This is a genomic window from Kitasatospora cystarginea (assembly GCF_039533515.1).
In the GTDB taxonomy this organism is placed as follows: Bacteria; Actinomycetota; Actinomycetes; order Streptomycetales; family Streptomycetaceae; genus Kitasatospora; species Kitasatospora cystarginea.
Genome location: NZ_BAAATR010000052.1, coordinates 1 through 50564, shown reverse-complemented (window position 1 = coordinate 50564; position 50564 = coordinate 1). Strand labels below are relative to the sequence as shown.

Below are 50564 nucleotides of genomic sequence, written 5' to 3'. Positions count from 1 at the left end.
CCGAGCGGTGGGGGACCAGGTACACGGCTCGCGGCAAGGTCATCTGGTCCGAACAACCACTGACCGCGCCCGAGTTCCAGTTCGAGGCGATGCTGCTTTGACCATCGCCTGCCCGGCCGGTTCCGCGCGTACCCCGCCGCCGGCCGCACGCCGACCGAGGTCTGGCCGGACGACTCGGGACCCGGCCCCCGACGAGGCGGACGGTCACGCCAATCGGCCGGGAGCCGGTCGAGCGTTGCCGTCGCTCGACTCGCCCCACCATCAGGTGCGCCATAGCATGGCCGCTGTGAAGGTCGCGATTCTCGGCGACTACCAGAGTGCCGCTCTCGAGTGCGCTGACTGGTGCCGTTCCTGTACGGCCGTGCCGGGCTGAACGAGCTACCACAATGCCGGAGCAGCGACCGAGGTGATCTGGTCCCGTCGTCGTTCGGATCACGGTGAAATCGAGCGTATCGCCGTTCACTCCGAGACCGCTCGGGAGACAGTCATGAATCCGATGCCGACCCGGTGGAATGCCCGTCATCAGCGCTGGGACACGGCGGCCAGGGGCCGGGCCGTGCTGGCCGATCCCCGGCTGAACAAGGGCACCGCCTTCACCCGGGACGAACGGCAGGCGCTCGACCTCGTCGGCCTCCTCCCGCCGCAGGTGCTCACGATCGAGCAACAGTCCTCCCGCGCCTACGCGCAATTCCGGGCACAGCCCGACGACTTGGCCAAGCACGTCAACCTGACCGCCTTACACGACCGCAACGAGGTGCTGTTCTACCGGCTGGTCAGCGAGCACCTGGACGAGATGCTGCCGATCGTCTACACCCCGACCGTCGGCACCGCGATCGAGCGCTACAGCTCCCAGTACCGGAAACCCCGCGGGGTCTACCTGTCGGTCGACGCGCCCGAGGACGCCGAACGCTCGCTGCGGGCCACCGGACTGGGACCGGACGAGGTCGACCTGATCGTCGCCACCGACGGCGAAGCGATCCTGGGCATCGGCGACTGGGGGGTGGGCGGCATCAACATCTCGGTGGGCAAGCTCGCCGTGTACACCGCCGCGGGCGGCATTGATCCGGCCCGCACCCTCCCCGTCGTGCTCGACGTGGGCACCAACCGCAAGGAACTGCTGGACGACCCGCTCTACCTCGGCAACCGCCACCCCAGGGTCGACCGGGAGACCTACGACGCCTTCGTCCAGACCTACGTGGACACCGCGACCCGGCTCTTCCCCAGCGCCCTGCTGCACTGGGAGGACTTCGGGCCGGACAACGCGCGGCGCATCCTGGCGCGCTACCGCGACAAGATGCTCACCTTCAACGACGACGTCCAGGGCACGGGCGCGGTGAACCTGGCGGCGGTGCTCTCCGGCGTGCGGGCGAGCGGCACGTCGCTGCGGGAGCACCGGGTGGTGATCTTCGGCGCGGGCACGGCGGGTGTCGGCATCGCCGACCAACTGCGCGACGCGCTCATCACCGACGGCCTGACCCCGGGCGAGGCCACCCGTCGGATCTGGTGCCTCGCCCGGCACGGCCTGCTCACCGACGACACGACTGGCATGCGGGACTTCCAGGCCCCCTACGCGCGCACCGCGGACGAGGTGGCCGACTGGGCGCGCGACCCGAAAGTCGGCGGCATCGCACTGGCGGAGGTCGTGCACCGGGTCGAACCGACCATTCTCATCGGCACCTCCGGCCAAGGCAGCGCCTTCACCGGTCCCGTCGTCCGCGAGATGGCCGCATCCGCCCGACGTCCGATCATCCTGCCCATGTCCAACCCCACACCGCTCGCCGAGGCAACGCCCGCCGATCTGCTCGCCTGGACCGACGGCCGCGCCCTGGTAGCCACCGGCAGTCCCTTCGCACCAGTGAGTCACGATGGCACCACCCACCAGATCGGACAGGCCAACAACGCGCTGATCTTCCCCGGTCTCAGCCTGGGCGCCATCGTGGCCCGAGCCACCCGCATCACCGACGGCATGCTCACCGCCGCGGCCCACGCGGTCGCCGCACAGGTCGACCCGACCGACCCCGGTGCGCCGCTCCTACCACCCACCCGGCAGCTGAGGGAGACCTCAGCCGCCGTGGCCACGGCAGTCGCCCGCAGCGCCGCCCACGACGGGGTAGCTCGCGCCACCATCGGCGACGAAATCGAGAATCAGGTCCGCGCAGCCATGTGGCAGCCGAACTACCGACCCGTACAGGCGATCTGACCGCGGAAACCGGCCTCCGTGCGGGGCGGCCACGCTGGGCGGCGCGCCGCCGCCGCCCAGCGTGGCCCGCCGTCAGGTGTGCAGCAGGCTGTTCTGTCCGTCGTGGCCGTCTGCGCCCTCGTCGTCGAACCAGTAGTCGCCGTGCGCGAGGTAGCGGAACGAGATGTGCTCATGACGCGGCAGGGTCACCGTGACGGCTCGTGTGCCGTCCGGGCGGGGCCGAAGCGGGTGCCTGCCGGGCGTCCACCGGTTGAAGTCGCCGACCACGCTGGTCTCGCCAGCGGGGTGGTGAGCAGGCAGGACGAACGTGACGTCGATGGTCTTTCCGGACTTGGTGCGTTCCAGCATCGTCTTGGGCTCCTTGAGAAATGGGATCGGCAGATACGCCTGCGCCGATCATCACCCCGCCGTCCGCCGGCCAGCACTTGGCGATACGCCACCCGCGCGGGGCATTACCCCGCCCGGCGCACAGCTCTGGCGATGTCGTGGTGCCCTGCCCTGCCAGGAGCAGCCGGTCGTAGCGCACGGCGTGCTGCCGGTCCTCGCTATTCGTCCAGCTGACCTGCTGCCAGCGTGTTCTCGCCGGCCAGGTTCGGTGAATTCCAGGCGAGGCCCGCTTGGTCCGCTCGTCGGTTCTTCAGCAACTTGCCAAGCACTGCCATGGGTTTCTCCTCGTCGGGATGGTGCCGGGGCGGGCCACAGCCGCCGGGTGTCCGCGGGTGCGAGCAGGGGCTCGGCGAAGCGGCAGGTGGTCTCGGCCGCTCCGACCTCCGATCTTGGAGGTGGTCGTGGGGCGTCGTCCGGGAGTGTTCCTCCGGCCGGTGAGCACCGACGGTTGTAGCGGGCCGGGGGAGCTCGCGCTGCAGTTGTTCGTGGGGCCATCAGACCCCTGCAGCTCACCACTGATGTGCCGTGAAATCGATTGTTTGCGGCTGCAGTCGACGTGTGCGAGCGGTCAGCGCACGCAGCTGCTCGGCCATCTCCTCGGGCGCCAGGTGCTTGCGGTCGCCGTGCCCCGGCAGCACCCACTCGAAGCGCAGCAGGGGCGCGGTGCTGGCCAGGGAGGCGGCCAACGCCTCGATGGAGTACCAGGTGACGTGCTCCGCGACGGCCAGCGCGGCCTTGGTGCGCGACCAGTAGATGCTGTCGCCGCTGAAGCAGTACCGCTCGTCGGCGACGTAGAGGACGCTGCCCTCGGTGTGGCCCGGGAGCGGGTAGGCGATCACGCCGTCGGCGATCTCGGCGGGCCCGGTGCCGCGCAGCACGCGGTCGGCGTCGGGCGCGGCGGCCAGGTCGCCCTCGTGGATCCACAGTCGGGCACCGAACCGGTCCGCGTACTGGCCCCCGTGCGCAGCATGGTCCCGGTGGGTGAGGAGAACGTCGGTCACCCGCCCCAACGCCTCATAACGGGAGGCGAGTTCGCCCGACCAGCGAGGCGTGTCGACCATCATCAGGGTGCCGAACGGCCGTCGGAGGAGATAGGAGTTGGCGGCGGCGGTGTGCCGGGAGTTGTGGCCGCAGAGCAGCACGTTCTCGTCGAGTGCCAGCGGGAACGGGTCCACCTCGCCGTTGAGCGGGCCGGAGCGCCGGCGGATCGAGCGGGTGTGACAGGCGAATGCGGCGGCGTTCAGTCGGGCGAGGTCGGCGGCGTCACGCGGCTGGCGCACCATCTCGGAACGCCCGTCGACCTCCTTGATCAGTCCGGGCGCGAGCTGCCGCGCCGCATCGCAGTTGGTGCATCGGTCGTTCACGTACCAGTCGTCGCCCATGGCGGTGCCCCCGGGATTTTGGAGTGGGTCGGTGACGGGCCCGACGGGCCTCGTACTCCAGAAGTAGCCCGAGCCAGGGGGAAAGTGGAAGGGGGTTTGGATCTTGTAGTTCGGCGGGAGTGCTGCTCTGGCCGGGGCTCGCGTTGAGCGGTCTGCGAATGACGGTCCACCGGAAGCCGCCAGAGAGCGCGTCGACCGGGTTCAGGATCCGAGGCGTTGGCCGAGATCGTTCTCGCGAAACAGCGCTGTGGACCGGGGTGATGGCATCGGCTTTGTCGGGTGGGCTATGTTGTGCGGCATGACTACCGGGACGGCATTGCGCCACACACGGATTGGTGACCCGGTGCTCCTCTGAGTGCCGTACGGGCCGGTGTGGGCCCGCTGTTCGATCGAGGATCCGGCGCTGCTGCGCGGGCCCCGCCTCCGTCGTGTTGATCACAGGCTCGACACGTCAACCACGACAGGAGAATTCATGCCCACCAAGACGCTGCCGATCCCCACCGCGGACGGCCGGGCCGACGCTTTCGCCGCCTTCCCCGACCGTGGCGAGCGGCACCCGGGGGTGCTGCTGTACACGGACGCCTTCGGCGTGCGGACCGAGCTGGAGGAAAGGGCCCGCGAACTGGCCGAGCACGGGTACTACGTGCTCGTCCCCAACCTCTACTACCGGCACGGCCCAGCGCCGGTGATCGAACTTCCCGAGCACATCGGAGAAGCGATCCGACCCGCGGTCATCGCCCGGTTGATGCCCTTGATCGAGGCGCACACCACCGAACGGGTCCTGCGCGATGCCGACGCCTACCTCAGGTTCCTCACCACCCAGCCCGAGGTCAGCGCCGGACCGGTCGCCGTGATCGGCTACTGCATAGGCGCCGCCTTGGCGATGCGCACCGCGGCGGCCCACCCCGACCAGGTGGCCGCCGTCGCCGGATTCCACCCAGGCTTCTTGGTCACCGACGCGCCCGACAGCCCACACCGCCTCGTCTCCACGCTCACCGCGCGAGTCCACCTCGGCCTCGCTGAAGGCGACATGTCGGCCAAATCCATCAGCGAGCTCAACAGGGCCCTGGACGCCGCAGGCGTCGGCTACACCACCGAGATCTACCCCGGCACCATCCACGGCTACACCATGTCCGACACCGACGCCTTCAACCCCTCCGCACTGCAGCGCCACTGGGACCGTCTGCTCCCCCTCCTCGACCGCACCCTGGCCAACAGCTGAGGCTCCGGCCCGGAAACCGAACCTGAGGTACACGGCTCCGGAGTCCCAGGGGTGGTTCGAAGTCGGTGAGGGCGCAGCCCGCCCTCACCGACTCGGGAGCCATCGGAGAGCCTCTTGTCGGCTCACCCGATCCAGCGACAGCACCGCACCTGTTGCACACGGTAATGTCCGGCCGCACTGACGCTGAGCTGCACAAAGCCGTCCCGACTCGCCTCGCGCCACGCCTCTGCTCCAGAGAACCGCTGTTCCGCGCTGCAGCTGGTCTCAACGGCCCTCAGCGGCCGGGTTGTCCGCCTGGTGGCGGGTCAGCCGCCAGATCTGGTCCTCGCCGGATTCGGCCGGAGCGAGACGCTCGGCGGGGCGGCGCAGGCGTTCGCTGAAGCCGAGGCGGGCCGGGACGGCGCCGCTGGCACGGTTGGCCGGGTCATGGACGACCTCGACGTAGTCGACGTCAGGGAGGCGGAAGGCTTGCGCGATCAGAGCGCGCACGGCCCGGGTGGCCACTCCCCGGCCGGTGGCGGCGGGGTGAAGCCAGTAGCCGATCTCGCGGCCGTTGTCCGGGGTGTCGTCACGCCGGAAGAGCTGGCAGGCGCCGACGATCGCGCCGTTCAGCACGATCGCGTAGGTGAACTCCTCACCACTCGCCCAGCCCTCCGCGCGGCGGGCCAGGAAGTCGGCGGTCTTGGCCAGGCTGTGCTCACCGACCCATGCCATCCACGGGCGCAGGTGCTCCAACGACTCTTCGATGACCCGGAAGAGTTCCGGAAGGTCTGCCTCGCCGTTGAAGCGGCGCAGCGTCAGGTCGTCCAGCTCGATCACCTGCTGTGGAAGGTCCATGCCAGGAGGATCGTATGCGGCCGCTGCCGTCGGCAACGTGATTTCGAACTCCGCAGCCCCATCGGTAATGGCGCCCGTCTCGAGGGTCGGCTGAGTACCGGATGGCCCCGGTTCCGCGACGTACAGTTCCCTGGGTACGTGGTCGTGGACCGAACTGGGTACTTTCACTTCCACGCGAACGCCGGCACCAGGCGGCCGACCTCACCGGGAAGGGTGCTTCCAACGGGAAGACGGAGCGGAAGTTCGACATGGTCGACGGCAACGCCCATGAGCGGCTGGCGATCTTCGCTATCCGTAAGAACGGCCTCGCGAGCCGGAACCGGACCGCTCGTCTCACCTGAGCGTGTTCTTTGACCTCTCGACCTTGATGCTCTGCCCGGTGGGGCGGCGGGTCACCGGGTTTCTCCATGGCCCCGGCTCGGCGGGGCGGAGTCGGCCAGGTCGAGGCGCCAGTCATTGCTGTGCATCAGAGTGCCGCTACCCACCGGGTATTCGAAGTCGCAGGCGCCGAGGAGGGTGAAGCCGAGGCGATTGCAGAGAGCGTTCGAAGGGGCGTTCTCGACCGAAGGGAAGGCGTGCAGGTGGCGGGGCCTGTCGGGTTGGCCTGCGGCCTCACGCACGACGGCGATCAGGGCGGTACCGGCTGCGGCAGCTATACCGCGGCCCTGGTAGGGCGGTAGGACGTTCCAGCCGGTTTCGTAGATCCGCTCTTCCTGCCAGTCTCGCTGGTGGTAGGCGATGCTGCCGACCATCTCGTCGCCGAGCAGGACGGCGAACATGCAGCCGCGCCCGGTTTCCGGCATGGCGAGGTAGCGGCGGTGCCGGGCGAGTAGCTCCTCCTCCGACTCGGGACCGCCGACGTGGTGGCGCATCCGTGGGGTGTTGATCCGCCGTAGGAGGCCGAGAGCCGATTCCGACCAAGGCTCGAGATGAACGTCCATGCAACGCAGCTTGGCAGGCCTCCGCGTCGTCGGGCATCTCATTTCCGCTCGGTGCGGGTACAGGGCGGCTTCGGCCTCCGGCCAGTCCGTCGAAAGGTTCCAAGTGGCCCGCCACGAAGCCGACGAGCCTGAGGACGAACACCGCGAGCGCGATGAGGCCCGACGGTCCAGGTGATCTCACTGCAGGAGAACGGCCAGGAGTTCGGCGAGATTGGGGCCGGCGTCCGCCGGATGGCGTAGTTGCTGGGCGGCCAGGACGTGGTAGTGGTTGCTGCGGCCGTCGCGTTCATGAGTCAGGTAGCCGGCCTCTTCGAGGTCGACGATGATCCGTTGGACGGCCCGCTCGGTCAGCAGGCAGCGCGCCGCGATGTCACGCACCCTGATCCCGGGATCGCGGGCAATCTGCACCAGCACGCGGGCGTGGTTCGTCAAGAAGGTCCACCGCCGCGCCGTCGAGGAGCGTTCCTCCATGGCTCCAGCTTACGACCACCGATTCACGAAGGCGTAAGCACGAAAAACAATCCGCGTAACCGTTGACATGTATCGATTGTGGGCGAATGGTTGAAGGGCAAGCAGGATCGCCTCGCGAACCGTGATCCCTGGCCACCGCGCGAAGAGGTCACCGTGGACATCCTCACCCGCGACAACCTGAAAGTCCTCACTGCCTTCCTTTCGCTGGGATGACCAGCCGATCGCTGCTCCGGCACCACCTGACCGCAGTACAGGGTGAGGAAAGCCGTGACCACCCCGCAGTGCCCGCCACTCGGTGGGCCTCACGCCTGAACCACGCCCCCGGACGACGCCCCGCCGCAGCGACGCCGACCCTCCGCCGCAGGGCATCTCCCGTCGGGTCGACCGGAAGGCGCACACCATGCCCAGCCCGGACCTGAAGACGTCCACCACCCGCATCGACGACGCCCTGGTCTGCTCCCTCGCAGGCTACGTCCACATGGACAACGAAGAGCACCTGCGCCACGAGCTGAGCCAGGCCCTCGCCCAGCACCCCGCAGTCCTCGCGATCGACCTGCACGCCGTCGACCTGTTCACCACCAATGCCCTCAACGCGCTGCTCACCACCCGCAGCGCCGCACTCGCCCTGGGAGTGCCTCTCGTCCTTGCCGCACCCAGCCCGCAGGCGCAACGGGTGCTGAAGATCACCCAGACCGATGCCGTGTTCCAGGTGCGCCCGACCTTGACCGAGGCCCTGCGCCACCGCGCGCCTTCAACGTCGGGCGCTCCGCACCCGGCCGCCAGTTCCTCCGGGTAGGGTCGTCCCGGTCCGGATGGAGCGCGTCGGACGGGTTGGCCGACACCACGCCGAGCCTCGCGGCGTAGGTGTGGAACGACCAGCTGTGGAGAGTGCCCTGGGCGAGGCCGGCCGGGGACGGCGGCGTGCCGGGGCGTGCCTACCGACACATGCCGCCTCATGCTGGCCCGGCTGTTCAGCCAGCGTCTGCCCACACCAGGACCGCGATCACGCGTATCCCCTGCTCGTTGAGGTCCTCTCCGCTGTCCGAGCCGAGCGGGAGCCGGCCGTGCGACAGCAGCTGAACGGTGACCGCCAGCTGGGCCACCACCGTCGGGTGGTATCGCATGGTCGGACAGGTCATATACGGCATCAGAGGTATCTGCCTGGTCGCCTGGGCCGCCGCAACCAGAATTGCCCAGGCTTTGGGCGAGTGGCCCGGTAAATCCAGCCAGGGATTTATCAATTGGTTGACACGATGTACCAGGCGCCCCGACGCTGATGGCGGCCGAGTACCATCAGTACCATCGGCCGCCATCAGTCCGATTGTGAGTCTGCCGGATCCGGTCCTGCTGGTGTTGGCTAATGCTTCAGGGCGTCCTTCATCTTCTGGCCGGCCTGCTCTACATCGCCTTTGATTTGCTCACCCTTGCCCTTGGCGACGAGACTCTCGTTGCCCACCGACTTGCCAGCCGCTTCCTTGACTTTGCCCTTGGCCGTTTCGGCGGCGTGCTTGATCTTCTTTCCTGTGCTCATGTTGTCCTCCTTTGTGGAGCCAGTCTCTCGCTTGCCCGTTTTTCGTGTAGCTAACCTACTTATGGAAAAATCGTTTCTGAATAGCAGAAAGCGGCTGTCGGTCCTGATCGGTTGGCAGGGAGGCATCGAGCCTTAACCGAGTCGTGGCACCGCCAGGCTGGTCCCGCTGAGCCTTCGACGTCGATGAGGATCGGTTCTTCCGTGCGCGGCACGGGGATCCGCTCCGCCATCATGTGGGGCGCCACTGGCAGTGACGGGGAGAGCTCAGCCCACACGGTCCTCCTCGTCTTCGCCGGACTCGTCCTCGCCGCTCTCCTCTCCGTCGCCGTACTCGTCTTCCGGTTCTTCCTCGTCGTACCTGTCCTCGCCGCTCTCCTCTTCGTCGCCGTACTCGTCCTCGGGTTCTTCCTCGTCGTACCTGTCCTCGCCGCTCTCCTCTCCGTCGCCGTACTCGTCCTCGGGTTCTTCCTCGTCGTACCTGTCCTCGCCGCTCTCCTCTTCGTCGCCGTACTCGTCCTCGGGTTCTTCCTCGTCGTACTCGCCCGTAGGCCGGCTGTCCCAGGCTTCCTCTTCCATGGCTTCTTCGTGGGTACGAACGACCTCGCCGTCGCGGATCTCACCGCGCCAGCCCTCGGCCTCGTCGGTGGCGAGGGAGACGTGCCGTTGGAAATTCTTGAAATCAAGGCGCAGCCGACGGCCCTGGGCCCGCCAGATGTTGCCGGTCTTCTCGAAGAACCCTGAGGGGTAGTACTCCACCACGAGGACTACGCGGGTCAGGGTCGGCGTCAGTTCGTGGAAGCTCACGGCTCCGCGAGTGGTGCCTTTGGCGCCTTCAGAAGTCCAGACGATGCGTTCGTCCGGGACCTGTTCCTGAACCGTTGCTTTCCAGCCCCGGGTTGAGGGTCCGACCTTCACCTTCCAGTTGGTGGACACCTCGTCGACCGGGGAGACGCTGCGTACGCCCTTGGTGAAGCCGCTGAAGTCCTCGTACTGGGTCCAGTGGTTGTACGCGGCCCGTACAGGCACACCGATGTCGAGGGCCTCCACGATGTTCATGACCTTTTTGCCGGCCTTACGGCCGGCCTTGCCCCTACCGAACGTCTCCTTGACCTTGTCAATGACGCTGTCCTTGATGCTCTTCGCCTTTTCGCCGAGGAAAGCCTTGACCGGTGAGTCGCCCTGTAGGACGCGGAGGCCCACCTTGGGCAGCACGCCTCCGTTCGCGGCGATATCCGTGAGGTGATCGGTAACGTCGGCGATCTTGTCTCCCGCCTTGTCGACCAGGTGCTCCAGCTGGGCACCGAGGTAGTTGACGACTTCTTCGCCGAGCCGGTCGATGTTCGGGAGCGAGGGAGGAGGCTCCTGTTGCGTCCTGGGCATGATCTACCTCCGCCGGGTGGATTGCTTGGATGCCTTGGCGGCGGTGTCCCTGCCTGCGGCGGTCTTCTTGGCCGGGGCTTTCTCCCTGCCCGCGGCGGTCTTCTTGGCCGGGGCGTTCGTCGTCGATGCGGTTGCCTTCCTGCCTGCGGCCTTGGAAGCCGTGGTTCTGGACGGCGTGGAGCGGGTCGGCGACCTCTTGGCGGGTGTCGTCTTCGCTGGTGCTTTCTTCGCTGCCGGAGCCGTCTTTTTTGGGGCGGCGGCCTTCTTCGCGGGCTTACGCGCGGCTGGGGCCTCGGACGTAGCGCTGACGGCTGCCCGCGAGGCGCGCGGGCGCTCGCGTTCCTCGGCCACAGGGGCAGTGCGACGGCGGCGCACGGGACGCTCCCGGCGCGGTTCTTCGGGCTCCTCCTCCTCTTCTTCCTCTTCTTCGAGCTCTTCTTCAGGCTCTTCTTCTTCAGGCTCCTCCTCTTCCTCTTCGGGCTCCTCGGCCTCGAGCTCCTCCTCGTAGGCCTCTTCTTCCTCTTCGGGCTCCTTGGCCTCGAGCTCCTCCTCGTAGGCCTCTTCTTCCTCTTCCGGCTCCTCCTCGGACTTCGGCTTGCCCAGGTTGAGGGTGCGTTCCCGCAGGGAGTCCGCGAGATCCCCGATACGGCGGTTGGCCACGGAGGCCACCGCGTGCTTCCCGGCTTCCAGTAGTTCTCCCCGGACCTGTTCGTTCAGCTCCGCCACCTGCGGTACCTCGCCAAGTCGTCGCAGTCCCTCGGTGGCGAGCTGCCGCGGATCGAGTCCGAACCGTCGGCCTGCAAGGTACGTCGCGGCGGCGAGTGCGAGCCGCCCTTTCTTCGCCCGGCCCAGCACGTACCCGCCGATGACCGCAGCCGCGAGGGCGATTTTGGTGGTGCCATTCATGGGGGTCATCCTTTCCGGCATCCGCCCCTTCTCGATTGGACCGGCACAGCGCCAGGGACTCAGTAATGCCTCAGTCCCAGGGTGCCGAGCCCGGAGGGTCGGCAGCAGTTCTGCAGTCAACGGAAGGTTTCCGACCTTCAGTTGCACAACTGTCCACGCATCACGTTGCGGCAGCCCGCAGCTCCATGAGGCCAAGGCGGCTGCGGTGGTTCAAGGACGCCCTTGTCGGCCCCGGTGGTTGATGTCCGCGGCCTTGGACTTCGGCGGTCCGGCGCCCTCAGACCCGATGTCCGCACCAGCGCGCGCTCCGTACTTTGAGTCTGGCCAGCCAACCCGGCGTGTACACGTGGGGAGCCAACACTGGTAGGCGGCAGCCACAAGCCGGATGTCTCACGATGAGTCGCATCTCAAGGCGCAGAGGTCTGTGGCGAGTTGGATCCCCGAGGACGGGTAGACGGTGGAGAGCAAGACGGCGGTTCCGCACGCGGGTGCGCTGCAGGGCTGGCCAGAGGAGGATGGCCATGAAATGGGTTGCCCGCAAGTGCAAGCCAGCACGGCGCAGAACGGCGTCTCAATTCCCGGAGAAGGAAAATGGCCCCAGACAAGGAGGATGGCGCCAGACCACGAAGGCCTGCCCACGCAGACCCGCCCGCTGGCCGCGCCGGTTCCAGTGGAACCCGCCGCGAGGCGGGGGAGACGAGACGACCTCCTCGACGCCGGGTCTCGGCGCCGCAGGCAATGCGCTACGCCGCGCAGCAGCTCACGGAACTGCTTGGGCGCCCCCCGGAATCCGTCTCGGCGCTCAAACCCATCGAGGACGGCTGGCAGGCCGACGTGGAGGTCGTGGAACTGGAACGCATCCCCGAGACGACCAGCGTGATCGCCAGCTACCGGGTGACGTTGGACCAGGAAGGCGAACTCATGGCGTACGAGCGGATCCGCCGCTACACCCGCGGACAGATCGACCGACCTACCTGAGATTCCCGCACGGGAGCAGGTGAGAGCCTCCCGCTGCAGCGGCAGGCACGGAAGGGAGGCACCATGACTGTGGTGCCGCAAAGCGCAAGCAGTGTTTCCAGAGGTGGAGGTGGTGGAGGTACCGCAAGTCTCTACGACATCCTCGAACTGATCCTGGACCGTGGGCTCGTCATCGACGTCTTCATACGCGTGTCCCTGGTCGGCATCGAAATTCTCAAGATCGACGTTCGGATCGTCGTCGCCAGCGTCGACACCTACCTGCGCTTCGCCGAAGCGTGCAACCGCCTGGACCTGGAGGCCGGCCGCAAAGCACCGACCCAGCTCACCGACGTCGTCGGAAAGATCACCGAAGGCGGAGCCCGCGGCAAGACCAAGGGCGCACTCACCGGAGCCGTCGAGGCCATCACCGATTCCCTCCGCCAGGAGAGCGACCGCGATGACGAAGAGCCCGAGCTCAGACGCGCAAGGCCCGTTCGCCGGCCCGCCAGACGGCGTGAGGAGTGAACATGGCCGTCTACGTGTACTCCATCACCGCCGCCACCCACCCCCAACACCTGGACGGCCTCACCGGTGTGGGAGACCCTCCCGCTCCGCTGCGCACCGTGCGCGCCGGACCGCTGTCCGCGATCGTGAGCGATGCCTCCGAGGACCTGCGACCCAAACGCCGCGACCTCTTGGCCCACCAGACCGTCCAGCAACGGCTGATGGCCGACGGTACCGTCCTTCCTCTGAGGTTCGGCCTCACCGCCGACGACGACAACGCCGTGCGGGAGGCGCTCGAACAACGCTGCGACGAGTACACGCAGCGACTGACGGCGTTGGAAGGCTGTGCCGAGTACCACCTCAAGGCAGCCATCGACGAAGACGTACTGCTGCGCCAGGTCCTCACGGAGTCCTCTGAGGCCAGACGCCTCAACGACGACATCAAAGCCGGTGACACCAACCCGGACCTGCCCCTGGCCCTCGGCGAGCTCGTCGTCCAGGAGGTCCAGACCCGCCACCAGGCCCTGGCCGCCGGAATCGCCGAGGCGCTACGCCCCTACACCCGCCAGGAACGAACCTCCGAACCGACGGGGGACGACTTCCTGAACATCTCCTTTCTGGTGGACCAGGAGAACCAGGAGCGGTTCCTCGCCGCCGAGAAGGGCCTCACCGAGGAACTCGGTGAGGATTTCGACTTCCGGATGTACGGTCCGCTGCCTGCTTACAGCTTCGTCTAGGAAGGACTCCCATGGGCCTGATCACGCAGATCCTCACCCTTCCACTCGCCCCCGTGCGCGGCACCGTGTGGGTACTGGAACGCGTTCTCGAGGCCGCCGAAGACAAGTACTACGACCCCGTGCCCGTCGAACAGGAGCTCGCCGCACTCGAAAAGGCACTCCTGGCAGGCGACATCGACGAGGAAACCTTCGACCGGCGCGAGGACGAACTCCTCGACCGCCTGGACGAAATCAGAGCCCACAAGCAGTACAGCGATACGTGACCACACCGCACGTACCGTCGGGGAAATGAGGTGGAGAGGCCGTGACAGAACCCATCGCCAGCCGTCTCAGCTCGCTTCCCTCCCGGGCCGCTCCACCCTACGGTCAGTCCTCGACCAACCTTGCCGACATCCTGGAACGAGTCCTCGACAAGGGCGTCGTCATCGCCGGCGATATCCAGATCAACCTCCTCGACATCGAACTGCTCACCATCAAGCTGCGCCTGCTGATCGCTTCGGTGGACAAGGCCAGGGAGATGGGCATCGACTGGTGGGAGCACGATCCCTCGCTGTCCTCCCGCGCCGGCGGCGGCTCCGCACTGGAGGACGAGAACCGGCGTCTGCGCGCGCAGATCGAGGCTCTGCGCAACGGAGGCGCCGCTGCTCTGCCGCCGGCGGAGGACGTCGATGAGCGACCTACGGTTACCAGCCGTCCCACCCGCGTGAAGCGAACGGAGCCCCGCTCCCGGCCCGGCAGAGGAGATGAGTCATGACCGCCGGGTCGCTCGCCTACACCTACGCCGTCGCACGGAACGCCGACGCCTTGCGGCAGACCGTGGAGGGCTTGATCGGCGTCGGCGGCGCGCCAGTCCACCTCGTGCACACCACTCAAGGCGGCGACGTGGTGGCCGCCGTGAGCCACGTGCCCGAGGAAGACTTCGACGAGGCCGCACTCAGCCGCCATCTAGAGGACCTTGAGTGGCTGGAGGCACTCGCCCGTGCCCACCACCGCGTCATCGAGGCGATCGCGGCGTGCACCACTGTCCTCCCGCTGCGCCTGGCGACGGTGTATCTCGACGACAACCGGGTGCGGACCGTGCTCGACGACCGGCGGGACGTGTTCCTCGGCCGACTCCGCCGCCTGGCCGGTCACGTGGAGTGGGGCGTCAAGCTCTACGTCGACGCCCCGCCCATCGCACCCACGCCGAGCCCGGACCTCAGCCCTGGACGCGCCTATCTGCGCCGGCGCCGGGCCGAGCAGGACTCGCGACAGGATGCCTTCCGGGCGGCCGAGCGGGCCGCAGAGCGGATCGAGGCCGTGGCCCGTGTCTATGCCGTCGACCGAGTCCGCCACCGGCTCCAGGAAGGAGAACTGGCAGTCGGACCGGGTGTGAACGTCAGCAACGACGCCTACCTCGTACCGCTGGACCAGGCGGATCCGTTCCGGGCCGACATCCTGCGCTCGACCGACAGCCTGGCCGGAGTCCGCGTCGACATCACGGGGCCGTGGGCGCCCTACTCCTTCGCCACTCTGCAGGAGGAGGGCGCACCATGACGACGACCGGCCCCCTGCCCGCCCGACCCGAGGCGGCGGCCGTGCCGCAACGCCAGGTCGCGCTCATCGACCTGCTGGACCGGCTGCTCAGCGGCGGCGTGGTCCTCACCGGAGACCTCGTCCTGTCCATCGCGGACATCGATCTCGTCCGCGTCTCGCTGCGCGCACTGATCGTGTCCGTCAGCGAACAGAATCCCGCCCCCCAGGTGCTCAGCGCCCCGTCGCGGAGACGACAGCCATGACCGGCGACGCCCGCCAGCCCCCCGGTCGTTTCGACGAGGTGGCCCGAGCGGCCGAGCGCGCCTTCCGTCTCCTGCCGGCCACACCGCAGAACTCCCCGTCCACAGGCTCCGGAGCACCACACCGGCGGCCGCGCAGGGTCACCACCAACCCGGAAACGGTCGAACGGGACCTGATGAAACTCGTCCTCACCATCGTCGAACTCCTGCGCCAGCTCATGGAGCGCCAAGCCCTCCACCGCGTCGAGACCGGCGACCTCAGCGAGGAACAGGAGGAGACGCTCGGAGCCACCCTCATGGCCCTCCACGACCGCATGGCTGACCTCTGTGCGCGATACGGCCTGACCATGCAGGACCTCAACCTGGACCTGGGCCCCCTCGGAACCCTGCTGCCACCTCCTGACCAACAGTGACGGGCCCGTGCAGCCGTCGTCCTGATCGACAACCCGCCTTCCTCTCCCAGTTGTTGACATCCGGCACGGTCGATGTGGCGGAGGATCAGTGAGGTGGCCCCGCTGTCGAATCGGTGGCAGCGAGCGGAGGCGTAGCAGGTGCGGCTGGTTCGTCGAGTGGCTGCCGGTCCGCCTCGGCGCTGAAAGTCACCTCGACCGTCTCCTCCGGTCGGCGTTCCTCCACCTTCGCGAGCAGGGTGAACGCGTCCTTGTCCTGCGGTGTGAAAGGGGGTTGGGTCATGGAACGCGGCCACAGCCGGTACCGCAGGACGACGTTGATCTCCGCCGCGAGCAGGGTCAGTCGAGCTCCGGTGAACACCCAGGTCAGCAGGCCGATCACGATCGCGAAGAAGCCGTACACGTCGGCGGCGTGATTGATGACGTGGCGGACGTAGACATTCCCCACCGTCTGCAGCACTTCCCAGAACGCGGTCGCGATCACCACTCCGATGAGCACGTCCCGCACCCGTACGGTGGCGGCGGTGAGCATCGTGAAGGCGGCGAGGAAGACGCCGAAGTTGACGAGCGTCGACGCGACCCAGGTCCACGCCCCAGCCAGTGGCCCGAACCGGGGTGCGTAGCCGATCAGGGCGCTCGACAGCAGAACGCCGAGGACGTGGGGGTGTGAGTTGCGGGCCGTGCCGGTTCTTCCAGGCTCGGGAGGTGGGCGAGTGGAGCGTGTCGGCGGTGGTCGCCGGGCATGAGGACGAGCCGTTCTTCGCGCATCCGGTCGCTCCGATCGCCTCAGGCGATCGATTCCGAGCGGTCCGCAACCGGATATCGTCGAAGTCGCCCGGCACTACGGCACGACCAGCCGCACTCGCGTGCCGGCGGACCCGGGGACCCGGAGTTCGACCGAACACCGTGCCCGCTGGCGTTTCCGTCGGGAAGGACCGGGAAGCCGCCAATCGACAGGATCGCTCACGACCAGGGGTATGTCATGTCTACACAAGACCCTGATCCCTACCTGACACCGGGACTTGACAGCCACCGGACTCTGCCCGTAGGTGAGACCCCACCCGTAGAGGGCAGCATCTCCGGCATCTCCCGTCCGGAACCGCCTGAGGTTCGCAGGGCATGGGGGGTCTGGCTTGCGGTACTCATCGTGCTACTCGCCGTAACCGTCTCAGTCATGCTTATCGGGATGGTCATCGCGCTCAGCAGTTGAGCCCCGATCCGAGCCGTGGAGCGGCAGAGTGCCGTCACCTCGCCCTACGAGGACCGCGGCACAGTTGCCTCGCAGTCTTCCGCGACGAGCTGGTCACGCTGTTCCCGACGACCTGGCCGCCGCTCGCCTGGCGCGGCGCAGCGTCCGCTCGGCGACCTGCTGGCCGAGCGAGGCTATCGTCCGCCGCCCCTGCACGCCCGGGACGAGCGACCCTGCGTGCCCTGCTGCCGCTGCTCGCGCGCAACGACACGCGCCGGTACCGGAGTGACTGCGTAGTGGTGTGGATGGCGCCCCGGGCGCCGGGGAGGTTGGAGCCGGCGGCGAGGGGCACATCCTGACTCATGCGTGAACGACATCGGGCCCTGGCCCGTGACGGCTGAATAGCTTGTCGTGCGCGGCATGCCCGCCTCCGCCACACCCGCCGAGCTAGACGTCGGCAGGGTTTCCATTCGGTCGTGCCGGCGTGATCACGGCCGCGAAGCGTTCTGTGGAGCGAGCAGGTCTTGCGCGGCCGCCGCTATCGAGTCGGCGTCGATGCCGGCAGCGTGGAGTGAAGAGCGTGCCGTCAACGAGAACGGGCTGCCTCGCGAAGAACCGCTGTGTCCGCCTAAGACAGGTGAAGGCGGCACGAGGCTCATGCCGGAGGCGACGCCGCGAGTCGGTGGCGGTTTGCTCTTACCCTCGCTTCATGACCGAGAACGAGATCAAGCTCAAGGCTATTGCGGCGCTCACCGCCCTGCGCAGTGGTGCCGGAGCGGACTATGTCTCGGACCTGCTCGGCGACGTGATTCCTGACTACTTCATCGTTCCGGCCGACGCGGATCCGGAGGAGGCCGGACTCGCCGTGCTGAGCCAGCTGTCCCGGCCTCTCAGCGCGCTGATCACCGGATTCGTCCTGGCTTTCCAGTCCGTCGCAGACGTCTATGAACGAACCGAGCCCGAGATGTCGACGGAAGAGATCCTCCAGGCGCTCGCACTCGAGATCGCCGGAAGCCCCGAGTGATCAGGCTTCACACGTGGCCGAGACCGCGCACGGGGCAGTGACGCGGGGTGAGCTGATCGGCTGAGCCGACCTCGCCGTGCACGGCCACGCGCGCGGGACCAAGCGCAGCCTGACCGATGGTGGGGGGACCACCCGGCAGACGGTCCGACGCTGGCGCGCCCGGGCCCAGCTGTAGGGGACGGCACCCAAGCCGGAAGTCAGTCCCCGGGTGGAAGTTCGACGTTCTCGATGCGCACGACGCGCACGACGTGCTGGGCGGCGATTTCGCCGACCGACAGGTTGAGGTCGTCGCGTCGGCCGCTGTTCCTCTTCGCTGCCGGGCGGTCGCCGACCGTTCCGCGAGGGGCCTCCCCGGCGTGGCTCCTGGCCTTCTTCGCCGCGTACCGGACCTTGTCCGCGCTGTTCATGGCTGTCTCCTCGTTCTGCAACAGTTGTCAGGCGGGCGTCTGCCCAGGGCAACGTTGGCCACACGGAGACCCCGTGTCTCAGTACCGGAGTTGTCGGGACCGCACGTCGTGTCCGGCGGTGTGGTTCGGGACGAGTGAGCAGCCGACTACCAGGGGCGGGCGGAGATCCGGCCGTTGCCGAGGGCCATTCGCCAGCCGCCGCGCCGGGCCTTGTGGGATGGCTTCCCCGGCAGGTCCCGTTCAGACGTACGATTCGAGCCCGCCGCGGCGCCGGATGTCGAGTGTCGCGCAGTGAAATGATCCGCCGAACGGTGCGTAATGCAACAGGTCGCACGGGATGGGCTCGAAGCCCCACTTCTCAAGCGCCCGCAGCGTGTTCGTGTGATGGCGTTCGACGATCACGCGTTTCTCGTCGATCATGAGCGTGTTCATGTTCAACCACTTGCCGCACATTGACGTGATGTTGAGCAAGCGCTCGTTGATAGGGTCGGGTTCGGGGGCGATCAGGATGTCCCACGAGTTCAGTACGTCGGGCAGGCGATCTACGTCGATGTATTCGGGATTGACCATTGCCTTGCCGGGTGCCAGTAGAACGAACGTCGTGTCGATGTGCATGGGCGTACGGCAGCGGCTCTCGATCTCATGGACTCGATATGCAGGCCCGAGATGCCGGCGAAGCCATTCGATGCCCATGCGGTTGGTGACGTTGCTTCGAGTGACGAACAGATCGCGTCCTGCGCGTACGAAATCCGCCGCGTCGAATACCGGCTCGTACTCGGTGAGGACGTACCGCATCGGCTCACCCGCGGTGGGGGTGCGGAAATCCGCCTCGAAGAGCTCGTCCGTGAGCTGTGGCCTCGGCGCTGCGGTCCAGCGTGCGCCTCGCCGGAAGTACTCCTTGAGCACCGGGCGGTAAGAATGAGTCTCGAAATACCGGCAAGGCCATGCCATCGGGGTTTCGATGATCTCGTCACCGACTACTAGAAGGCTGTCACGCGGACAGGTGTTGCAAAAGCCATGCGATGACCAGTCCGGCGTGCGGAAGCGCTGCCTGAAGTCGACCGCATCGGGGCGCCGGACCGTGATGCCGAGGGATTCGAGGAGGGCGATGAACTGATCGAGCTCCTGTTGTGCCTGCTCGATCAGGAAGCGCGGATATCTGAAGCCGGCGGCAAAGCCTTGTAGTCGCGCAGCCCACGGCGGGATATTGCATGCCACGACCGGATGGTGGGAGGGGATCGTCGCGCCCTCAAGGCGTCCGACGATGACCTCCTCCAGCGGATCCCACTCGTTGTGGGAACCGACCGGTGATGCGGAAATTTCCATGGCGTCCGTAGTCGGGGGCGACGGTTCCGGCATCACGCGCACCTCTTGGCTCGACGATGTTCATCGACGTCTGCTGCCGCCGGGATGGACGGCCCCTGCATTACTACCACGATCATCGAGCTACTCAGGGTAATGAGTGCGGCTCTCGCCGCTTATGCGAGGGCCAGAACGACCGAGTAATGGCCAGGTCGGCCGTGCCGGGCAGGCACGGCCTGTTATGCGTTACCGACCGTCCACCACCTGGGGCACCCAGACCCCGGCGTCCGGCAACGCCTGCCCGTCGGTCGCGCCCCAGGCACCGCGAGCCGGACGCCGGAGTCTGGGAACTGAACGACGACCGGTGGGCGCACAGTCGCCTGATCTGTGCGGCCGGCCTGCGTGCGATCGCCGCCGCGGCGCCCCGCGATCGCCCGCGCCTCCGACGTCGGAAAGCCGGCCTGGCTGGAGGACACCCTCACCCGGTTCGCGCAGGTGAGGGACTGAGGCTCACGCCTCGTCGCTCGCGCGCCGCGAACGGAACGCCGCTGCCTTGACCCGGTTCTGGCAGGCCGTCGAGCAGAACTGGCGGCCGGCGTTGCGGGAGCTGTCCACATAGACGCGGTCGCAGCGCGGCGCCGAGCAGACCCCGAGGCGTCCGGCGTAGTCGCCACCGAGGGCCATGGCGAGGCCGGTGGCGCAGCCGGCGCTCCAGCCGACGGCGTAGGAGTCGTCGGCGCCGTGGAAGTGGACCTGCCACGGCTCTCCGGGAGCCCGGTCGAGCTGGGGACGGGCGCCGGTCTCGCGCAGCAGCGCATTGAGGGCGGGGGCCGCGTCGTCGATGCGGTCAGCGGCCACGGCCTCGAACACGGTGCGCAGGGCGCGGGCGGTGTCGGCCAACCGGTCGGCCTCGTCGACTCCCAGGTCCGCCCCGGCGGAGAGCGCCGCGCGGACCGCGCCGACCCGCTCGGCGCCCTCGGGTGCGAGGTAGCGACGGCCGCGCGCCTCGCCGTCGGTCAGCGCGTTGACGAGTGCCACGGAGGCATCGAGCAGGGTGCGCATGTGACTGTCGAACAACACTTGACCAGTTACCTTTCGCCCGCCTACGGTGTCCGTCACCAACATTAGGCGATTCACCAGTGACGGGAGGCGCTGTGTCGCGCTCCGAAGCTCTGCCCCGCACCGTCCGCCTGCTGCTGCTCGCCCGGGTCGTCAACCGGCTCGGAGCCTTCTCGCTGCCCTTTCTCACCACGCTGATCTGCGCCGACCACGGCGCGAGCCTGACCACCGCCGGGCTGGTCAGCGCCGCCTTCGGGCTCGCGACGATCCCCTCGCGGCTGGCCGGGGGACGACTGGCCGACCGGATCGGGCGGCGCACGACCATCGTGCTCGGGCTCTGCGGATGTGCCGTCGCACAACTGGCGATCGCAGCCTCCGCGTCCCTCGCCTGGGCGGTCGCCGGAGCGGTGCTGCTCGGACTGGCCTTCGAGCTCTACGAGCCCCCGAGTCAGGCGATCATCGGCGAGTCCGTGCCGGAGCGGCACCGGGTGCGCGCGTTCAGCCTGTTCAGCGCCGCGCTCGCGGCGGGCGGCATGGGCGCAGGGCTGCTCGCGGCCCTGCTCGGCCGCTGGGACCTGCGCTGGCTCTTCGTCACCGACGCCGCGACGTGCCTGGCCTGCGCGCTGCTGATCCGGCTGGCCCTCCCGTGCGACCGTCCCGAACCACCCGGAGCGGACCAGGACGACACCGCCGTGCGACCACTGCGCGACCGGGCCCTGCTGAGCATTCTGGCCACCGGAACCGCCTACGCCCTGATCAACCAGCAGACCGTGATGACCCTGCCGCTCGCGCTCGCGCGGCAGGGCCGGCCCGCCGCCGACGCCGGGCTGTTGTTCACCGCCGCCGCGGCCACCACCGTGCTCGCCCAGCCGCTGGTCCGGCTGCGCTGGACGACCCGGCTCACCACACCCGTCGCCCTCGCCCTCGCCCACCTCTTCCTGGCCGCGGGGCTGACCGGCTACGCCCTCGCCCGCACCCTGCCGGCGCTGCTCGCCTCGGCTGCTGTGAAGAGTCTCGGCGACCTGCTGGTCATGGGCCGCGCCTACGCGCTCGTAACCGACCTCGCGCCACCCGGCGGAAGCGGCCGCTACCTCGCCGTCTTCGGCACCAGCTGGGGCATCGCCGCGACGCTCGCACCCGTCCTGGGCACCCAGTTGCTCGCCCGCGCGGGTACGACCGCGCTGTGGTCCGCAATGGCCGCGCTCTGCCTGCTGCTCGCCGCGCTGCACCTCCGGGTGACACTGGAGTCGGCCCGGTCGCCGCGACGTGGGAACCTGCTGCCACACGCCGCCCGCGAGGCCGTCACCACGCCGAGCCAGGCCCTGGATGACGCCACGGCGGCCAGTTCGGCCGACGGTACATCAGGTCGCGAGGAGACCGCGTAGCGGCGGGCGCAGCCCCTGCCCGGGTACTGCGCCGTGGACGCTCCCCCGCGGCGGCCCGCCGCAGGCTCGCGAACCTCCGATCCCTGGTCGGAGCGCCGTGCGGGCGCGAGCCCGGTTGCAGCCGCGTGCGGGTCAGGGGCGGCAGGTGATGTGCAGGTGGGCCGCGGCCTCGTTGGCGTATCCCCGGGGGTTCCACACGGTTGCGGGGGATTCGGGCTGAACGGCCGCGGTGGAGTCCCAGGCGCGGGCGATGAGCTCGATCCCGCCCGGGGGCAGGGTGAGCGTGGTGCGCCAGTGCTGCCACGTCCAGGGATTCTCCGGTGGGTCCAGATCCGCGCGGGTCCAGGTGTTGCCGTGGTCGGCGGTGACATCCACGCGTGCCACGGTCCGGTTGTCTCCCGCGAGGGCGAAGCCGGTGATCTCGGTCGGCCCGGAGGGCAGTCGGGCGTCCTTGCCGGGCTGCAGGATGGCGCAGTGGATGGTGATCGGGCCAAGGGTGATGCCGTCCCCCGGCTTGGCCCGGTGGGGGTCGGCCTCAGGGGGCAGGACGCTGTACTCGCTCTGGAAGTAGTTGTCGGACGGTTCGGCCAGAGCGGTGACGCACTGGAGCCACTTGACACTGCGGGCGCCGATCCAGCCAGGGACGACCACGCGCAGTGGGGCGCCGTGCGCGGTGGGGAGTGGCTGACCGTTCATGGACCAGGCCAACAGCACTTCGCTGGAGGTCGCCTTCGCCACCGGTACCGAACCGCCGAACGGCTGCGGCGGCTCGGCCTGCTGGGACAGATCGGCACCGGTGAACGCGATGTGGGCCGCCTCGGGCCGCACTCGCGCCTCGGCCAGCACATCCGCCAGGCTCGCTCCGCTCCAGCACGCGGTGGAGACGGCTCCGGGGCCCCAGGGCACCTGGCCGGGTATGTCGCGGACCTCGATGAGGTCGGCACGGCGGTTGCCCGCGCACTGTAGTGTCGCCACCACGCTCCGCTCGCCGAAGCGGTGCCGCAGTTCCTCCAACGACAGCTCCAGCGGGCGATCGACCAGTCCCTCCACCCGGAGTCGCCAGCTCTCGGGGTCGATGCGGGGGATCGGCGCGTGATTGCGACCGTAGAAGGCGTCCAGGGGAGTGATCGAACCCACGAGGGCGCCAGGAGGAGATTCGGCGTTGTACGGCTCGGCCTGATGCACGAGCATATCGTCCCGTTTGCTCCATATGCCCATGTAGCTACTGTTCACCACGCCTGGCGATGACGCCACGCGGCCGTGCGGGAGCGCAGGGCGGCGGCGAACGGACAGTACGGGCCTCGCCGACATCGAACGGCAGAAGTCCGCGGCGTTTCCCGGCTCGGAGAAGAGGCCGACGCGGGTACGTCCCCGACCGGGAGAGGACCGTGCGGGCCTGCGTCCGGCAAGCCGAGATCCTGCCGCGGCGGTGTACACCGCAGTACGTCGACGAGTTCCCCGGCGGATCTCCGCCCGTTTCGCGGCCGCGTTCGCTCCACGATCGGCAACTGCCGGCCACCATGCGGAAGTTCTACGGCTTTCCGGCCGCTACCGGGCCGTGGTGATGGCCGCGGCCACGTCGTCGTTCCCGTGTCCGAGGGAGATCGCCTCGTTCCAGCGCTTCGACAGCGCCTCGGTGAGCGGTAGTTCGATCCCGTGGCGGTCGGCGGCATCGAGTGCGCGGGCGGCGTCCTTGCAAGCGTGGTGCAGCGGGAAGCCAGGGGTGAAGTCGCGCTTGACCATGGCGCGGCCCTTGGCCGTCGCGTAGGCGGAACCCAGCTGGCTCTCGGCGAGCGTGTCGAGGAGGAGGCCGGGGTCCAGGCCCAGGGACGTGGCGAGACCGATCGTCTCGGCCATTCCCTCCGCCAGGACGGCCAGCCAGTTGTTGAGTACGAGCTTGAGCCGGTTACCGTCGCCGGGGCGGTCCAGCCACAGGGTCCGGTGGCCGAGGGCGTCGAACAGCGGTCGCAGGCGCGGTCGCAGGGCCGGGTTCCCAGAGGCGAGGATGAGCAGTTCCCCTCGCTCGGCGGGTTCCGAACTGCCGGAGACGGGAGCGTCCACGAAGCCGACGCGCTTGTCGGCGAGCTCGGCCAGGCGCTGCGTCGCTGCGACGCCGACCGTGCTCATCTGGATCCACACCGCGTCCGGGGACAAGGCGGCCAGGGCGCCTTCGGGGCCCGTCATCGCGGCTTCCACCGCGGCGCCGTCGGTGAGCATGGTGATCAGGAACTCGACGTCCGAAGCCGCCTCGCTCGGAGCGGACGCGACGCTCGCACCCTGGGCGGCGAGTGCTTCGGCCTTCTCCTTTGTCCGGTTCCACACCGTCACGTCGAAGCCGGCGTGCAGCAGGTCCCGCGCGATGGGGGCTCCCATGACGCCGATGCCGAGGACGGCGACTCCTGTCCTTCCGGTCTTGGCTTGATCGGTCATCACACGCTCTCCGGGGTCGGGCCGGTGACCTGCGTGGCCGCGGCCGTGATGGAGTCGATGTCCTTCAGGTCGGCCTCGTCGAGCGTGATGTCCGCCGCCGCGAGGCTGTCGTCGACGTGGTGGGCGCGCCGGGCGCCGACGATGGCCGCGTGCACTCCGGGACGGGCCAGGGCCCAGGCGATGGCAAGCTGACTGATCGTCATCTCGTGCGAGGTGGCGAACTCCTGGAGCTCACGGACGACCGCGAGGTTGCGACGGAAGCTCTCGCCGTGGAAGACGCCGCTCCTGGCACGCCAGTCGTCGGCGGGGAAGACGGTGTCCTCGCCGAGGGTGCCGGTGAGCAGGCCGTGCGCGAGCGGGCCGTAGACCAGCACACCGATGTCGTGCTGCCGGGTGTAGGGCAGGACCGAGTCCTCGATCTCGCGGCGGAAGAGGTGGTACGGCGGTTGCAGCGTCTCCACCGGCAGGGTCCGGGAGAACTCGGCCATCTGCTCGGCGTCGTAGTTGGACACCCCGACGTGGCGGATCTTGCCGGCCTCGATCAGTTCCTTCAGTGCGCCGGCGGTCTCGGCGAACGGCACCTTCGGGTCGGGCCAGTGGACCTGGTAGATGTCGATGTGGTCGACGCCGAGCGCGGTCAGGCTGGCGTCCACGCCCTCGCGCAGCGCCCGGGGGCCGGCGTCACGGGCGACACCGGTGTCGGTCCTGCGCAGGCCGCCCTTGGTGGCGATCACCAACTCGTCGCGGCGGCTGCGTAGTTCGCCGCGCAGGAACTCGCCCAGGAGGCGCTCCGACGCGCCGAAACCGTAGGCCTGGGCGGTGTCGAAGAAGTTGACCCCGAGGTCGAGTGCCCGGCGGACGGCGGCCTTGGCCTCGTCCTCGGCGAAGCCGCCCCAGTCGCCGCCCAACTGCCAGGTGCCGAAGGCGATGCGGGAGACCTCAAGTCCGGTCATTCCCAGTGTGGTGGTACGCATGGTCATTCTCCGCACGGAATTGTTCGTTTCCTGCTTTCCGGGTGGGCGAGGAGATCCGGGCGACTCCTCCCTCGTGAGGGAAGTGCTGGACGAACCCGCTCACGGGCCCCTGTTCCGATTGTGTGTCCGATGCCGAAGACGGCAGCGGCGCCACCCGCGGCATGCCGAGGCCGCGGCGGCGCGTGAGCACGCCGACGGCGGCGAGCAGGGCCAGCACAAGGGTGGTGAACCACGTCGTCGCGGTCGTCACGGTCATGGAGCGGCTGGCGACGCCGAGGCCGACGGGCAGCAGGGCCAGGCCGAGGTAGGAGGCGAGGAACAGGCCGGCGAGAGCTGCGCCGCGCCGGGCCGGGGCAGCCGTGGCGGCCACGTGGCCGACGGCGGACTTGAACAGCACTCCGGCACCCGCACCGGCGGTGACTCCGGCGAGCAGGAACACCGGCAGGCTGGCGGTGCGCATGCCAGCCGCGACGGCGGCCATACCAGCGGCCAGCACGAGCAGCCCGGCCGTCCACCGCGCCCCGTCGCCGAGGCGACCGGTGAGCACCTGGGCCGCCGCGGCCGCGCCGAACACGGCGAACACGACCAGCCCGGCCAGCGCACGGGACGGGTGATGCAACGTCCCGCCGACGAACCCGGGAACCAACGAGGTGAACAGTCCGAACACGGCCATGGATGTGAAGCCGGCCGCGGCCGCGGCGAGATATCCGCGGTCGCCGAACCCGGTGCCGACCCGCTGGGGACGGTACACCGGCCGGACCGCCGGCATCCGGACGGTCTCGGGCGTCACGGCGACGGCGGCGATGCCGGTGAGCAGCAGCACCCCGAAGACCGCGTACGGCAGGCGCAGCGGCGCGTCCACGCACTGGGCGAGCACTCCGGCGGCGAGCGGGCCGAGGCCCAGTCCGCCGATGTTGGCAGCGGTCGACACGATCTCGAACCGTCGCGCGGAGGTGCCGGGCCGGTGGGCGCGGTGCAGTTCCTGCAGATACGCGGTGGCGGTCGCCGTCAGCATGCCGACGCCGAGACCGGTGATCAACCGGGCGACGATCAGCACCGGCAGCGACGGCACTGCCAGGAACAGCGCGGCAGCGAGCACTTCCAGCGCCAGTGCGGCGGTCATGGCCTTCTTGCGGCCGAGCCAGTCGGAGACGTGCCCGGCGAGCAGCAGGCTCGTGAGCACGCCCACGGCGTAGACGGCGAACACGACGGTGACGGTGAACGTGGAGAAGCCGACGACTGCACGAGCCTGCTCGGCCGCCCTGCGGGCAGCATCGGTGTGATGCAGAGCCTGCACGCCGGTCTCGGCCAGGCACTGGCCGACTTCCACCGCGAGCACCCCGGGGTGACGGTCCGACTGCGCCAGGCACCGGGTGGTGACGTACCGCAGACCCTGCGCGACGGCATCCTGGACCTGGCCGTCGTCGCACTCGACACCCCGCACCTGCGGGGACTGACCACCCGGCTCCTGACGAAGGAGGAGATGGTCCTGGTGACCGCGCCGACGACGGGTTCCCCGCCGTCCGGGCAGCCGGTGACCCTCGCCGAGACCGCCCGCCTGCCGCTGGTGGACTTCCCCCGGGGCTGGGCGATCCGGCACGAGGTCGACAAGGCCTTCCGCTCAGCCTCCCTGGAACGCGCCACCACCTTCGAGGTGAACGACGTGCTGACGGCCGTCGACCTGGTCCGGCACGGCTTGGGCGTGTGCATCGTGCCGCAGTCGCTCGCGGCACGGTTCCCCGAACTGCCGGTACGCCCCTTCACCGCGCACGCACCCGCGTGGACGGTCAGAGTCGTCCACCCGCGCGGAGACCTGCCCCCGGCGGTCGCCGCGCTCCTGCGGCGCATCAGGGTCAACGATCCGGCCAGACGGCGTGAACCCGCACCACGGCGTTCGTAGCGTCACAGCCGTCTTGAGCTCCCGTGTCCGAACCCGGCGCCGGCCGGGGCTTCGCAGACAAGGCCCCCGACGCTCGCCGGATCCTGTCACCGACATGCGGATCGAAGTCGTGGGCTACGGGCGAACGGCGATAAAATTACCCGAATCGGTGGCCTGGCTTCCGGGCCCAGGCTGCCGCCCGACCTGTGTGACGCGGGAGAGCGACACGGTGGCGAGGTCTCCTGAGGAACGCGGAGTCCCGCACAGTGCTGGTGTGCGGGCCAAGTTGCTGCCCGTGCTGCCTGCTCTGCTGCTGTTCATCGGCCTGCTCATCGGCCTCTTCACACCCCGCGATGTCAGGCCGGATGCCTTCCTCGCCACGGCCATGATCGCCGCCGCCGCGCTGCTGCCCCTGTGGGGGACGGTGCTCACCGGAGTGGGCGCGTGCGCCATCTTCGTCGGCCTGATGGTGGACTTCGACGCGCTGCGGGATGCGACCGCCTACTCTGAGCTGGCCACCCTCGCGGCGATCGCGGCATTCGCCGTCTTCCTCAACCGCCTGCTGGGCCGACGCGCCCATCAGCTGGTTCAGGTCCGCTCGGTGGCCGAGGCCGCCCAGCTGGCGGTGCTGCACCCGGTACCACGCCACCTCGGGCACGTCACGCTCGAGAGCCTCTACCTGGCCGCCGCGGCGGAGGCCCGGATCGGCGGCGACCTGTACGAGGCGATACGCACCCCGCACGGCGTCCGGCTGCTCATCGGCGACGTACGCGGCAAGGGCCTGCTCGCGGTGCAGACGGCCGCGGCGCTACTCAGCGCCTTCCGCGAGGCCGCCCACGACGCGCCCGACCTGCCCCACCTCGCGCGCCGCCTGGAGACGAGCATGAGCCGCCACGCCTCCCAGTACCCGGGGGTCCCGGGCTCGGAGATCGCCGAACGTTTCATCACCGTGCTCCTCGCCGAGATCCCGGACGACGAACCGGTCGTCCGGACCGTCACCTGTGGCCACCCGCCCCCGCTGCTGCTGCACCGCGGCGGGGTCCGGAAGCTGCAGCCCGCCGCTCCCTCGCCGCCGCTCAACCTGGGCATGCTGGTGAGCGACGGGTACCACGTCGACCTCGCCCCCTTCCACCCCGGAGACCAGCTCCTCCTGTACACCGACGGGGTCACCGAGACCCGCGACCGCTCCGGCGCCTTCTACCCCCTCGCCGAGCGCATCCGCTCGTGGAGCGGTGATGCGCCCCACCAGCTCCTCGAGCACCTCCACCGCGACCTGGTCGCCTACAGCGGCGGCGAGCTCGACGACGACATCGCCGCCCTCGTCGCCCGGCGGCGCCCGAGCCGCTGAGCCTGACGGTGTCCGCCTGACGGTGTCCGACCGCAGGGTGGAACCTCATCCACGGCCGAGAAGTCGAAGCGGGCCGACACCGCGGTCACGGACCCACTGCGACGCCGTAGGGGCTGGTGCCGACTGCTACGGTTGCGGCAACCCTGAGGTTCTTGGGATCGATGACCGCAAGGGTGCCCGCTCCCTGGTTCGTGACGTAGACCGCGCCCGAGGTGACCGCCAGGTTGAACGGGTCGGTGCCCGGAGGGCCCACGGCAACGGTCGCCGAGACGCGGTGGCTACGGGTGTCGATCACGGATACGTTGCCCGGGCCGAGTTCGGCCACATAGGCCCTTGAACCATCAGGTGCCAGCGCCACGTCGAAGGGGCCTTCGCCGACCGGGACCGTGACGGCGACCGTCCGCGTGCGGATTCCCACGGCGGAGACGGTCGCCGCCGTCTCGTTGGCCACGTAGGCCGATTCGCCGTCCGGGGTGACGGCGACGCTCACCGGAGAGCGGCCGGCGGGCAGGCTCCCGACGACGCGCCGGGTACGGGTATCGAGGACTGACACACTGTGCGACCCGGCGTTGGCGACGTAGGCCGTGGCACCGTCGCGACTGACGGCGACGCTCACCGGGGAGACGTCGACCGGGACCGTCGCGGTCACCCGGTTGGTTCGGGTGTCGAGCACCGAGACACTGTTTGAACCGCCGTTGGCGACATAGAGGCAGGTGCCGTCGGGGCTCAGCCGGACGCCAGTGGGGCCGTGCCCGACCGGCACGGTGGTGGTGATCTTGTTGGTGCGGGTGTCGAGCACCGAGACCATGGCCGATCCGTTGTCTGCGATGTACGCGTACCTGCCGTCGGGGGTGATCGCAATGCCTTCAGGCGCGTTGCCGGCCGGGACGGTCGCGACGACCTTGTTGGTACCGGCGTCGATCACCGAGACGGTGTTGCCGAGCTGATTGGTGACGTACACGTGGCCTGTGACACCCGCGAGTGGAGCGGCGGAGGGCGACGGGGACGACGCCGGGATGAGGCGCGCGGCGAGGAGGTCACCGGCCAGCAGGAGCCCGATGGCGGCCGCCGGCTCCGGCCGGACCGCTATCCCGCCCAAGCCGCGGCCGGTGTGGATCCGGAAACGCATCTCGCCTCCTGGGCACTTCGTGGAACTTCGGTTTGCGAGCCGGACCGTCTCCCGCACAGCCGGTCCGGAAGCAGCGGTCAGGTCAACAGCCCACGGGCGAAGTAGTCCTGGTTGTCGCGCACTCCCGGAAGGGCGAAGAAGTAACCTCCGCCGCGCGGACTGATGTACGGCACGAGCGCCTCGGCTTCCAGCCGGGTCTGCATGGCGATATAGGTGTTGAGTTCGCGCTGGAAGCAGCAGAACAGGTGCCCGAGGTCCGGACGGCCCTCCACGCTGGGACTGCGCTCGTAGTCGTAGCTGCGACGCAGGATGGAGCTGGTCGACGCGGTCTGAGGAGTCTGCGGGTTGGCGAGCCGGACATGGCAGTTCAGCGGGGTGATCAGTCCCTGCGGGTCGTTGGTGTAGATGGGATCGAACGTGTCCGGCGCGTCGTCCGAGAGGGCGTACAGCGGAGCGCCGCTGATCTTCCGACGGCCGAAGATCCGTTCCTGTTGGGCGACCGGCACCTTCTGCCATGCCTCTAGGAAGAAGTGGACGGTGCGCAGTACCTGGTACGTCCCGCCCGCCGTCCAGGCTGGCTCGTCGGTGTTGGGCTGCACCCAGACCACCTTGTCCATCTGGGATGTACTGGTGGTGTCGGGGTTGGTGATGCCGTCCTTGAACCCGAACCAGTCACGCGGAATCCCGGTCGGGCGAGGCGGATTGCGCTGGCAGTGGAAGCTCCACCGCTGCTTCAGCACGCCCTTGGTGTGGCTCAGGATGTCGAGCATCGTGTGCACGGTGCTGTCACGGTGACCGGAACACACCTGTAGCAACAGGTCGCCGTGGCACAGTTCGGGGTCCAGGTCGTCGTGGAGGAACGGCACCATCGTCTTGAGCTGGACGGGCTTGCGTGCGTGCAGTCCGTAGCGCGTGTCGAACAGGCTCGCGCCGACGGCAACGGTGATGGTGAGATCGTCCCGCACGACTCCGGGACCCAGGATCCCGTTGTCCGCGGGCGGAGCGTCCGCGGACGCATTCGGATCCGTGCGCCCCGAGGTCAGCAATCGGGCCCGGGAGGTCAACGCGCGGAAGAGCTCGATGAGTTCTGCACGGTTCGCGGCTGTCACGTCGAAGGACGCGAACGCTCCAACGGTCTGGGGCGGGGTGGCGATGCCTGCCTGGTGGTAGCCGTGAAACGGAATCAGGGTCCCGGTCGTCCGGTCGCCGTCTTCTCCCCGGGCGAGGGCTTCCCGGTCGCCCAGCAGGCTCCCGCCGGCCACCCCGACCAGGCCGGCGGCCGCGCCCTGAAGCATCGACCGTCGCGCGAGGAGACCCGCCGGGCACCCTCCGCCATGCCACCAGTCCGCCGGGGCTGAGCCTCTCCCGTCACCCATTTCTCCCTCTCGGATCGAGCACGGTGGTGTGCGTCTGCGGCCTGGGCGGATACCCCGCCTGACCGACCTGGCTGTGATGACCGGTGGGGGTCGCCCTCGTCGGTACTCGGACGGTGACCGGCCGCATTCCGGATGTCCGGAGTGCCGGGGACTCGTCCGGAGCACGGGTTCCACCGACAGTGGCATGCGACCACGGTCAGCGCTCACCCGCATCCCGGGCGTGCCGTTCGGTCGCGGCGGCCGTCTACCCGTCCGAGGAGCCCGGGGCGGCCTGACACCGGTCCGGATTTCACTCGGACAGACGCCCTGGACGGCGACCACCCGTCGGGACGACCAGACTCCTTGCGGGCTCTGTCGTCGGCTGTCCACCAGTCCGAGACCGGTCGATGGTGACGCAGGACCGGCGCGATGACAGGTTGGGGATTCCGCCCGGGCCCGCAAGACGGCCACGGTTGGCGGGTTGTCCGAGGAGCCGCGCCGTCGTCCGCGGGCCCAGCGATCTTCCACCCCGGTTCAGGAGGGCACATTGCGTGCGAGACACAGCTTGGTCCTGATATTCGTGGCCGCGAGTGTCCTGACGTCGGCCATCGGCAGCTCGCCAACCTCGACGCAAGAGGCGGAAGCGGGGCTGGTACAGGGGTCGGGCCCCCACGTCGGTACGGTCCCCGGCTCCTCGCCGACGCAGAAGGCGGTTCCCTCCGCCGAGCCGGCGCGAGGCACGTTGCTCCAGGCCCCGGCACTGCCCGGAGCACAGCCGATCTCGGGCAACGACCGGGTGTACACCGCCGATCAGAGCTCCAACACGGTCAGCGTCATCAATCCCGCGACGAACACGGTGCTGGGCACCATCGCCTTCGGCAAGCCGCGGATGGACCCCAGCGCGGACGTGCTGGGAGCGATGTACGACGGCGAGATCGACGTGCACGGCCTGGGCTTCTCCCGGGACGGCAAGTGGCTCGACGTCATCGACGTCACCACCAACGCCGTGCACGTCATCGACACCGCCACCAACCAGGTAGTGCGCACCGTCTACCTGGGTCGCGCGCCGCACGAGGGATTCTTCTCGCCCGACGGCACCCGGCTGTGGGTGGCCGTGCGCGGCCAGGACTACATCTCGGTGGTCGACTGGCAGGCCGGCAAGGAAGTCGACCGGATCCACACCGAGGACGCGCCGTCGAAGGTGGTCTTCAGCCCGGACGGCAGACTCGCCTACGTCAACCACCTGCGCGTCCAAGTGCTCGACGTGATCGACGTGGCCTCCCACCGGATCGTCAGGCGCGTACCGATCCCCGCGGAGGCCGGGGGCTCCTCCGACGAGGCGATCTCCCCCGATGGCAGGGAGATCTGGCTGGGCATGCCCACCAACGGCCGGACCACCGCCGTACTCAACGCCGGCACCTACCGGGTGGAGGCCGTGCTGCGCACCGGGCCGCGCACCAACCACCCCAACTTCGTCACGGTCGGCGGGGCCGACTACGCGCTCCAGACCGTGGGCGGGCTGAACGAGACCCTGGTCTACCGCCGGTCGCACGACGGGACGCCGCCGACACTGGTGAAGACCATCCACAACAACGGCCACGGACCCCATGGCATCTGGCCGAGCCCCGACAACACCAGGGTCTACGTCGCCCTGCAGAACTCCGACGCGGTCGACGTCATCGACACCAGAACCATGTCCGTCACCACGACCATGCCCATCGGCCAGTCGCCGATGGCCCTGGTGTACGTGGCACGCAACGCTCCGGCCACCACGACGCAGAACCTGGGCCGGCAGGGCCTGGGCATGCGTACGCAGAACCTGCCCCTGCAGGTCCCCGGCACCTCTGCCAAGGGAACGGCACTGATCCGGGCGCTACCCGGCATCGACGAAGTCGACATCAGGGCGACGGGGCTGGCGCCCAACCAGCTGTTCACCGCCTACGCCGGCAACGGCACCAGCACGACGGCGCTGATGTCCATGACGAGCAACCAGTTCGGCGACATCGACGAAGGGCTGTCCTACTCGTACTTCTTCGCCAACCACTACGGCTCCGTCGTCCTCAAGCCGGGCGCTCCGCGCTGAGAGTGTGCCTGCAGGATCGTGCGAGGGGCGGTCGCGCTGGGCCTCGCTGACTCGCTACCGCCAGTCGATCGAGGTGACCGGGCCGTTGCGCGGAGGGCTTGACTCGGTCCACCCGGAGGTGGATCCTCGGCGATTCACCATCGCATCGTGGCTAGCAGGGGGTGGGAGACAGCCAGCAGCAGTCCCAGGGAGGCGGCGGAGAAGGGGACGATACGGCGGGGGCTGATCGCGGTGAATGCCGGCGCACCACGGTTGCGGCCCCGCCCGGTCCATGGCGGCCGGTGCCCGCCGTGGTGTCGACCAGGACCACGTCGTTCTCGGTGAGAGCCTTAGCAATTTGTAGCCTTTTCATTCGGGTGGCGAAGAGGTGGAAGGCTCCGTACTGTCGGAATGGCGGGGAATATTCAGGCCCCGCGAGGCTGATATTTCATTCCGCTGCCTCAGGCGCGCAATGGCCTGCCTGAGGGCCCTCAAGCAACCCGTGGAGTGCCTGTGCGCGCTGTGGTGCGACTCATATCGGCGGCAGTTTCCTCCGTGTTGTTCCTCCTGCTTTCTCCGCTGCCTGCAGTGGCGGTGGGGCCCGATGCCATCCAGGTCTCGCTTGCGCCGTCGAGGGCCTCCGCAGCAGTGCCGGCAGCTGCGACTCTGACCGTGCGCGCCAGGCGGTGTTTGACGGTCATGTCGCTCGGCGTCGCAGTCCGCGACGAGCGGGGGACCAACTTGGACTTCCCGGGGGCGGCGCACCAGGTGCGCATCTGCCCATCCGGGCTGACGGTCACCACTGGAAAGCGCGCATTCGAAGCGGGAAGCTATATCGAGTTCGGGTACTACCAAGACCGGACGGGCTATCATGAGCTCGGCGCCCGAATGCTGACGATTACACCGCCAACGCAAGAGGTTGGCCATTCCCCGGCCGCCGGGAAAAACCTCGTGTTCAACGAGGATTTCGGCTCGGCCATTGCATGGGGAGATCGCTGGCAGGGCAGGCGGACGAGTGCCTACCGGTATGGCAGTCACAATCCGGATGACGCCAAGCTTGATTGGCTTGCCTCCTCGGCCGTGACCGTGTCCGGTGGCACCGCGACGTTCACCGCCCGCCGCAGCCAGCGTGACCTGGAAAACGGACGGCGCGCCTGGGACACGGGCATGCTCACCACCGAGGGAACCGCGCAGGGCTTCCAGGCGAGGACCGGCGACTACATGGAGACCCGCGTGAAGCTCCCCACGCAGCAGGGAGCGTGGCCCGCGCTGTGGACCTGGAAGGACGGCAACGGCGAGGTCGACACCTTCGAATATCACCCGGACCACGCCAGTCTGCTGGAGCTGACCAACCACGTTCGTCCGGCCGGCTACTACTACACCAACGCACATGCGATCGCCCCTGGCAGGTGGGTGACGATCGGAGTGCACTACGGTGCCACCTGCAACGACTGGTACGTCAACGGGGCCAAGGTGTTCTCCGACCACACCGGCGTGGGCGACGACTGGTCCGCCTACTTGATCCTCAACCTGTCGGTCGACGCCGGCGAGTACCATGCCGCCCCGCGTGACCGGGAGCCGATCGCGTTCTCGGCAGCGTATGTGCGCGTGTGGCGCTGATGGCGTGGTAGCCGGTTCGCGCCCACGGCCTGACTGGCGCTGGACGACAGATCCAGCCCTCCGGCAACGAGCCGGTCGAGTTGATGCGAACCGTCACCGCGCTCGTCCGTGAACCAGCAGGCCGGACGATCGACTTCGTGATGGCATCGGCACCGGTGTCCGACTGCCCAACTGCCCAACCATGGACGATCAGCTTTCTCCCTGGTCGGCGGGGCGCCGACCACAGCGGTCGGCGCCCCGCCGCGCTTCACCCAGAGCTCACTTCGACGGAGAGGTTTGAGAAACAGGCGTTCAGCTATCGGCCCGACCTGCGGTCTGGCGATCCGTCAGTGGTGATCCGTCAGTTCTGCCAGGGCCGGGGGAGTGTCCATCCAGACTTTGAGTCGCGCCTGCTTGTTGTTGTCCGGTACGCCGGCAGCGGCGGCGGCCTCCCGCAGGTCCACCGCGCACAGTGCCTCGGTGGCGGCGGTTCGCAGGTCTCGGATGTACTCGCGGTTCGTCTGCACGTCCTCGGGAGTGCCGAACAGGGCCATGTGACCGGATACGACGGTCTCGAAGTCGTATTCCAGCATCTGGTCCATGGCGGCGAAGTACGCGGGCACACGGGCGGAGAAGAGCAGCCGGAAGAACGGCGCGTTCTTGACCGTGAAGCTGTCGATCGCCGTCAGGACCTTCTGTTCCGGGAGGTGGATGAAGAGATTGCCCGGCTGATGCCAGTCGCCCGTGTACTCGAGGACGAACCGCTCGCCGTCGCTGCTCAGTTCGCTTCTCGTCCCCGTGAAGGTTTCGTTGGGCAGTGGACGATCGTCGTCGTGCGCCTCCTTGATGAACCGGGCGGTGAGCTCATGCGAGATGATCTTCAGGTCGTCGCGCGCCAGCAGGTGGGCGGAGCCGATGTGGTCGGCGTGCGCGTGGCTGTAGATGAGGTGGGTGATCGGCTTCGGGGCCACCTCCCCGATGCCCGCCAGCAGCGCTTCACCCAGGTCCGGAGGGGCATCCACCACGACGACGCCGTTCTTGGTCACCAGGAATACGGTGTTGACCATCCCGCTGGTGATTCCGTAGGCGCCGCCGCCCAACTCCGTGACGTGATAGCCGGATTCGGGGATCTCCGGGCCCAGGGCGAAATCGGGTACGGGTGCGAACTCTGCCATTGACGTCTCCTTTGTCGTCCGGTCGGTCGCTGGTCGCCGGTCGCCGTCGCGGAGACCAGGCCCGGCTGCCGTCCTGTGGGGGCGACCAATGCCGTTGCTTGAGCTTCTAAATCAATTTGGGGAGGAGCTTGACGATCTTGGGTGGGATGCGTCTGGTCGGTTGACGTTTCCAGCCCTTGGGCGGGTCGGCGTACTTGAGTTTCAGGCGTTTGACGAGGCGGTCTGCCTCGCGGTCGCGGCGCGGACCGATGTCGAGTCGCCATGAGCCCGACACGCTTGACGGGCGTTACCGGGCGCAGGAACACGTATCCAATATGGGGTATTTGATACGTTCTGATCCATGCTGACGATGGCGGACGTGATGGCGAGACTCGCCGTTGGATTCTCAGGCACCGCCCGGACGGGTGCTGAGCGATGTGTGGGGGGAAGCCTTGGGCCGGTCGATGCTCCGGCATGCCGTCCTGACGCGCCCCGGGTGTTGGGTCCCAGCCGTCCGGTCGCGAGCGGACACATCTTCACCCGCGGACGGCTCCGCCTGCCACGCGCGGTCTGTGCTGCGGTCGTTGCCCTCGCGTTCGCGTTGGCCTGGGTCGTGACCGGTCCGTCCGACGCCGCCCGGGCCGCGACCGCGTGTACGGCGAGCCTGTGCGTCCTCAACCCGAGTGCTGCGGACGCCCTCTACGTCCACCCCGGCAGCGTCCAGGTCACCGGCAGCATCCTGGTCAACTCGACGAACAGTCAGGCCGCGCTCGTAAGTGGGAGCACCTCGGTCATCGCGAACGGGGGTACCATCGGCGGCCCGGCGGCACCGGCCGGCTTCGCCACGTCGAGCGGCGGCGCGTACAGCCCGGCCCCGACCAACCAGCCCGCCGGCACCGACCCCTACGCCTCCTTGGCCCAGTGCCCGGCCGCGTCGGCTTGTCCTTCGACGCCGACCCCGCCGTATCCCTCGGTCAACCACGTCACGGGGAACCAGACGATCAATCCGGGGGTGTACTCCAGCATTTCGTCCGTGACCGGCACGCTCACACTCAATCCCGGCACGTACGTCATCACCGGCACCACCGGCATGACGATTTCCGGTGGGAAGGTGAACGGCACCGGGGTGACGATCTACCTCGCCTGTCCTTCCTATCCGACGGCGTGCGCGGCGGGCACCAGTGGTGCGGCCTTCACCGACCAGAGTGGTGGCAAGACCACTCTCAGCGCACCGACCACGGGGGCCTTCGCCGGTTTCTCGGTCATCGCCGACCGCAACAACACCGCGGGGGTCGCGGTCACGGGAAACGGCACCTCGATCACCGGCGGCGGCACGATCTACACCGCCTCGGGGAAACTGACGGCCGCATCCGGGGGCAAGGCCAGCTTCACCCGCGCGGTCGTGGACAGCGTCGAGACCAATGACAGCAACAGCTCCCAGATCACCGTCATCCCGACCACGGGAACGCTGTCGATCAGCGTGCCGGCCACCGCGGGCCTGGGCACCGCGGCGCCCGGCGGCACCCTCAGCGCGGCCCTCGGCACGGTGACCGTCTCGGACCAGCGAGGACTGGCTACCAGCACCTGGACGGCGACGGTGTCCGCCACCAACTTCACCACCGGCGGCGCCACGCCCGCCGAGACGATCACCACCTCGAACGCCTCCTACTGGTCCGGACCCGCGACGAACACGAACGGAATTGTGACGGCCACACCGGGTCAGAGCAGCGCCTCGGCCGCACAGGCGCTCAGCAGCCCGAGAACCGCCTTCACCGCCAGCGGCAACGGGAACAACTCCACGAGCTGGAGCCCCACCGTGGTGATCACGATCCCCGCTGCTGCGGTTCACGGCACCTACACGGGCACCGTGACCCACTCCGTGGCCTGATGTCACAATCCCCTGCCGGTGAAAGCATCCGGACGCGGGCCGGGTTCAGCTCACCCGCCTGCGGCGTACCACCCCGTAGCCGCTGACGACCAGGAGGACGACGGCTGACACGCCCACGGTGAGGCCCGGCACCATCGAAGCGGAGTCCGCCACGGTCGGTTTGACCGGCGCGGCGGCTTGGGAGCCGCCGGGGAAGGTCATGGTGGCCGTGACGGTGTGCTGGATGAGACCGCTGGCCAGTGTGAGGCGGACCTTCCAGGGGCCGTTGGGAAGCCGCCCGTCCAGGGGGACGGTGACAGGCTCGGCCTCGCCGACGCCGAGCGTGGTGCCGAGGTTCGCCGTGAAGGGACCTGCGCTGAGAGATCCCGGCCCGTCGGTCATCGACATGGTTCCGGTCAGGTCGAGGGCACGCTTGCCGGTGTTGTGGACCTTGGCCACCACCCTCGGGGTGCCGTCGGAAGCACGCGCGGGAGTCAGCTCCTCGATCTGGAAGTCGGACGGCGGGTCACCACCGGGACCGACATCGAGGTAGATCCGGACTCCCACGCGGTTGACCAAGCGGATGTTCGCAGCCGGGCCGGCAGCGCCCGCGATCTGCGCCCAGAGGACTGCGTACCGTTCGCCGGCGGACGCCTTCGGTGGCACCCGGACGCTGACCCGGACCACGGCCGTGCCGTGCGCCGGGACGTCGCGGACGGCGGCGGACGGCGGCGTGGACGACCGGGTGGCCCCTTCCGTCCGGGGTGTGCCGCAGTCCGTCGCCCTGCTGGACACATCCGAGTCCGAGATGCAGTCGTCCACCGAAACCCAAGTCGTGAGCTCGTTCGGGGTGCGGTCCGCATCCATGGTGAAGGTACCGCCGTTGACCACGGCGGAGCCCGCGTAGAGGTCGACGCGCTGGTCGACGTCGGAGGTGTTCGTCACCTGCAGCCGGCGGTGGATGACGTCGCCGGGCGCGAGGTGGTCCACGATGTACATGTGTGCGCGCGGGTCGGGTTCACGGTCCCGGGGCGCGTCGAGGAGCTTGAGGCCGATGCTGCCCTCGGAGGGCGGCGTCTCGCCCTGAGCGCCGACCGGGGCGGTGCTTGCGCCGTAGGCCAATGCGAGCACCGCCGCTGCCGTGCACAACCGGCGGGCCCGGCTATGCGATCGAATGTGTCACCGTCCCGGTGTAGGTGCCGTTCACCGCGCTGGCGGGGATAGCGATGACGAGCGTGGGGTTCCAGGTCGCGGAGTTGTCGCCGGTGCCCCCGCTGAGGCTGTAGGCGACGCGGCTGGTGTCGAGGGTCTGGGCTTGGCCCGCCGTGGCCTGGCCGGGCGTGAAGGTACCCAGGCCGGTCGTGGCGCTCGCGGTTCCCGACCAGTAGGAGACCGCGCTGGTCGGGACCGTCTCCGCGGTCGTGCCACCGCCGGTCTTGAAGCTGGTGGAGGTCACGGACGCGGTCCAGGCGGCCGTGAGCAGAGCTCGGGCGTCGGTGACAGTGACATTGCCCAGCTGTCCGCTGATGCTGTTTCCGGGCGCCCCACCTCCCAGGCTTGCCGAGCCCGGGACGGAGATCGCCAACGAGCCACCCGAGACAGAGAACGTGACCGTCGTGTCACCGGGCGCGGCGCTGGCCACTCCGGCGACGGCGACAACGGTCGCGGCTCCGGCGACCAGGGAATATCGGATACGCATGGGCTCTCCTACGTCGTCAAAGCATGGAACGGCACGATTCGGTGCCAGTCCGATGTGGGCTCATATTCGTATATGGCGATTAACGCCACTCTCCCCGCGATGGAGCGCGAAAACGGAGCCTCAGGGATTGAAGCGGGAATCGAGCGCATGATCAGATGTCCAGAGGATTTACAGAATACAATCATAGGAAAGACGTGATGCTGGATCCCGAGGAAGCAAGTCCAACATTCCGCTCCAATTGGCGTTTCTGACGTCAACTCAGTGGGGATTGTAGGTGTGCAGCGCGATCGCGAAGGCGCTATCGGCATGAGTCGCGTGTCGCGGTATCGGGCGGCTGCGCCATCTCTCCCACCTATAAGCCCGACACCGGTGATGCGTGCCATACCGGTGGTCCGGCTCCCGGGGTGTCCTTCCGAAAGGTGTCTCATGTCCCACCGTCCTGGCCGTCTCAGGCGGCTCTACCGTGCGCTCGTCGTCTTGGCCCTGACGGCCGCTGTCGGCGCGACCGGCACCGTCGCCTTCGGCGCCTGCCCGCACCGTCCCGGATCCCTGCGCCCGTGGGTGAAGTCCTGCCTCCGGCACCGGGGGCCGACGGGGCTCGTCGGATGCCTCGCCGGGGGGAAACACCTCCGAGCGAGGGCGCCACAGCCCCGCCAGACCCCCACCATCAGCGAACTGGCGACACCCACCGCCAACTCGGCCCCGGTCGGCATCACCCCGGGGCCGGACAGCGCCCTGTGGTTCACCGAGAACGCCGCCAACGCGATCGGGCGCGTCACCACGACCGGCACCTTCACCGAGTACTCGGTGCCCACCACCAACGCCGGGCCGGCTGAGATCGTCACCGGGCCGGACGGCGCCCTGTGGTTCACCGAGTCGAACGTCGACAAGATCGGCCGGATCACCACCGGTGGCACGTTCACCGAGTACGCGCTCCCGACCTCCGGCGCCTACCCGTGGGGCATCACCGTCGGATCGGACGGCAACCTCTGGTTCGCGGAGGCGGGTGGCAACAACATCGGCCAGATCACCACCGGCGGCACGGTCACCGAGTTCGCGCTCCCGACCTCCGGCGCCTACCCGCTGAGCATCACCGCAGGGCCGGACGGCAACCTGTGGTTCACCGAACTACTGACCGGAAGCATCGGCCAGATCACCACCGGCGGCACGATCACCGAGTTCGCGGTCCCCTCGCTGAACTCGCTGCCCGTCGGCATCACCGCCGGGCCCGACGGCAACCTGTGGTTCACCGACGCCGGAGCAACGCAGATCGGACAGGTCACCACGGCGGGTTCGTTCACCGCCTACAACCTCACGGACGCCGTCTTCCCGTTCCCGTGGGGCATCACCACCGGACCGAACGGCAACCTGTGGTTCACCGAGAACGCCAGCAACGACATCGGCCAGATCACGACGTCGGGGACGATCTCCGAGGTGGCGATCCCGACCTCCGGCGCGAGCCCGTTGGAGATCACCACCGGATCCGACGGCAATCTCTGGTTCACCGAGAACTCCGCGAGCCAGATCGGAACGGTAACCCCCTGACAGGGCCGGCGGCGTGAACCCGCACCATGCCGGGTCGGTCCCCGCTCCCGCCAGTCTTGGCGGGAGCGGGGACCGACCCGGCATGGTTGGCGGGAGCGGGGACCGACCCGGCAGCTGTAGACCGTGATGCATTCCGGCGCGCTCGGCGGGACCGGCCCGTGCCGGGTCGCAGTCCACCTCACCTACGCGACCGGCGCCGGACCCGCCCTGATCGGCCAGCAGCACTCGCGGCCACCCGCCATCGCCGATGAGACCAGCGCAGCCACCACCCGACACGGACCCCAAGATCGCGCTCTACAGCTGCCGTGCCAGTTCCCCACGGAGTCCAGCCTGAGGGTGGTAGTAGGTGACCTCCAGCCGCGCACCGGCTCCAGGTGCCGTCGGCCCGAGCGGGCCAGCTCGGCGGTATGACCTTGTGGCAGCCGAGGGCGTCGGCAACGACGGGCCTTGCCCGACGTGGGGTCAAGCCGCCCGCGTTGGAGTCCGGCACGCTGGACCGACGCATCGTCAATGGCCTTCGATCGACTGAACGAATCGCCATCTCCGTCAGATGCCTCCCAACTCGAGATCACTTGATTCATGACTTTCCCGGCGACGGCGCCACGAGCGGAGGATCGGGACTGCGAGTCCGCCGAGAACGGCCAGCCCTGCTGCCGCTGGTCCACCCACAAGGATCCATTCGGCGGGTAGATGTGAGAGCAGTGAGCTGGAGTGACCTGCCGTGCCGGCGTCGGGAAAGGTGATGTGTCCCGTCCCGGTGTGACTCACGAGCCCGCTGGCGAGGTTCACATCGATTTTCCACGGGCCGTTGGGCAGGTCGTTGGGGAATGCCACCGTGACCGTTCCGGGCTCGCCGGGGGCGAGGGTGGTGCCGTGGCCGACCTCGAACGGGCCCGCGCGCATGCCTGCCGGCCCTTCGGAGAGGCTGACCGATCCGGTCATGTCCAAGGCGCGGCCGCCGGTGTTGCGCACGTGGATGCTCAGCGAGGGCTGTCCGTGCGGGGCGCGCGCGGGGGTCAGCTCGCCGATGGCGAAGTCGGACGATGGCTCGCCGCCGGGCCCGATGTCGAGGTACATCCGGATGCCGACCCTGTTGATCTGGGTGATGTTGGCGGACGGATTCGGGCTGGAGCTTGCCGAGGCCCAGATCACCGCGTAGCGTTCGCCGGCCGCGGCGGTGGATGGGACCTGGACGCTCACCTCGACGCGAGCGTCGCTGTGCGGCTGCAGGTCCAACTGCCGGCGGTCGAGCGAGACCCAGGACGTCAGTTCGTTGGACGCGTGCGCGGCTCCGAAGCGGAACTGTTCGTCGGTGACTGTTGCGGCGCCAGGGTAGACCTCGATGTGCTGCGGTTTCGGGGATTTGTTCACGATCCTGGCCTGCCGCTGAATGGTGGTGCCGGGCGGCAGGTGATCCACGATGTATCTCAGCGCCCGCGGGTCGGAGCGGCGATCGACGGGTGCCTCCAGCAACTGGATCCCGATGACGTCCCGATCGGGTTCCTCTGCGGCCGCGCCGGCCTGGGCAGCAGGTCCCAGGCCAGCGCAACACAGCATCGCCAATGACATCCATCCGACCAGTCGGCCGCGGTGATTACGCAACAGAATGCGTCACCGTTCCGGTGTAGGTGCCGGACTCGTTGGCCTGCGGCACATGAACGTTCAGCGAGGGGGTCCACGTGGCAGTGTTGTTACCAGTGCCACCAGCGTGGGTGAGCGCGGTCAGGGGCGTCGTGTTGTTCAGCGGCGCCGCGTTGCCGGAGGCGGGCTGACCGGGAGTGAAGACGCCGTTGCCCGAGCTTGATGTCACGGGTCCCGACCAGTAGCTCACGTCGGTGGCTGGGATCGTCAGGCCGGAGCCGCCGGCCCCTGACGTGAAGTCGGTGGAGATCACGCTTGCGGTCCAGGACGCATCGGCCAGGGCCCGCCCGTCGGCGACGAGGACGTTGCCGAGCTGGCCGCTGATGGTACCGCCCGGAGGGCCCTGGCCGATGGCCGCCGACGCGGGCGTGGTGATGTCCAAGGTGCCGCCCTGCACCTGGAACGTCGTCGTTGTGGGGCCCGATGAAGCTGCCGAGGCGGGCACCGTCGTCAGCCCCGCCGCCAGGAGAGCGGCGGTACCGATCACGAGAGATCTAATCGTGCGCAAATTATCCTACTTTCTGTCATTTCGGGGACTTTGCCTCAAATCCACCGAAAGGAGCCATTTGTCTCAGCAAGTTATCCGATTCGCTCCTTTTGGTGAGGTATTTCACCGGCCTTTCGAGAGGGGAGATGCGAAGACCGCGCTGGCGCGCAGACGTTGGGGTGTGCGACACGCCGTCAAGCTGCGGCCGGAAGGCCACCGCGCCCAGGTCGACGGCATCCTCACCGGCACTCTGGTCTCGGCGCGCCACCCACCCACTCGATGCGCCTGTCGGTTCTCGCGCGCTCGCGGCGGTCACCGTCGTGTCGCGTCAGCGAGTCCACTCGCGGAAACATAAAGTGACATTCAGATCGCAATGAGTGGTCAGCGGCTTGTCGTCGGCGCCCTGGCCTGGCGGAGGCCGCTCCTGCGTGAAGCGGAGACATAGGTGTTCAGACACGGGAGAGGGCGGGCTGGAGCAAGCCGCGGCACGGGAGGCATGGGCGGCATGTTTCGATCGTGGCCTTCGGTGTGGCGGGCCCGCAAAACGGGGGTGGTCATGATGGTCGGGTTGGCGCTCCTGGCGATCGTCCCGCCCACGGCCTGGGCCCCCACGGTCCAGCGCGCCTACGTCGCCGGCTACGACGACAGCACGGTGCCCGTTATCGACACCGCCGCCACCGCCGCCACCGCCGCCACCGCCGACCCTGCCACCACCGACCCCGGCGGCACCGGTGTCAGCTTCACGGTCATCCCGGCCAGCCGCCCCTCCCTGACCATCACCGAGAGCCACGCGGGCACCTTCGCCCAGGGCGAGGGCGGCGTCTACATCATCACCGTGGGCAACGCCACCACGGCCGGCCCGACCAATAACGCCAAGGTCACCGTCCACGGCACCCTCCCCGCAGGTCTTTGGGCCGACGGCATCACCGGTAGGGGGTGGCACTGCACCCTGGCCGACCTCAACTGTGCCCGCAGCGACGTCCTGCCTGCCGGGAACAGTTACCCGCCCATCATCCTGAAGGTCCGCGTCTCCTGCACCGCCCATGCAGAGGTCACCAGCACCGCCACCGTCACCGGAGGCGGTGACACCACCACCCACACCGCCACCGACACCACTAGGATCAAGCATCACGGGCATCACGGCCACCACGGGCACCACGGCCACTATGATCACTGCGATCACCACGGCCACTGACAACAACAGCCCAACGGCGGGGCCGATTCGTGCGGCCTCGTTCACGTTCAGCAGAAGCGTTTGTCTGCGAGTTCCGGCAGCAGTTGACGGGTGCCGGGCTCGCGGACCTTCGCGAGAAATGACGGCAGCAGGGTGTTGTTCTCGGGCACGGCCGCCTACTACCAGCGCGGGAGGCTGCCAGAAGCCCCCGAGCTGACGGACGTGCTCGCCGAACTCCGCGCTCGGCGCTTTCGCGACTGGCCTCGGCGATCAGTCGGTCGTCCGGATCCACGCCGACGACCTCGCTGAACAGATGCGCCGAGCTCAAGGCGAGGGTGCCCGACGCCGTATGTCAGTGCTCGGACGTAATCTCGCGCGCATGACGCTGAGTTGGAAACTGGTCATCGACAGTACGAACGCACCCGCACTCGCGGAGTTCTGGGCCGCGGCGCTGGGCTATGAGGTGGAAGATCCCAGCGCGCTCGTCGAGCAGTTGCTGGCCTCGGCCACATCGGCGAGGAGGCGGTCGCCGAGCACCGTGGCCGCAGGACCTTCCGCGGTTACGCTGCGATCCGCCACCCCGAGGATCCGTACGACGAGACCAGCGGCATCGGCCGCGGGCGGCGACTGCTCTTCCAGGACGTGCCCGAGGGCAAGGCCGGCAAGAACCGTCTACACCTCGACGTCCACGGCGAGCCGGGTGGCCTCGACGAGCTTGTGACACGGCTGGAGGAGCTGGGTGCGACCCGCGTCCGCGAAGTGGACAAGGGGCCTGCCGGACACTGGTGGATCATGCGGGACCCGGAAGGCAACGAGTTCTGCGCTGCGTAGCTCCCCTGATCGCCCGGGACTCCGCACCCCGCCACGCAGGACGACGTCCACTACGTAGCCAGCGGAGCCCGTTCGAGTGGCGGCCTGGGTGGATTTCCGGGTGCGACTCCAACGACCCACCGCCCTCGAGGCGTTTGTCCGGAGCGTAGCCCCAGGTGCCCTCCAGGCCGCCGGGCGACCGCCGCACGATCGCATCGCGTCCGAGTGCAGGGCGGGGACGGCCGCGGCGTCGTCCACGGTGCCGCCTCCGCCGTCCAGGAAGCAGGCCACCCGCCGGCGCTTGGTGGGGGCCGCTGCGGAGCGCAGACGGGACCGGCGATATCGCGGCGATACAGCGACGTTGTGGCACCTGCCTAACGTCGTCTCCGAACCGAGGGAGGACGGATGAACAGACGTCGACTGGTCGTCGGCATCAGCGGCGCGACCGGCATTTCGTACGGGCTGCGGATCCTGGAACACGCCCGAAAGGCCGGGCTCGAGACGCACCTGGTCGTGACCCCTGCCGGGCAGCAGACCCGGGCCTACGAGACCGACCTTTCGGTGGCCGACCTCGCCGCCACGGCAGACGGGACCTGCCGCTTGGGACCGGAGGATCGGCCCGTTCGTCGATGGCGTCCCACTGAGTGGTGGAGCAGAGATCTTGGTGTAACCCCTGGTCATGAAGCAGCCATCGCGCAACTCTCCGAGTGGGCATGCTCGTTGAGTGAGAGGTGCGCGATGGCCCTGTCCCAGTTTTCAAGATCGACGACATCACGATGACTCGGGCCAACATCGCCGTCACCCGCGCGCCGTCCTGCCCCACGTCCACCCGGAGGGCATCGACTGGCCCGCCGTCCGCACGGCCCTCACCGCCCCGGCGCGCCGCCTCGCCACCGCTTCCTGTTGACTTCTGCTGCTCCGTGCCGGACTTCGACGCTCAGCCGGTGCTCGGGCGCCGCACCGTGTACCGGCTGGACCGCTCCACCCAACTCGTCCTCATGGCCGCCAGGGAGGCGCTGCACGACGCCGATCTCGATCCACAGAGCCTGGGACGGCGCTCGCGTCGGGGTCGTCATCGGCTGCGGCATCGGCGCCTCCCAGACCTGGGAGACCCAGCACCGGCGACTGCTTGATCGAGGACCCAAACGCGTCTCACCGCTCCTGATCGCCATGATCGGGCCAAGCACACCGGCAAGCGAGATCGCCGTCGCCTGCGGCGCTCTCGGCCCGAGCCTGGTGACGGCGACCGCCTGCGCCTCGGGCTCGACGGCCGTGGCCGTGGCTCGAGACCTGCTCACCAGTGGCCAGTGCGACATCGTCCTCGCCGGCGGCACCGAAGCGTGCAACACGCCCCTGATCGCGACGGGCTTCGCGCAGCTCGGTGCACTGTCGACCCGTTGCGACGACCCCTCGACCGCCTCCCGGCCCTTCGACCGGACTCGGGACGGTTTCGTGCTGGGCGAAGCCGCCGCGGTCCTCGTCCTGGAACGGGCCCGGGATGCCGCCGCCTGCGGCCGCAAGCCCCGAGCCCTGTTCGCCGGGTGCGGATCCGCCACCGACGCCCACCACCCCACCGCTCCTCATCCCGAAGGCCGCGGGGTCAAGGAGGCCATCCGTGCCGCCCTGGCCGACGCCGCGCTCACCCACCAGGACGTGGACCATGTCAACGCCCACGGCACCTCGACCCTGCGGGGCGACGCCATTGAAGCGGACGCGATCAGCACGGTGCTGCCCGGTGGCCCCTTCGTCACCTCCACCAAGGGAGCTCTGAGTCACTCCCTCGGGGCCGCCGGCGCGGTCGAAGCCGCCCTGACGGTCCTCAGCCTCCAGCACTCCCTGATCCCGCCCACCGCCAACCTCGAGAGCCCCGACCCCGCATTCGACCTGAATCTGGTCACCAAAGCCGCCGCGAACGAACGCATCAACGCGGCACTGAGCACCTCCGTCGGCTTCGGTTGGCCACAACGTCGTCCTGGCATTCCGCACCCCCTGACCGCACCTCGGGAACAGTGAGGCCGGCTCCCAGCGACGAGAAACGACCTCGCGCCAGAAGCACGAACTACCTCGTGGGCGAGTGGATGGTCGGCCGATCATCCATGCCGGAGCGATAGCAGTCCTGCCAGAGCACCGCTTCGGGTGGCACCGTCAACATCCAGTCAGCTGGTTGCATATGGGCTCCCGCCAGCGCGGATGAGGTTATCGGCAGCAGCAGCCGTTGTTGGTGCTCCGGCGGCGCTGACGGCCTGGGCCGACCAGAGCCCGCGAGGCATGCCGGGCTCGTCGCCGCTGACAGCTAGTCAACTACGGCCCACCGCACGGGAATCGTCTTGCAGATCAGGGTTTCGTGCGGCGTGTTCCTGGCGAAGTACTTCAACCATGGGCTTATCGCCGGTTGCCGGTCATCCTGCTGTCGCTGTCTTCCGTGAGCCCCGAGGCGGGCGGCCCGTCCCGGTGCTGGGTCCGAGCGTCGATGCTGAGGCGAAGCGGACCGCGCGCGTGTTGGCCGCGGTGGCGACCCATGCCAGACCTGTCGAGCGGACCGCCGTGCTGCGGCAGGCCGCTGCGGTGGCCGGGGAGTTGGTGGCGGCGCTATCGGCTCTGGCTCCGGCGGTGGCCGGTGAGGATGTTCCGGCGGAGTCGACCAGTCAGTCGTACTTCCGGGTCCGTGAGGTGGAGTTGTCGGATCAGCAGGCTGCCCTGCACGGTGTCCTGGTCATCCACCGCGGTCTGGAGGATTTGTGTGATGCTCCGCTGTCGGGTGCCGACCTGGCGCTGGAGGTGGCCGGGATGCGGCAGTCGGTGCTCGACCTTACCGGCGCAGCGCCGGGCGCTGACCCCGACCCCGTCCCGCCGGTGGCCGTCCCTGAGCCTGGTGCTGGGGCGTCGTTGGAGAGCGCGTGGAGTGCTCGGTGGCTCATCGGGCACCAGGTCCATGTCCTGTTCAACGTCTGCGCTGCGGTCGCCGTGGCCGATGCCACCCGCCATCTGCGGGACGGCGACGGCGATGCCGCGCTGCTGCGGCTCGCCGATGCGACGGTGTACGTGCGCGGCTTCCCGGCGGCCATGGACCACGCCAGTACGATCCCGGCCGACTACTACATGGCGGCGATCCGCCACACCATGGCGCCCCCGTCGACGGACGTCCCGTTGAGCGGGCGCCAGCATCGCGGATACAAGCTGTTCCGGGCAGCGATGAAGGACCTGCTCTCGGTGGTGCCCGACTCCTACGAGCACCTGGCGGCCCGCGCCCCCGAGCTGGCCGAGGCACGGGGCGCTCTGCTGGAAGCCGACATCGTGGACGCCGAACGGCACGTCACCCTCGCGTACTCCATGGTGCAGCTGCGCCGTTCCATCGCTCAGCGACCCGAAGGCCCCGACAACGCCGTCGCCGAACTACGGCTCATGCGCCACCGCCGCGCGGCCCAGTACGCCCCCCTGATCCGATTCGGGGACCACTACATCGCCGACGCCGTGGCCGGCCTGCGCCACTCGTGAGTCCGCACGTCCGCCGCCCACACCACCGGCAGGAGACCCCGATGCCCGAGACGACGCCCGACACCACCCAAAGCACTGTCGCCGCCGCCGACTGGGAACTGGATCCGGCCGATGCCGGCGCGTGCGAGCGGATCGCCCGCACCCTGTGCACCAGCGGGCACGACCAGGTCGACAGCCCCGAATGGGTGGCACGGGCCCGCGACGCCTGGGAGGACCTCCCGCTACCGCTGCGCCGCGCGGTGCGCCGGTTCCGAAGGCACTCCGGCCCACACGGCACCATGGTGATCGGCGGCCTGCCCGTCGACCAGGCGGCCCTGCCCGCGACACCGGCCGTACTCGGCTCGGTCCAGCGCCACGCCACCGTCCCGGCCGCGCTGCTCACCATGGTGGCCTGCGGGCTCGGCGAGCCCCTCGCCTACCTGGCCGAGAAATCCGGCGCCCTCGTGCAGGACGTCGTGCCCGTGCCCGGGCAGGAGACCTTCCACGGCAACGCCGGATCGGTGCCGCTGTCCTTCCACACCGAGAACGGCTTCCACCCCCACCCACCCGACTATGTGATCTTCCTGTGCCTGCGCGCCGACCACGACCGGATCGCCGGCATGCGCACCGCCGGCATCCGCCAAGCACTGCCGCTCCTCACTCCGGCCAGCCGCCAGGCCCTGTTCACTCCGGAGTTCCTCACCACACCACCACCCTCCTTCGGCCCCGACGCCGCCACGAACGAGCCCGATGCCAAGCCCCGACCGGTGCTGTCGGGAGCAGCCGAGGATCCCGACATACGCATGGCCCAACTCGTCACCACCCCGCTCACCCCTCGGGCCACCGCGGCGCTGACCGAATTCGGCCGCGCCTGCGAGGCGAGTGCCCGCACCCTGCGCCTGACACCCGGCGACCTGGTCATCATCGACAACCGCGTCACCGTCCACGGCCGTACCGCCTTCCACCCCCGCTACGACGGAGCGGATCGCTGGCTGCAACGCACCTACGTCACCACCGACCTGCGCCGCTCCCGCGACCATCGCCCCCACGACGGCCACGTACTCGCCCGCTGACGGGTGGTTAAGGGGTTTTCGCCGACCGGCGGTGCGAGCCGTGAACCCTTCCCGATAGCCCGCCGCACGGGCACCGGCGAGTCAGCCGATCACGGAGTCCACGTGAAAGTGAACCGATTGCTGCCGGACATCCTGTAGGAGAGCCCGACGGGCAGTTGGCTCTTGTCCGTGTCGATGCCGACCACGCCGGTGCCCTGGTCGTAGGTGAAGTACACCGATCCGCTGGCGATGTCCTGCGAGGTGGGCAGGCGGCGGACGATGATGTGAGTGGCCTGGGTGCTCTGGGTGTCGATGGCCTGGCACGGCGCCCCGGAGGTCGGCTGCTGTTGGTCGCCGCCGACCTTGAAGGCCAGGGCGTAGGCGTCCTGCGGGTCACCGGTCGTGTGGAGCGAGGCACAGATCTGCCGGGGCTGGAGCGGTCCGCAGTCCGGATCGGGCTCCTGCACCACGGCCAGGGTGTGCACGCGGCTGGCCATGGCCGTGACCTTTTTGCCCGCGGTGGCTTGCAGAATCCCCGACACCTGCTGGTGGTCGTCCCATCCGGCGGCCAGGAGTACGCCGTCCTCGGTCACCGCCGCGGCGAACGCGAGCCCGGTGTGAACGGTGGCGATTTTCTTGCCTGTGGCGGCCTTCAGGATCCCCGGCACTTCATTTTCAGAAACTGGCCGGCTCAGCAGAGGCCGCAGTCGAAGGCGAAGTGCAACATTCGTGCGGCCAGCCGGGTGACTCTATGTGACATTACATTTACTTTTCGTAGGCATCTAGTGCCGTGACCGCATAGGTTCGCCGGGTTGGCGGTGGCGATGCCTGAACCGGTTGGATGTAGACGGACATCCGATTCGGTGCGGGGAGGCGTGG

The 50564-nt window shown here is 68.8% G+C and carries 53 protein-coding genes and 1 pseudogene; 29 read left to right on the top strand and 25 right to left on the bottom strand.

The genetic code is table 11. From position 1 onward, the window contains the following. Window positions 1-385: 385 nt before the first annotated feature. Window positions 386-469, top strand: a pseudogene (locus ABD369_RS41350) (DUF6841 family protein); the annotation flags it as partial. Window positions 470-496: 27 nt separating this feature from the next. Continuing rightward, window positions 497-2200: an NAD-dependent malic enzyme gene (locus tag ABD369_RS35645; protein ID WP_344640791.1), complete on the top strand. Its 1704-nt coding sequence runs from the start codon at window positions 497-499 to the stop codon at window positions 2198-2200. A gap of 72 nt (window positions 2201-2272) precedes the next feature. Here the strand turns inward: ABD369_RS35645 and ABD369_RS35640 are convergent, their stop codons facing one another. Together ABD369_RS35640 and ABD369_RS35635 are read right to left on the bottom strand one after the other, a co-directional pair. Continuing rightward, window positions 2273-2548: an isoamylase early set domain-containing protein gene (locus ABD369_RS35640; protein ID WP_344640789.1), complete on the bottom strand. Its 276-nt coding sequence runs from the start codon at window positions 2546-2548 to the stop codon at window positions 2273-2275. A 548-nt stretch (window positions 2549-3096) separates the two neighbouring features. Continuing rightward, on the bottom strand, window positions 3097-3969 hold the full coding sequence (locus ABD369_RS35635) for an MBL fold metallo-hydrolase (protein WP_344640788.1): 873 nt from the start codon (window positions 3967-3969) through the stop codon (window positions 3097-3099). 472 nt (window positions 3970-4441) lie between these two features. On the opposite strand from ABD369_RS35635, the gene ABD369_RS35630 reads away from it, so the two are divergent. Further along, window positions 4442-5191 carry a dienelactone hydrolase family protein gene (locus ABD369_RS35630; protein ID WP_344640787.1) on the top strand — a complete coding sequence of 250 codons (750 nt, stop codon included), beginning with the start codon at window positions 4442-4444 and terminating at the stop codon, window positions 5189-5191. A 264-nt stretch (window positions 5192-5455) separates the two neighbouring features. Here ABD369_RS35630 and ABD369_RS35625 read toward each other — a convergent pair whose 3' ends face one another. The 3 genes from ABD369_RS35625 to ABD369_RS35615 all read right to left on the bottom strand — a co-directional run bounded on the left by ABD369_RS35625 (window position 5456) and on the right by ABD369_RS35615 (window position 7440). Beyond that, a complete protein-coding gene (locus ABD369_RS35625; RefSeq protein WP_344640786.1) occupies window positions 5456-6028 on the bottom strand; it encodes a GNAT family N-acetyltransferase in 573 nt (190 codons plus the stop codon). A gap of 392 nt (window positions 6029-6420) precedes the next feature. Further along, window positions 6421-6969 (bottom strand): GNAT family N-acetyltransferase, encoded by a 549-nt coding sequence (locus ABD369_RS35620; protein WP_344640785.1) that lies wholly within the window; start codon window positions 6967-6969, stop codon window positions 6421-6423. A 177-nt stretch (window positions 6970-7146) separates the two neighbouring features. Next, window positions 7147-7440, bottom strand: a complete 294-nt coding sequence (locus ABD369_RS35615) for a helix-turn-helix transcriptional regulator (RefSeq protein ID WP_344640784.1) — start codon at window positions 7438-7440, stop codon at window positions 7147-7149. Between the two features lie 90 nt (window positions 7441-7530). On the opposite strand from ABD369_RS35615, the gene ABD369_RS35610 reads away from it, so the two are divergent. Further along, complete coding sequence (locus ABD369_RS35610; RefSeq protein ID WP_344640783.1) at window positions 7531-7653, top strand: hypothetical protein; 123 nt, start codon at window positions 7531-7533, stop codon at window positions 7651-7653. 187 nt (window positions 7654-7840) lie between these two features. Further along, complete coding sequence (locus tag ABD369_RS35605) at window positions 7841-8236, top strand: STAS domain-containing protein (protein ID WP_344640782.1); 396 nt, start codon at window positions 7841-7843, stop codon at window positions 8234-8236. A gap of 175 nt (window positions 8237-8411) precedes the next feature. Here ABD369_RS35605 and ABD369_RS41345 read toward each other — a convergent pair whose 3' ends face one another. From ABD369_RS41345 to ABD369_RS35585, 4 genes are all read right to left on the bottom strand, one after another. Further along, window positions 8412-8753, bottom strand: coding sequence for an LLM class flavin-dependent oxidoreductase (locus tag ABD369_RS41345; protein WP_425557850.1), 342 nt, complete (start codon window positions 8751-8753; stop codon window positions 8412-8414). A 44-nt stretch (window positions 8754-8797) separates the two neighbouring features. After that, complete coding sequence (locus ABD369_RS35595; protein WP_344640781.1) at window positions 8798-8971, bottom strand: CsbD family protein; 174 nt, start codon at window positions 8969-8971, stop codon at window positions 8798-8800. A gap of 264 nt (window positions 8972-9235) precedes the next feature. Next, entirely contained in the window at window positions 9236-10351 is a 1116-nt protein-coding gene (locus ABD369_RS35590) for an SRPBCC family protein (protein WP_344640780.1), read from the bottom strand. 3 nt (window positions 10352-10354) lie between these two features. Then, window positions 10355-11257 (bottom strand): histone protein, encoded by a 903-nt coding sequence (locus ABD369_RS35585; RefSeq protein WP_344640779.1) that lies wholly within the window; start codon window positions 11255-11257, stop codon window positions 10355-10357. A gap of 591 nt (window positions 11258-11848) precedes the next feature. Between ABD369_RS35585 and ABD369_RS35580 the strand changes: the two genes are divergently transcribed. The 8 genes from ABD369_RS35580 to ABD369_RS35545 all read left to right on the top strand — a co-directional run bounded on the left by ABD369_RS35580 (window position 11849) and on the right by ABD369_RS35545 (window position 15643). Next, window positions 11849-12235 (top strand): gas vesicle protein GvpO, encoded by a 387-nt coding sequence (locus ABD369_RS35580; RefSeq protein ID WP_344640778.1) that lies wholly within the window; start codon window positions 11849-11851, stop codon window positions 12233-12235. A gap of 63 nt (window positions 12236-12298) precedes the next feature. Further along, entirely contained in the window at window positions 12299-12739 is a 441-nt protein-coding gene (locus ABD369_RS35575) for a gas vesicle structural protein GvpA (protein WP_344640777.1), read from the top strand. Between the two features lie 2 nt (window positions 12740-12741). Beyond that, complete coding sequence (locus tag ABD369_RS35570) at window positions 12742-13455, top strand: GvpL/GvpF family gas vesicle protein (protein ID WP_344640776.1); 714 nt, start codon at window positions 12742-12744, stop codon at window positions 13453-13455. Window positions 13456-13466: 11 nt separating this feature from the next. Then, window positions 13467-13718, top strand: a complete 252-nt coding sequence (locus ABD369_RS35565) for a gas vesicle protein GvpG (RefSeq protein WP_344640775.1) — start codon at window positions 13467-13469, stop codon at window positions 13716-13718. Between the two features lie 41 nt (window positions 13719-13759). Continuing rightward, window positions 13760-14209: a gas vesicle protein gene (locus ABD369_RS35560; protein WP_344640774.1), complete on the top strand. Its 450-nt coding sequence runs from the start codon at window positions 13760-13762 to the stop codon at window positions 14207-14209. Next, entirely contained in the window at window positions 14206-14991 is a 786-nt protein-coding gene (locus tag ABD369_RS35555; protein WP_344640773.1) for a GvpL/GvpF family gas vesicle protein, read from the top strand. Before ABD369_RS35560 ends, ABD369_RS35555 begins: the two co-directional genes overlap by 4 nt. Next, window positions 14988-15233, top strand: a complete 246-nt coding sequence (locus ABD369_RS35550; RefSeq protein ID WP_344640772.1) for a gas vesicle protein — start codon at window positions 14988-14990, stop codon at window positions 15231-15233. Before ABD369_RS35555 ends, ABD369_RS35550 begins: the two co-directional genes overlap by 4 nt. Then, on the top strand, window positions 15230-15643 hold the full coding sequence (locus ABD369_RS35545) for a gas vesicle protein K (protein ID WP_344640771.1): 414 nt from the start codon (window positions 15230-15232) through the stop codon (window positions 15641-15643). Before ABD369_RS35550 ends, ABD369_RS35545 begins: the two co-directional genes overlap by 4 nt. 85 nt (window positions 15644-15728) lie before the next feature. On the opposite strand, the gene ABD369_RS35540 is transcribed toward ABD369_RS35545, so the two are convergent. Continuing rightward, entirely contained in the window at window positions 15729-16241 is a 513-nt protein-coding gene (locus ABD369_RS35540; protein ID WP_486327340.1) for a YihY/virulence factor BrkB family protein, read from the bottom strand. Between the two features lie 381 nt (window positions 16242-16622). On the opposite strand from ABD369_RS35540, the gene ABD369_RS41340 reads away from it, so the two are divergent. Together ABD369_RS41340 and ABD369_RS35535 are read left to right on the top strand one after the other, a co-directional pair. Then, entirely contained in the window at window positions 16623-16850 is a 228-nt protein-coding gene (locus ABD369_RS41340; protein ID WP_425557849.1) for a DUF6480 family protein, read from the top strand. A gap of 688 nt (window positions 16851-17538) precedes the next feature. Further along, window positions 17539-17853, top strand: coding sequence for a hypothetical protein (locus tag ABD369_RS35535; protein WP_344640770.1), 315 nt, complete (start codon window positions 17539-17541; stop codon window positions 17851-17853). A 197-nt stretch (window positions 17854-18050) separates the two neighbouring features. Here the strand turns inward: ABD369_RS35535 and ABD369_RS35530 are convergent, their stop codons facing one another. From ABD369_RS35530 to ABD369_RS35520, 3 genes are all read right to left on the bottom strand, one after another. Beyond that, window positions 18051-18260 carry a hypothetical protein gene (locus tag ABD369_RS35530; RefSeq protein ID WP_344640769.1) on the bottom strand — a complete coding sequence of 70 codons (210 nt, stop codon included), beginning with the start codon at window positions 18258-18260 and terminating at the stop codon, window positions 18051-18053. Window positions 18261-18500: 240 nt separating this feature from the next. Then, window positions 18501-19586, bottom strand: coding sequence for an amidinotransferase (locus tag ABD369_RS35525; RefSeq protein WP_344640768.1), 1086 nt, complete (start codon window positions 19584-19586; stop codon window positions 18501-18503). A 486-nt stretch (window positions 19587-20072) separates the two neighbouring features. Then, the gene (locus ABD369_RS35520; protein WP_344640767.1) at window positions 20073-20642 is read right to left on the bottom strand and encodes a CGNR zinc finger domain-containing protein; all 570 of its coding nucleotides are present in this window, start codon (window positions 20640-20642) and stop codon (window positions 20073-20075) included. A 74-nt stretch (window positions 20643-20716) separates the two neighbouring features. Here ABD369_RS35520 and ABD369_RS35515 point away from each other — a divergent pair, with 74 nt between their 5' ends. Beyond that, window positions 20717-22006 carry an MFS transporter gene (locus tag ABD369_RS35515; protein WP_344640766.1) on the top strand — a complete coding sequence of 430 codons (1290 nt, stop codon included), beginning with the start codon at window positions 20717-20719 and terminating at the stop codon, window positions 22004-22006. Between the two features lie 132 nt (window positions 22007-22138). Here the strand turns inward: ABD369_RS35515 and ABD369_RS35510 are convergent, their stop codons facing one another. The 4 genes from ABD369_RS35510 to ABD369_RS35495 all read right to left on the bottom strand — a co-directional run bounded on the left by ABD369_RS35510 (window position 22139) and on the right by ABD369_RS35495 (window position 26707). After that, window positions 22139-23197: a sulfite oxidase gene (locus tag ABD369_RS35510; RefSeq protein ID WP_344640765.1), complete on the bottom strand. Its 1059-nt coding sequence runs from the start codon at window positions 23195-23197 to the stop codon at window positions 22139-22141. A 357-nt stretch (window positions 23198-23554) separates the two neighbouring features. Continuing rightward, complete coding sequence (locus ABD369_RS35505; RefSeq protein ID WP_344640764.1) at window positions 23555-24436, bottom strand: NAD(P)-dependent oxidoreductase; 882 nt, start codon at window positions 24434-24436, stop codon at window positions 23555-23557. Continuing rightward, entirely contained in the window at window positions 24436-25410 is a 975-nt protein-coding gene (locus ABD369_RS35500) for an aldo/keto reductase (RefSeq protein ID WP_344640763.1), read from the bottom strand. The genes ABD369_RS35505 and ABD369_RS35500 overlap by 1 nt, the downstream gene beginning before the upstream one ends. Beyond that, on the bottom strand, window positions 25376-26707 hold the full coding sequence (locus ABD369_RS35495; protein WP_344640762.1) for an MFS transporter: 1332 nt from the start codon (window positions 26705-26707) through the stop codon (window positions 25376-25378). Before ABD369_RS35495 ends, ABD369_RS35500 begins: the two co-directional genes overlap by 35 nt. Here ABD369_RS35495 and ABD369_RS35490 point away from each other — a divergent pair. After that, window positions 26693-27310 carry a LysR substrate-binding domain-containing protein gene (locus ABD369_RS35490; RefSeq protein WP_344640761.1) on the top strand — a complete coding sequence of 206 codons (618 nt, stop codon included), beginning with the start codon at window positions 26693-26695 and terminating at the stop codon, window positions 27308-27310. The genes ABD369_RS35495 and ABD369_RS35490 overlap by 15 nt on opposite strands. 253 nt (window positions 27311-27563) lie before the next feature. Further along, entirely contained in the window at window positions 27564-28637 is a 1074-nt protein-coding gene (locus ABD369_RS35485; protein ID WP_344640760.1) for a PP2C family protein-serine/threonine phosphatase, read from the top strand. A gap of 85 nt (window positions 28638-28722) precedes the next feature. On the opposite strand, the gene ABD369_RS35480 is transcribed toward ABD369_RS35485, so the two are convergent. Both ABD369_RS35480 and ABD369_RS35475 read right to left on the bottom strand, forming a co-directional pair. Further along, complete coding sequence (locus tag ABD369_RS35480; RefSeq protein ID WP_344640759.1) at window positions 28723-29766, bottom strand: YVTN family beta-propeller repeat protein; 1044 nt, start codon at window positions 29764-29766, stop codon at window positions 28723-28725. Between the two features lie 77 nt (window positions 29767-29843). Then, window positions 29844-31061: a Dyp-type peroxidase gene (locus ABD369_RS35475; protein WP_344640758.1), complete on the bottom strand. Its 1218-nt coding sequence runs from the start codon at window positions 31059-31061 to the stop codon at window positions 29844-29846. 802 nt (window positions 31062-31863) lie between these two features. Between ABD369_RS35475 and ABD369_RS35470 the strand changes: the two genes are divergently transcribed. Together ABD369_RS35470 and ABD369_RS35465 are read left to right on the top strand one after the other, a co-directional pair. Continuing rightward, on the top strand, window positions 31864-33204 hold the full coding sequence (locus tag ABD369_RS35470) for a hypothetical protein (protein WP_344640757.1): 1341 nt from the start codon (window positions 31864-31866) through the stop codon (window positions 33202-33204). Window positions 33205-33738: 534 nt separating this feature from the next. Continuing rightward, window positions 33739-34803 (top strand): glycoside hydrolase family 16 protein, encoded by a 1065-nt coding sequence (locus ABD369_RS35465; protein WP_344640756.1) that lies wholly within the window; start codon window positions 33739-33741, stop codon window positions 34801-34803. Between the two features lie 326 nt (window positions 34804-35129). Here the strand turns inward: ABD369_RS35465 and ABD369_RS35460 are convergent, their stop codons facing one another. Then, the gene (locus tag ABD369_RS35460; protein ID WP_344640755.1) at window positions 35130-35957 is read right to left on the bottom strand and encodes an MBL fold metallo-hydrolase; all 828 of its coding nucleotides are present in this window, start codon (window positions 35955-35957) and stop codon (window positions 35130-35132) included. A gap of 580 nt (window positions 35958-36537) precedes the next feature. On the opposite strand from ABD369_RS35460, the gene ABD369_RS35455 reads away from it, so the two are divergent. Further along, window positions 36538-37824 (top strand): hypothetical protein, encoded by a 1287-nt coding sequence (locus tag ABD369_RS35455; RefSeq protein WP_344640754.1) that lies wholly within the window; start codon window positions 36538-36540, stop codon window positions 37822-37824. A gap of 45 nt (window positions 37825-37869) precedes the next feature. Here the strand turns inward: ABD369_RS35455 and ABD369_RS35450 are convergent, their stop codons facing one another. Next, a complete protein-coding gene (locus tag ABD369_RS35450) occupies window positions 37870-38934 on the bottom strand; it encodes a peptidase (RefSeq protein WP_344640753.1) in 1065 nt (354 codons plus the stop codon). A 31-nt stretch (window positions 38935-38965) separates the two neighbouring features. Further along, the gene (locus tag ABD369_RS35445) at window positions 38966-39502 is read right to left on the bottom strand and encodes a hypothetical protein (RefSeq protein WP_344640752.1); all 537 of its coding nucleotides are present in this window, start codon (window positions 39500-39502) and stop codon (window positions 38966-38968) included. Between the two features lie 426 nt (window positions 39503-39928). Between ABD369_RS35445 and ABD369_RS35440 the strand changes: the two genes are divergently transcribed. After that, entirely contained in the window at window positions 39929-41047 is a 1119-nt protein-coding gene (locus ABD369_RS35440; protein WP_344640751.1) for a Vgb family protein, read from the top strand. Between the two features lie 546 nt (window positions 41048-41593). On the opposite strand, the gene ABD369_RS35435 is transcribed toward ABD369_RS35440, so the two are convergent. Beyond that, window positions 41594-42604 carry a COG1361 family protein gene (locus ABD369_RS35435; protein ID WP_344640750.1) on the bottom strand — a complete coding sequence of 337 codons (1011 nt, stop codon included), beginning with the start codon at window positions 42602-42604 and terminating at the stop codon, window positions 41594-41596. Window positions 42605-42641: 37 nt separating this feature from the next. Then, window positions 42642-43175 (bottom strand): hypothetical protein, encoded by a 534-nt coding sequence (locus ABD369_RS35430; RefSeq protein WP_344640749.1) that lies wholly within the window; start codon window positions 43173-43175, stop codon window positions 42642-42644. A 568-nt stretch (window positions 43176-43743) separates the two neighbouring features. Between ABD369_RS35430 and ABD369_RS35425 the strand changes: the two genes are divergently transcribed. From ABD369_RS35425 to ABD369_RS35405, 7 genes are all read left to right on the top strand, one after another. Further along, window positions 43744-44370: a hypothetical protein gene (locus ABD369_RS35425; protein WP_344640748.1), complete on the top strand. Its 627-nt coding sequence runs from the start codon at window positions 43744-43746 to the stop codon at window positions 44368-44370. A 292-nt stretch (window positions 44371-44662) separates the two neighbouring features. After that, entirely contained in the window at window positions 44663-45070 is a 408-nt protein-coding gene (locus ABD369_RS41335) for a VOC family protein (protein WP_425557848.1), read from the top strand. Further along, complete coding sequence (locus ABD369_RS41330) at window positions 44992-45180, top strand: VOC family protein (RefSeq protein WP_425557847.1); 189 nt, start codon at window positions 44992-44994, stop codon at window positions 45178-45180. The genes ABD369_RS41335 and ABD369_RS41330 overlap by 79 nt, the downstream gene beginning before the upstream one ends. A gap of 384 nt (window positions 45181-45564) precedes the next feature. Beyond that, the gene (locus tag ABD369_RS41325) at window positions 45565-45939 is read left to right on the top strand and encodes a flavoprotein (protein ID WP_425557846.1); all 375 of its coding nucleotides are present in this window, start codon (window positions 45565-45567) and stop codon (window positions 45937-45939) included. Window positions 45940-46062: 123 nt separating this feature from the next. Beyond that, window positions 46063-47172 (top strand): beta-ketoacyl-[acyl-carrier-protein] synthase family protein, encoded by a 1110-nt coding sequence (locus ABD369_RS35415; protein ID WP_344640747.1) that lies wholly within the window; start codon window positions 46063-46065, stop codon window positions 47170-47172. Between the two features lie 483 nt (window positions 47173-47655). Next, entirely contained in the window at window positions 47656-48654 is a 999-nt protein-coding gene (locus ABD369_RS35410) for a hypothetical protein (RefSeq protein WP_344640746.1), read from the top strand. A 41-nt stretch (window positions 48655-48695) separates the two neighbouring features. After that, complete coding sequence (locus tag ABD369_RS35405; RefSeq protein ID WP_344640745.1) at window positions 48696-49706, top strand: TauD/TfdA family dioxygenase; 1011 nt, start codon at window positions 48696-48698, stop codon at window positions 49704-49706. Window positions 49707-49795: 89 nt separating this feature from the next. On the opposite strand, the gene ABD369_RS35400 is transcribed toward ABD369_RS35405, so the two are convergent. Beyond that, complete coding sequence (locus tag ABD369_RS35400) at window positions 49796-50353, bottom strand: hypothetical protein (RefSeq protein ID WP_344640744.1); 558 nt, start codon at window positions 50351-50353, stop codon at window positions 49796-49798. Window positions 50354-50564: the final 211 nt, after the last annotated feature.

Bases quoted from the DNA above. Each gene is read 5' to 3' on its own strand.
- ABD369_RS41345 (WP_425557850.1), bottom strand. From the start codon at position 8,753: ATGGCGGCCGATGGTACTGATGGTACTCGGCCGCCATCAGCGTCGGGG.
- ABD369_RS41325 (WP_425557846.1), top strand. From the start codon at position 45,565: ATGAACAGACGTCGACTGGTCGTCGGCATCAGCGGCGCGACCGGCATT.
- ABD369_RS35575 (WP_344640777.1), top strand. From the start codon at position 12,299: ATGACTGTGGTGCCGCAAAGCGCAAGCAGTGTTTCCAGAGGTGGAGGT.
- ABD369_RS35605 (WP_344640782.1), top strand. From the start codon at position 7,841: ATGCCCAGCCCGGACCTGAAGACGTCCACCACCCGCATCGACGACGCC.
- ABD369_RS35440 (WP_344640751.1), top strand. From the start codon at position 39,929: ATGTCCCACCGTCCTGGCCGTCTCAGGCGGCTCTACCGTGCGCTCGTC.
- ABD369_RS35490 (WP_344640761.1), top strand. From the start codon at position 26,693: ATGCAGAGCCTGCACGCCGGTCTCGGCCAGGCACTGGCCGACTTCCAC.
- ABD369_RS35565 (WP_344640775.1), top strand. From the start codon at position 13,467: ATGGGCCTGATCACGCAGATCCTCACCCTTCCACTCGCCCCCGTGCGC.
- ABD369_RS35505 (WP_344640764.1), bottom strand. From the start codon at position 24,436: ATGACCGATCAAGCCAAGACCGGAAGGACAGGAGTCGCCGTCCTCGGC.
- ABD369_RS35615 (WP_344640784.1), bottom strand. From the start codon at position 7,440: ATGGAGGAACGCTCCTCGACGGCGCGGCGGTGGACCTTCTTGACGAAC.
- ABD369_RS35580 (WP_344640778.1), top strand. From the start codon at position 11,849: ATGGCCCCAGACAAGGAGGATGGCGCCAGACCACGAAGGCCTGCCCAC.
- ABD369_RS35590 (WP_344640780.1), bottom strand. From the start codon at position 10,351: ATGCCCAGGACGCAACAGGAGCCTCCTCCCTCGCTCCCGAACATCGAC.
- ABD369_RS35555 (WP_344640773.1), top strand. From the start codon at position 14,206: ATGACCGCCGGGTCGCTCGCCTACACCTACGCCGTCGCACGGAACGCC.
- ABD369_RS35645 (WP_344640791.1), top strand. From the start codon at position 497: ATGCCGACCCGGTGGAATGCCCGTCATCAGCGCTGGGACACGGCGGCC.
- ABD369_RS35625 (WP_344640786.1), bottom strand. From the start codon at position 6,028: ATGGACCTTCCACAGCAGGTGATCGAGCTGGACGACCTGACGCTGCGC.
- ABD369_RS35445 (WP_344640752.1), bottom strand. From the start codon at position 39,502: ATGCGTATCCGATATTCCCTGGTCGCCGGAGCCGCGACCGTTGTCGCC.
- ABD369_RS35510 (WP_344640765.1), bottom strand. From the start codon at position 23,197: ATGCTCGTGCATCAGGCCGAGCCGTACAACGCCGAATCTCCTCCTGGC.
- ABD369_RS41335 (WP_425557848.1), top strand. From the start codon at position 44,663: ATGCGCCGAGCTCAAGGCGAGGGTGCCCGACGCCGTATGTCAGTGCTC.
- ABD369_RS35435 (WP_344640750.1), bottom strand. From the start codon at position 42,604: ATGCTGTGTTGCGCTGGCCTGGGACCTGCTGCCCAGGCCGGCGCGGCC.
- ABD369_RS35585 (WP_344640779.1), bottom strand. From the start codon at position 11,257: ATGAATGGCACCACCAAAATCGCCCTCGCGGCTGCGGTCATCGGCGGG.
- ABD369_RS35640 (WP_344640789.1), bottom strand. From the start codon at position 2,548: ATGCTGGAACGCACCAAGTCCGGAAAGACCATCGACGTCACGTTCGTC.
- ABD369_RS35480 (WP_344640759.1), bottom strand. From the start codon at position 29,766: ATGCGTTTCCGGATCCACACCGGCCGCGGCTTGGGCGGGATAGCGGTC.
- ABD369_RS35535 (WP_344640770.1), top strand. From the start codon at position 17,539: ATGACCGAGAACGAGATCAAGCTCAAGGCTATTGCGGCGCTCACCGCC.
- ABD369_RS35405 (WP_344640745.1), top strand. From the start codon at position 48,696: ATGCCCGAGACGACGCCCGACACCACCCAAAGCACTGTCGCCGCCGCC.
- ABD369_RS35635 (WP_344640788.1), bottom strand. From the start codon at position 3,969: ATGGGCGACGACTGGTACGTGAACGACCGATGCACCAACTGCGATGCG.
- ABD369_RS35475 (WP_344640758.1), bottom strand. From the start codon at position 31,061: ATGCTTCAGGGCGCGGCCGCCGGCCTGGTCGGGGTGGCCGGCGGGAGC.
- ABD369_RS35630 (WP_344640787.1), top strand. From the start codon at position 4,442: ATGCCCACCAAGACGCTGCCGATCCCCACCGCGGACGGCCGGGCCGAC.
- ABD369_RS35620 (WP_344640785.1), bottom strand. From the start codon at position 6,969: ATGGACGTTCATCTCGAGCCTTGGTCGGAATCGGCTCTCGGCCTCCTA.
- ABD369_RS35525 (WP_344640768.1), bottom strand. From the start codon at position 19,586: ATGGAAATTTCCGCATCACCGGTCGGTTCCCACAACGAGTGGGATCCG.
- ABD369_RS35550 (WP_344640772.1), top strand. From the start codon at position 14,988: ATGACGACGACCGGCCCCCTGCCCGCCCGACCCGAGGCGGCGGCCGTG.
- ABD369_RS35530 (WP_344640769.1), bottom strand. From the start codon at position 18,260: ATGAACAGCGCGGACAAGGTCCGGTACGCGGCGAAGAAGGCCAGGAGC.
- ABD369_RS35500 (WP_344640763.1), bottom strand. From the start codon at position 25,410: ATGCGTACCACCACACTGGGAATGACCGGACTTGAGGTCTCCCGCATC.
- ABD369_RS35570 (WP_344640776.1), top strand. From the start codon at position 12,742: ATGGCCGTCTACGTGTACTCCATCACCGCCGCCACCCACCCCCAACAC.
- ABD369_RS41340 (WP_425557849.1), top strand. From the start codon at position 16,623: ATGTCTACACAAGACCCTGATCCCTACCTGACACCGGGACTTGACAGC.
- ABD369_RS35545 (WP_344640771.1), top strand. From the start codon at position 15,230: ATGACCGGCGACGCCCGCCAGCCCCCCGGTCGTTTCGACGAGGTGGCC.
- ABD369_RS35595 (WP_344640781.1), bottom strand. From the start codon at position 8,971: ATGAGCACAGGAAAGAAGATCAAGCACGCCGCCGAAACGGCCAAGGGC.
- ABD369_RS35460 (WP_344640755.1), bottom strand. From the start codon at position 35,957: ATGGCAGAGTTCGCACCCGTACCCGATTTCGCCCTGGGCCCGGAGATC.